This is a genomic window from Amycolatopsis sp. GM8, assembly GCF_021653975.1.
Classification (GTDB): domain Bacteria; phylum Actinomycetota; class Actinomycetes; order Mycobacteriales; family Pseudonocardiaceae; genus Amycolatopsis_E.
In genome coordinates this window covers 561,723-617,663 of sequence record NZ_JAJKFK010000003.1, presented here as the reverse complement: position 1 = coordinate 617,663, position 55,941 = coordinate 561,723, and the positions used below count along the sequence as shown (strand labels likewise).

Below are 55,941 nucleotides of genomic sequence, written 5' to 3'. Positions count from 1 at the left end.
CGTGGTTGTAGTACGTCGCGTTCGGCACTTCGCCGCCGGTGTAGCCGACCCGGGTGCTGATGACGCCGTCGTACTTGCGGATCAGGTCCTGCACGCCCCAGAAGCACCCGCCGGCGAGGATGGCCTTCTCGGTGGCCGCTGTCATAGTCGTCAACTCCTTCTCGCTGGACCGGCTTCAGTTTACCCGGGCGACGGGGTACTGACCGGCTCGCGCGAGGGCGGTAACCTCCTGGTTAGGAGGTGGGTCTTGGACACCACAGCACGGTTCCGCGCCGCCGTCGAGGCCCGCGACACCGATGCCTTCGCGGACCTGTTCGCCGAGGACATCCGGTTCTACAGCCCGGTGAAGTTCCGGCCGTTCGAGGGCAAGCCGATGGTGCTGGGCCTGTTCGGGGTGCTGATGCGGACGTTCGAGGACTTCCGCTACGTCGGCACGTTCGACGGCACCGCCGAGCGGAGCGCGGACGGCGCCGAGGCGCCCTCGGCCATCCTCGTCTTCCGGGCCGTCGTGGCCGGCAAGCAGATCCACGGCCTCGACCTGCTGCAGTTCGGCGAGGACGGCCGGATCAGCGAGTTCACCGTGATGGTCCGCCCGCTCTCGGCCGTGCAGGCGCTGAGCGAGGCGGTGCTGGCCGGGCTCGTCGCCGACGGCCTGGTCCCGGCTCCCCAATAGAACTTGTTCTGCCCGGTCGAGAGCATCGCCGGAACTGTCCTTGTTCGGCTCCACGTCATATGCTCTACTCCTGATAGAACCTGTTCTAGTCGGAGGTGGCCAACGATGCGAACCCGTGCGGCGGCGCTGCTGGAGCAGCCCGGTAAGTGGCAGCTCGTCGATGTCGAGCTGGACGATCCCGGGGCGAACGAGGTGCTCGTCCGGTTCATGGCCGCGGGCCTGTGCCACTCCGACGACCACGCCGCGACCGGCGACATGCCGGTCGGGCGGCTGCCGCTGATCGGCGGGCACGAGGGCGCGGGCGTGGTGGAGAAGGTCGGCCCGGGCGTGACGGCGCTCGCCGCCGGTGACCACGTCGTGGCCCAGTTCGTCCCGTCCTGCGGGCGCTGCCTGCCGTGCGCCTCCGGCCACGGCAACCTGTGCGACCTCGGTATCTACGCGCTTTCGGGCTCCCAGGCCGACGGCACGTATCGCGCGCACCTCGACGGCGCGGACGTCGGGCAGATGACCATGGTCGGCACCTTCGCGCAGCACGCGGTCGTCTCCGAGTACTCGCTCACCAAGGTCGACGACGACATCCCGTTCCCCGTCGCCGCGCTGCTGTCCTGCGGAGTGCCGACGGGCTGGGGCTCGGCCGAGTACGGCGCCGAGGTGAAGGCGGGCGACACGGTGATCGTGATGGGCGTCGGCGGGGTGGGCATGAACGCCGTGCAGGCGGCCGCCACCCGCGGCGCGGCGTATGTGATCGCGGTGGACCCGGCGGCGTTCAAGCGCGAGCAGGCGACGATCTTCGGGGCCACGCACACGTTCGCCGACATCGACCAGGCCGCGGACTTCGCCCGCTCGGTCACCGGCGGCCAGGGCGCGAACTCGGCGGTCGTGGCCGTCGGCGTCACCACCGGCGAGCACGTGGCGCAGGCGGTGAACGCGATCGCGAAGTTCGGCACCGTCGTGGTCACCGGGATCGGCGACATCAAGGCCGAGGGGCTGCCGATCAACCTGTGGATGCTGTCGATGATGCAGAAGCGCATCCAGGGCGTCATCTTCGGGATGGGCACGCCGAAGCTGGAGATCACCCGGCTCGCCGGGATGTACAAGGCGGGCAAGCTCAAGCTGGACGAGCTGATCACCCGGACCTACCGGCTGGACGAGGTCAACCAGGCTTACGCCGACATGCACGCGGGCAGCAACATCCGCGGCGTCATCCTGCACGAGAGCTGACGTAGAACGTACGACGTCCTAAGTCCTGACACCGAGATCGGTGTATAACGACCTATACACTGCGGGATTGTGGGGCGCCGACACGATGCCCGGCGTGCCGGCGCTTGTGGGGTGAGCTGTCCTTTTCGCATATCGGCGCGGCCGAATGTTTCCCAGAGCTTCGCCGTGCGGTCGTTTCCGCGCTGTGCTCGCTCACCAGACTGGTCGGTCGATGGGGGCACCCGAACGCCCCAACCGATCCCGGAAAGAGACGAGTTCATGACCGATCTCAACCGCCGCCGGTTTCTCCAGGTGGCCGGTGGCACGGCCGCGGCGACGATGCTGTCCGACAGCATCGCGCGTGCCGCCGCGATCCCGGCCAGCCACCGTACGGGCAGCCTGCGCGACATCGAGCACATCGTCGTGCTGATGCAGGAGAACCGCTCGTTCGACCACTACTTCGGGACCCTGCGCGGCGTCCGCGGCTTCGACGACCCCCGGCCGGTGGCACTGGCCAGCGGCAAGCCGGTCTGGTATCAGTCCGACGGGACGAAGGACGTTCTCCCTTTCCGTCCGACGGCGAACAACCTGGGCCTGCAGTTCATCCAGGACCTCCCGCACGGCTGGACCGACACGCATGCCGCGTGGAACAACGGCCAGTACGACAAGTGGGTGCCCGCCAAGGGCAGCACCACCATGGCGTACCTGACCCGCGAGGACATCCCGTTCCACTACGCGCTGGCCGACACGTTCACCATCTGCGACGCCTACCACTGCTCGTTCATGGGCTCGACCGACCCGAACCGCTACTACATGTGGACCGGGTACACGGGCAACGACGGCAAGGGTGGCGGCCCGGTCATCGGCAACGATGAAAAGGGCTACGGCTGGACCACCTACCCGGAGCGGCTCGAGCAGGCCGGGGTGTCGTGGAAGATCTACCAGGACATCGGCGACGGTCTCGACGCGGCCGGCGGCTGGGGCTGGATCAACGACGCCTACCGCGGTAACTACGGCGACAACTCGTTGCTGTACTTCAACCAGTACCGCGACGCGCAGCCGGGCAACCCGCTCTACGACAAGGCGCGCACCGGCACCGATGCCAAGAACGGCGGCGGGTTCTTCGACGTCCTCAAGGCCGACGTGAAGGCGGGGAAGCTGCCGCAGGTCTCGTGGGTCGTCGCGCCGGAGGCGTTCACCGAACACCCGAACTGGCCCGCCAACTACGGCGCCTGGTACGTCTCGCAGGTGCTGGACGCGCTGACCTCGTCGCCCGACGTGTGGAGCAAGACCGCGCTGCTGATCACCTACGACGAGAACGACGGGTTCTTCGACCACATCGTGCCGCCGTACGCGCCGGCGTCCGCGGCCCAGGGTTCGTCCACTGTGGATACGTCGTTCGAGGTCCTGAACGGGCTGCCCTACGGTCTCGGGCAGCGGGTGCCGATGCTCGTGGTGTCGCCGTGGAGCAAGGGCGGCCGGGTCTGCTCCGAGGTGTTCGACCACACCTCGATCCTCCGGTTCATCGAGCGCCGGTTCGGGGTGCGCGAGCCGAACATCTCGACGTGGCGCCGCGCGGTCGCCGGTGACCTGACGTCGGCGTTCGACTTCTCCCGCAAGGAGACCTCGGTGCCGGCGCTGCCCTCGACGGCCGGTTACGCGCCGCCCGACCACGACCGGCACCCCGACTACGTGCCGACGCCGCCGAGCAACCCCGCCCTGCCTCGGCAGGAGCGCGGCCGCCGTCCGGCGCTGCCGCTGCCGTACGACCTGGTCGTCGACGCCCAGGTCACGGGTGGCACGTTCGCGCTGCAGTTCACCAGCAACGGCACGGCCGGCGCCTGCTTCCACGTCACGTCGGCCACGGACAAGACGGGGCCGTGGAGCTACACGGCCGGTGCCGGGAAGCGGCTTTCCGCGCAGTGGAGCGTTTCCGGCGCGTACGACTTCACCGTGCACGGGCCGAACGGCTTCTTCCGGCGGTTCGCCGGGAACGGTGCCGGGGTGGAGGTCAGCGCCCGTCCCGCCGGTGACAGTGGCGACCTGAAGGTGCTCCTGACCAACAGCGGCAAGACCACGGTTCGCGTGACCGTCGCCAACGCCACCGGATACGGCTCGACTCGTCCAACGTCCTACCAGCTGCGTCCCGGCGACCGGGTTACGCATTCGGTGGACACCGGCGCGGCCGCGGGCTGGTACGACCTGTCGGTCACCGCGGGCACGTTCGTCCGCCGGCTCGCCGGCCATGTGGAGACCGGTCGCATCACGCTGACCGATCCCGCGCTCGGCGCGCACTGATCACCGCGGGCGGGGTCCCGGTTCAGCACAGCCGGAACCGGGACCCCGCCCGCCTTCGGGCGCGCGGCCCGGACAGTTCTTTGCCACCACAGGTCAGGTGTGCAGGTGCTGACCCCAGTCCGCCGGGACGCGGTCCGCCGGGCCGGGGGCCGTCTGGTCCGCCGGGTGGTTTTCAGGCCCGGCGAGTGCGGGGCCGGCTTCGTACAGGGTTTTCTCGCTGTAGTCCCAGAACCACGCTTCGCCCGGTTCGAAGCTGCGCACGAAGCGGTGCCCGGTCTCGGCGAAGTGCGCCGTGGCGTGCTGCATCGGCGAGGAGTCGCAGCAGCCGACGTGCCCGCAGTGCGCGCAGCGCCGGAGATGGAACCACCAGCCGGGCGGATTCGCCGCTTCGCACTCGGCGCATCCGGTGCCGCTGGGCCGTGCCTCAGGGTCGATCCCGTCCATGCGCCTACGGTACCCGCCCGAGGGATAGATTACCGCTAATTAATTACGTGCTAATCTAGTTGCATGGGTCTGCGGGAAGTGTTCGACAACCTGGTCCGCCTCGAGACGGTGCTGTGGAACGCCCTGGACGCCCGGCTGCGCAAGGAGTTCGCGGTCACCATGGGCAGTCTGGACGTGCTGCTGGTGATCGAATCGACCGAAGCGTGCCGGGTGTACGACATCGCGAACGCGCTGGCCATCACCGTGGGCGGGGCGAGTCAAGGGGTGGACCGGCTCGAACGGCAGGGCCGCATCGTGCGCCGCCCGAACCCGGACGACCGGCGCTCGTCCCTCGTCGAGCTCACGCCCGCCGGCCGCGACCTGCTCGCCGCGGCGGGCGAGGTCTTCGACGACGAGCTCGGAAAACACTTGCGTGACCCCATTTCCGCGGGAGCGCTGGCGCGGTTCGACACCACGCTCGCCGCACTGCGGGCGGCCGCGCAGGACCAACGACCGGAAGGGAACGCGTCATGAGCCAGGCACGCGCCGTGCGCTTCGACCGCTACGGCGGCCGGGAAGTCTTGTACACAGCCGAAATCCCGATCCCCGAGCCCGCCGCGGGCGAGGTCCTCGTCGCGGTCCGCGCGGCCGGCATCAACCCCGGCGAAGCCGGCATCCGGTCCGGCGCGGTCCACGAGCGCTTTCCCGGCACGTTCCCGTCCGGCCAGGGCAGTGACCTGGCCGGGGTGGTCGCGGCGATCGGCGACGGGGTCACCGACCTCGCCGTCGGCGACGAGGTGCTGGGCTACTCCTGGCGGCGGTCCAGCCAGGCCACGCACGTGGTCGTGCCCGCGACCCAGCTGATCCCGAAACCGGCCGGGCTGAGCTGGGAGGTCGCCGGTTCGCTCTACGTCGTCGGGGTCACCGCGTACGCCGCGGTGCGCGCCGTCGACCCGAAGGAGGGCGAGACCGTCGCGGTGTCCGCGGCGGCGGGCGGGGTGGGCTCGCTCGTCGTGCAGTTGCTCGGCCTGCGCGGCGTCCGGGTGCTGGGTATCGCCTCGCCGGCGAACGACGACTGGCTGACGGCGCACGGCGCGATCCCGGTGCACTACGGCGACGGGCTCGCGGAACGGCTCGCGGCGGCCGGTCCGATCGACGCGTTCATCGACCTGTTCGGCCCCGAGTACCTCCGGCTGGCCGTCGAGCTGGGCATCCCGCGCGACCGGATCGAGACGATCATCTCCTTCGCCGATGCCGCGGAGCTGGGGACGAAGGCCGAGGGCAGCGTGGACGCCTCCACCCCCGAGGTCATGTCGGAGATGGCCGGGCTCGTCGCCGGTGGGCAGCTCGAATTCCCGATCGCCGCGACCTTCCCGCTCGAACGGGTCGCGGACGCGTTCGCGGTCCTCGAACAGCGGCACACGCACGGCAAGATCGTCTTGCTGCCCTGACAGGGGCGGGAGGGCGAAGCCCGGGCGGACTCATGTCCGTCCGGGCTTTTTTCATGCGCCCGAGTTGCTCTTGACTCCCCGGCGGCGGGCGACAACAGTAACGGGCGTATCGTCGTCCGTCTAGCGGACAGTTGTACGGAAACGACACAAGGGAGCGTCGCGATGACCCAGCCGAGCGAGTTCGCCCCGGGCAGGCCTGTGCTGTTGCGGGGTGGCACCGTCCTGACGTTGGACGACCAACGTCGTACGTTCGACCACGGCGACGTGCTCGTGACCGGCGACCGGATCATCGCGGTCGGGCCGGACCTGGCAGCCCCGGCGGACGCCGTGGTCATCGACGCGACCGGCGGCATCGTGCTGCCCGGCATGATCGACACGCACCGGCACATGTGGCAGACCGCGATGCGCGGCTACGGCGCCGACTGGACGCTCACGCAGTACTTCGTCTGGTACTACCTGGAAAGCGGCAAGCTCTTCCGCCCGCAGGACATCCACGCCGGCAACGTGCTCGCCGCGATCGAGGCACTCGAGTCCGGCGTGACGACGGTCGTCGACTGGTCGCACGGACTGCAGACCGTCGACCACGCCGAAGCCGCCGTCGACGCGCTGCGGTCGGTGCCGGGCCGGTTCGTGCTGGCCTACGGCAACATCCAGGCCCCGCCCGCGGAATGGACCGGCACGCCCGAGTTCCGCGAGTTCGCGCGCCGCCATCTCACCGGCGACGACCTGCTCGGCTTCCAGCTCGCGTTCGACGTCACCGGCGACCCGGCGTTCCCCGAGCGGCCCGCCTTCGAGGTCGCCCGCGAGCTCGGCGTCCCCGTCACCACGCACGCCGGGGTGTGGGGCGCGACCAACGACGACGGCATCCGGCTCATGCACGACAACGGTTTCATGACACCGGAAACCGTGTACGTGCACGCGGCGTCGCTGTCGGCGGACTCCTACCAGCGCATCGCGGCGACCGGCGGCTCCATCTCCGTCTCCACCGAAAGCGAACAGAGCGCCGGCCAGGGCTACCCGCCCACCTGGGCCATCCGTGCCCACGGCATCCCGGTCTCGCTGTCCATGGACACCTCGGTGTGGTGGAGCGGCGACCTGTTCTCGGCCATGCGCACGACACTCGGCGCCGACCGCTCGCGCGAGCACCTCGAAGCGCACGTCAAGTCCGAGACCGTCACGCACGCCAGCCTGCGCGCCGAACACGTGGTGGCGTGGGCGACCCGCGGCGGCGCGCACGCCATCGGCCGCGACGATCTGGGCAGTCTCGAACCGGGCAAGAAGGCCGACGTCGTGCTGATCAAGAACGACGACTCGGCGGTCTCGTTCCCGCTGCTGAACCCGTACGGACACGTGGCTTTCCAGGCGCAGCGCGGGGATGTGCACACGGTGCTGGTCAACGGCAAGGTGGTCAAGCACGAGCACAAGCTGGTCGGCATCGACCTGGCCGCCGCGCGCCGCGAGGCCGAGGAGACCATCGGCCACCTGCGCTCGGAACTGGGCGAAGAGGCCTGGCGGAAGGGGATGAACCCGGACGTGCCCGAGACGAAGATCCTTGACAATCCTTACACGTACACCGAATACCGCAGCGCGGCGACGCACGGCAAAGCCGGATTGAGGGGAAACGAATGACGGATGGTACGGGTCCGCTCGCCGGAATCCTGGTGGCGGACTTCTCCCGGATCCTCGCCGGGCCGTACGCGACGATGCTGCTGGCCGACATGGGCGCCGACGTGGTGAAGGTCGAAGGCCCGCGTGGCGACGACACGCGCACCTGGATGCCGCCGGTCCGCGACGGCGTCTCGACCTACTATCTCGGCATCAACCGCGGAAAGCGCTCCATCGCGCTGGATCTGCGTGCCGAAGCGGACGCGAAACTCGCGCGAGAGCTCGCGCGGCGCGCGGACGTGGTGATCGAGAACTTCAAGCCGGGCGGGCTGGACAAGTACGGGCTGGACTTCGACGCCGTGCGGGCGGACAACCCGGGTGTGGTCTATACCTCCATCAGTGGCTTCGGCTCCGGCGCGGGTAAGGACGTGCCCGGCTACGACCTGATGGTGCAGGCGATCTCCGGGCTGATGAGCCTCACCGGAGACCCGGACGGCCCGCCGTACCGGGCGGGCATCTCGGTGTTCGACGTGATGGCCGGAAACCATGCCACGATTGGCATTCTCGCCGCCCTGCGGCATCGGGACGCCACCGGGCAGGGCCAGCACGTCGAGGTCAACCTGTTGTCCTCGGCACTCACCGGGCTGGTCAACCACAGCTCGGCGTACGTCGCGGGGGACACGATCCCTTACCGGATGGGCAACGCGCACCCGAGCGTGTTCCCGTACGAGCCGCTGCCCACCGCCGACAACGACCTCATCGTCACCGCCGCCAACGACGGCCAGTTCCGGAAACTGTGCGAGGTATTGGGAATTCCGGAGATCGCCGACGATCCGCGGTTCGCCCGCAACGCCGATCGCACCGAGCGGCGCGACGAGCTGCGCCCGATCCTCGTCGGGCGGCTGCGGGAACGCGGCGCGCTGGAATGGTTCGACCTCCTCGTCGACGCGGGTGTCCCTTGTGGACCGATCAACACCATCGACGGTGGTTTCGCGATGGCGGAACGGTTCGACCTCGACCCGGTCGTCGAGGTCGGGGGCATCCCGACGACCCGGCACCCGATCCGGTTCTCCGAAACCCCGGTGAGCTATCGCCTCCCGCCGCCGGAACTCGACGAGCACGGCGCCGAACTGCGGAAGTGGCTGGAGGACGAGGGTGACTGAGTATCCGACCGCGCTCGGCGCGTCGTCGCTCGAGAAGATCACCTTGCTGGGCCAGGATCTGGCCGGCGACGTGATGGGCAAGGTCTCCTTCGGGGAGCTGGCTTTCTGGCTCGCGACGCAGCGCCGTCCGGCGCCGGGGGAGACCCGTGTGTTCGAGGCGGTGCTGGCGGCACTGGCCGATCACGGGTTCACCCCGACGGCGATCGTCACCCGGCTCACCTACCTGTCCGCGCCGGACTCCATCCAGGGCGCGCTCGCGGCCGGGCTGCTCGGCGGCGGGTCGCGGTTCCTCGGCGTCACCGAGGACTGCGGCCGCTTCCTGCACGAGGTGCTGGCCGGTGCGCAGTTGCCGATCGACGACGAGGGCTGGGACGCGCTCGCGCTGGAAACCGTGACAGCCCAACGGGAAGCGGGAAAGTTCATCCCCGGTCTCGGGCATCACGTGCACAAGGACGGCGACCCGCGCACGCCGCGGCTGTTCGAGATCGCCGCCGAGGAGAACCTGTACGGGCCGCACCTGTCGCTGTTCGCGGCGATCGGGCGGGTGCACCCCCGGGTGCTCGGGAAGACGTTGCCGCTCAACGGTGCCGGGGTGTGCGGTGCCGCGCTGGCCGACCTCGGGCTGCCGCTGGAACTCCTTCGCGGCTTCGCGCTGCTCGCCCGTACCGCCGGCCTGATCGGGCAGCTCGCCGAGGAGCTGCGGAACCCGGTCGCGAACGAGATCTTCCTGTCGGTGGATCTGCACAACGAATCCGTTCCCCCGCAACCCTACGGAGGCTCGCATGGCTGAGCTGGTCGCGGTGATCGCGTCCACCCACCATCCGTTCTACTATCGCGCCAGCACCGCCACCGGCGAGGACCGGCCGCCGTTCGCCGACGAATGGGTGCGCAAGATCGAGGCGTTCCGGGAAACGCTGACGAAAGCGCGGCCGGACGTGCTGGTGATGGTCGGTTCGGACCATTTTCACCAGTTCTGGCTGGACAACATGCCGCAGTTCCTGGTCGGCAAGGCGCCCTTCTACGACGCGAACTGGTACAACGAGGAACGCGAGTTCGGGCTGCCGAAGATGTTCCTCAAAGGACAGGAGGACCTGTCGGCGTATGTGTTGCGCGAGGGGCTGGACGCCGGGTTCGACCTGGCGTTCTCAAACGAGCTGCGGATCGACCACTCGATCACCTGCCCGATCATCACCCTGCGCCCGCAGAACGACCTGCCGATCGTGCCGATCTACACCAACATCTTCGCGCCGCCGCTGCCGCAGCCGAAACGGTTCGTCCAATTGGGACAGACGATCCGGCAGCTGATCGAGTCCTGGCCGCGCGCCCAGCGGGTCGCGGTGATCGGCACCGGGCACCTTTCGCTGGAGCTGGGCGGGCCGCGGCAGTTCGGGCCGCACGGGCCGGACCCGGAGTTCGACCGCAAGGCGGTGGACTGGATCGCGGGCGGCGATCTCGAGAAGTGTCTCGGCGAGGTGACGCTGGAAAGCCTGCACCTGCCCGGAAACGCGACGCACGGGTTCATGGACTTCATGCTCATGATGGGTGTCGCGGGCGAGGGGCAGAAGGCCGACTACACCGACACGTACGACCTGTTCCACACCATGGAGGCCTATTTCACCTGGTACCCCGGCGGAGGCGCGCGGTGAGCAAGTACCTGCTGAACAAGTTCCTGTTCACTGTGGACCGTGACCCCGATCTGGTCGAGCGTTATCGCGAGGACCCGGTGGGCACCGTTTCGTGGTGGGAGGCCGGCGAGGCCAACCGGATCCTCGGCTCTCACGGCGGCGAATCCTCGACGTGGCTGCGCTTCGACGACACCGAGCGCGCGGCACTGTCCACTCACGACTATCCGAAGCTGTTCGAGCTGGGCGCGCATCCCTTCCTGACGCTGACGCTGTTCATCGCCCTGTTCGAGCGTGACCACGAACCGATGGGCTTCCAGACCGAGTACGCCCGGCGGCTCGCGCACTTCACCCTGCCCTACCCGGACATCGCCACCTGACTGTCGAACTCGCCGTCGCGAGTGTCGGACTCGCGGGGGGGGGGGGCGAGTCAGACGTCGATGGTTTCCAGGGGGCGGGAATGCCAGGCATCCCAGTCGGTGCTGATCGCGCTCGCGGTGCGCAGCAGCAGCGGCAGGTGGTGGTCGACGAGCGTCTCCATCGTCGTCTCGGCGGCGTGCGCGTTGACGTTCACCGCGGCGACGACCTTCCCGTCGCCGTCGCGGATCGGCGCGGCGATCGAGCGGATGCCCAGCGCCAGCTGCTGGTCGGTGCTCGCCCAGCCGCGGGCCCGCACCTCCCGCAGGGCCGCGTCGATCTCACCGCGATCCGCCGTCCACCGGGACGGCACGCCCGCCCGGCTCGGCTCGGCCAGCGCCCGGTCGAGCTCCGCCGGGGTGAGCGCGGCGAGCAGCACCTTGCCGAGCGACGTCGGCAGCGCCGGGAACCGGGTGCCGATGGTGACGGCCAGCGCGACCAGCTTCGGCACCGCGACCCGCGCCACGTACACGATGTCCGACCCGTCGAGCTGGGCGATCGAGCAGGACTCGTTCGTCTGCCGCACCAGCTCGCGCAGGTGCGGCCTGGCCAGCTCCCACAGGCTGACCGAACCGATGTACGCCATGCCGAGCTCCAGCACCCGCGGGGTCAGCGAGAAGGTGCCGTCCGTACCGCGGACATACCCGAGCTGCTCCAGCGTGATCAGGATCCGGCGTGCCGTCGGCCTGGCCAGCGACGTCGCGGTGGCCACCTCGCTGAGCGTCATGGCCGGTCGGCCGGGTTCGAAGCAGCGGAGGACATCGAGCCCCCGCGCCAGGGCTTCGATGAACTCGGGGTTCCCGTCTCGCCGCATAGGGGAGAGGCTACCCGGTGCCCCGCGTCCGGCGGACAGTTGTCCGTCACACGGTGACCGCCCGGGTGTCTCAAGTTGAGACAGGGTGTCGCCGGGATCGCGCCTATCGTCGAGTCGTCCAGCGACCGAGGCGAGGAATCCCAGTGGCCGACACGATCAACGAACCGGTGACGGTACGACGGCTCGCGACCCCCGCCGCGCAGGCGCTGGCGGATCTGGCGTCGATCTTCAACGACCTGCAGACCGTGCTGCGGTGCTGCGAGCGGCTCGTGGCCGAGCTCGCCGGGCGGCCGGACGACGTGGTCGTCGAAGGGGTCTGGACCACTGCGCTGATTTCGTATGCGCGGTGCTTCACCACCGGCAACCGGGGGGTGGGCCTGACCGAGGACGACGTCCGGTCGGTCACGTTGCCGGGCGAAGTGCTGGAATGGCACAAGGTGCTGCGGCGGCTGCGCAAGCACTACGCGGATCCCGCGCAGAACCCGCGCGAGCGGTTCCAGGTCGGGGCGGCCACCGATGCCGAGGGCCACGTCAAGGGCCTGGCCATCACCTCGCTCCCGCAGCCGCCGCTGGACGAGGTCACCGTCCGGCAGACCGGCGCGCTGGCCTACCAGTTGAGCCTGCTCGTGGACAAGCGCATCGGCGAGCACCAGGACCGGGTGCGGGCCGCCGCGAACGCGATGTCCCCGCAGGAGCTCGGCAAGCTCGACCTGATCGAGGTCAGCTCCTAGAAACGCGTGACGAGCAGCGTTTTTCCGATCGCCCGGCGGGATTCGATCGCCGCGTGGGCTTCCGCGGCGCGCGCGAGCGGGTACGTCTGGCCGATCAGCGGGACGATCCGGCCTGCCGCGGCTTCGCGCAGGATCCGTTCGGTGAAGCCCGGCGCGGTCGGCGCCGGCGTCCGGTGGTCGACGACGCGGCGCTTCGCCAGTTCCGCCGCGGCCGCGCCGGGTTCGCCACCGGCCCCGTCGAACACGACATCGACGTAACCGGCTTCCTCCGCCCAGTCCGGCTCGCCGTAGTCGACGACGGCGCCGGCGCCGAGGGACTCGGCCAGTTCGAGCTTCGCGCGGCCGTGGTCGGCGGCGATGACCCGTGCCCCGGCGGCATGCGCCAGCTGGACGAGCACGCTGCCCAGCGCGCCGGCGGCGGGCAGCACGAGCACCGAGTCTCCACTGTGGACATCCGCGGCCTCGAACATCGCCAGCGCGGCACTGCCTTCGTGCAGCAGGGCGACGGCCTCGTGCTCGTGCAGCCCGTCCGGGATCTCGGTCAGCGTCTGCTCCGGGGCCAGCACCTGCTCCGCATAGCCGCCGTTTTCCAGCCGCGCCACCACGTTCTTGCCCAGCCACGTCCCCGAGACGCCGTCGCCGATCGCGCTCACCCGGCCCGCGACGCCGGTGCCGGGTACATAGGGTGGCTCCAGCTGGGAGTTACGCGCGGCGAGATCGAGGCCGAGCACCCCGGCGGCCGCGACGTCGATCACGACCTGGCCAGGGCCCGGTTCAGGGGCGGGGACGTGCGTGACCCGCAGGACCTCCGGTCCGCCGAACGCGGTGACCTCGATCTGGTGCATGTTCGCAGTCTCCAACCTGGAGCGTGGTTCAGGTCAAGCGCATGAGGTTCCGCACGAGCCCGCGCACCCATTCGGGCTCCATCGGCTCGCGGGTGAACAGGGCGCGGTAGTAGAGCGGGCCGAGGATGAGGTCGGCGGCGATGTGCGGGTCGGGCGCGGTCCCGTTCCGGTCGCGCTCGCGGTCGAGGATCGCTTCGAGCTGGGCATGCCGGTCGCCGAGGCAGGCGCAGCCGCCCTCGGGGGCCGCGCCGATCGTCGCGCGGATGAGGGCGATGACGTCCGGGTCCGACAGGTCGGTGCTCACCCCGACCGCCCAGTGTTCGAGGTCGTCGCGGAGGTTGCCGGTCTCGGGCACGACGATGTCGCCGCTGAACCGGCTGATCGCGACCTCGCTCAGCAGGTCGGCGAGCGTGCCCCAGCGGCGGTAGACCGTGGTCGGGTGCACGCCCGCGCGGCTCGCGATGACCGGCAGCGTGACGTCCTCGGCCGGGGTCTCGGCGAGAAGCTCTTCGACGGCCCGGTGCACGGCCGCGCGCACCCGCGCGGACCGCCCGCCCGGCCTGGTGGTGGTGACGGACATAGTCCCATTATCGCATTGATCGCTGCGTTTGCGCTAAGGTGGATTTCAAACGCATCGATCATTGCTTTAGAGGAGTGATCTTGTCCGAGTCATCAGCCGCCATCGCCCTGCCGCGGCCGCTCAGCGCGCGCAGACGGTTGCCGCATGCGGTGTCCTTCGCCGCGGTCGCCGCGATCGCCGTCCTCTTCCTGGCCGCCTCGAGCGCGCCGTCCCCGCTCTACATCGTCTACCAGCAGAACTGGCATTTCTCCGCCGAGACGCTCACCGCCGTCTTCGCGGTGTACGTGCTCGGGCTCATCGCGTCACTGCTCGTGCTGGGCGCCTTGTCCGACCACATCGGCCGCCGGCCGGTCCTCGCTTCGGCGATCGCGCTGGAAGCGCTTTCCCTCGTGCTGTTCCTCGTCGCCGGGGACGTGTCGGTGCTGTTCATCGCCCGGCTCGTGCAGGGCATCGCGACCGGTGCCGCGATCACCACGCTGTCCGCCACACTCGTCGACCTCGACCCGCCGCACGCCCCCGGCCGCGCCGGTGTCGTCAACGGCATCGCGCCGACCACCGGCCTCGCCCTCGGCGCGCTGGGCTGCGGCGCGCTCGTCCAGTTCGCCCCGGCGCCGACGCACCTGGTGTTCGCGCTGCTGCTGGCCGGGATGGTGCTCGCGGCCGTGATCGTCGCGGTGATGCCGGAGACCTCCGCGCGCCGTCCCGGTGGCATGCGGTCGCTCGTGCCGCGGCTGGGTGTGCCGGCCCGGCTGCGCCCCGGTTTCTTCGCACTCGTCCCGATCATGATCGCGGGCTGGTCGCTCGGCGGGCTGTACCTGTCGCTCGGGCCGTCGGTCGCGGCGGGGCTGTTCGGGCTGACGAACCACTTCATCGGCGGTCTCGTGGTGACCCTGCTGTGCGCGACCGGCGCGGTGACCACGTTCGGGCTGCGGAAGCGGCCGGCGGCGCAGGTGCTGTGGGCCGGCACGGTGCTGCTGGCGGCCGGGATCGCGATCACGCTGGTCGCGATGTCCGGCGGTTCGGTGCCGGTCGGCATCGCCGGCACGATCGTCGCCGGGATGGGCTTCGGCGCGTCGGCACTGGCGACTTTCGGTACCCTGGCGCGACTTTCGGCCCCGGCCGAGCGGGGCGAGCTGTTCGCGGTCGCGTATGTGGTGTCGTACCTGGCGTTCAGCGTGCCCGCGGTGGTGGCCGGTTTCGCCGCGACGGCGTTCGGGCTCAAGCCCACGGCGATCGTCTACGCGAGCGTGCTCCTGGTCCTCGCCGCGGCGGCCGTGGTGGTGGAGCTGGTCAGGACGCGCCGGGCGGCCGCCTGAGCTGCCCGGCTGCTCAACCCGGCTCCGCGCCCGCGGCCGTCACCGGAAGTTCTTCGCGCGCCCGCCGGTATTGCTGGGGGCTCAGGCCGTACTCGCGTTTGAAGGCCGTGCTCAGCGCGAACGCGCTGCCGTAGCCGACCTGCCGTGCGATCGCGGCGACCGTCGCGTCCGGACGCTGGCGCAGCAGGTCCGCTGCGAGCGCGAGCCGCCAGCCGGCGAGGAAGGCCATCGGCGGCTGGCCGACCGCGATCGCGAACCTCCGCGCCAGCGTCGCCCGTGAGACGCCGGTGCTGGCGGCCAGCGACGTGACGGTCCACGGGGTGGCCGGGTTGTTCTGCAGCAGCCGCAACGCGCGCCCGGCGACCGGATCGCGATGCGCGCGGTACCAGGCCGGCGCCGCGTCGTCGCGGCGGGCGAACCAGGTCCGCAGCACGGAGATCAGCAGCAGGTCCAGCAACCGGTCGAGCATCGGCTCCTGGCCGGGTTCGTCGCGGCCGATCTCTTCGGCCAGCAGGCCGACCAGCGGGCTGTCCCAGTCCTCGTCGCGCACCACCAGCACCGGCGGCAGCGCTTCGAGCAGGCGGCGGCTGATCTCACCGGGCATCGCATACGTGCCGGTCAGCAGCGTGGTCGGGCCGTCGGGCGCGTCACCCCAGGTGCGGACGCCGAGACTGGTCAGCGTGGTCAGCGGCGCCCCGCCGGGGGTGGCGCAGCGCTGGCCGGGATGGATGACCGCCTGCGGCGGCGTGCCCGGATCGTCGGCGACCGTGTAGTGGTCCGGACCACGCACGACGGCGACATCCCGGTGGCACAGGCGGACGGCTTCGGCGTGGTCGGGGGTGATCCACGCGTCGCCGCGCACGACGGCGACGAGCGTCAGCGGCGCCTCGTCCTGGATCCGGAGCGACCACGGCGGCGTGAGGATCGACCGCAGCAGGAACGCCCCGCGCGCTCTCGGACCGTCCAGCAATCCAGCGAGTGTGTCCACTGCGCGAAGTTTAGACGGGAAAGCATGGGTTTGAGCCGCTGAACGATGGAGGAGCGCACCGCCGCCCGGTTGACTGGACCGCATGTCCGAAGGGTTCGCACTGGGAGTGCTCGTGGCGGCGGTGCTCGCCGCTGGGCTGATCGCGGGATTGTTCTACAGCTACTCGGTTTCGGTGATGCCCGGCCTCGCCCGCGCCGACGCACGCACGTACGTCGAGGGGATGCGCGGGATCAACGTCGCGATCCTGAACGGCTGGTTCGCGCTGTCCTTCGGCGGCGCGCCGGTGCTGGCGCTGGCGGCCGGGCTGCTGCACCTCCCGGCGAGCCTGCGCCCCGCGCTGCCGTGGATCGCGGCCGGCTTCGTACTGCTGCTGGTGATGATCATCGTGACGATGACCATCAGCGTCCCGCTCAACAACGCGCTCGACGCGGGCGGCACCGATTTCGCGGCTGTGCGGGAACGGTTCGAGAACGCGTGGGTGCGCTGGAACAACGTCCGCACGTTCGTGTCCATCGCCGGGTTCGGCTGCCTGGTCTGGGCGCTCGTGGTGCACGCCCGCGCTTAGCGCAGGTACCACAGCACCAAGAGGACGGCGAGATACACCAGCCCGGCGAACACGATGATCGCCACCGCCGCGAGGCCGAGCCGGAACGCGCGGACCGACGGCGGGGGTTCAGGTTGCTCGGTCATCGGGGTCGGGTCCTCCGGGTAGGGTCACGCGGCCGCGCTCGATCAGCCAGGTCAGGGGCGCGGCGGCGGACTGCGGGTGATCGGCCGTCCAGCCCTGTGCCGACGAGACGAGGAAGAACCGGACCGCACCGAAATCGCGTTCGGCCGCCGTCACGAAATGGTCCAGTCCAATACGGTGGACCCAGGCGCGCACGGCCGCGTGCCCGGGCCGCAGGTCCGCCGCCTCGGGCAGGACCTCGACGAGGTCGGCCTTCACCACGGCGACCGCGAGCGGCAACTGCTCGGTGGGGATGCGGAACTTTCGCAGCCGCTGGATCGTCGCCTCGTAGGATTCCATCGTGCCCTGGCGCGCGGGCCGGGCCTTTTCCAGCAGGGTGTTCTCCTGGGCGGCGGCCTGGGCGTGCACCGGCGGAATCGTGAACGGGTCGAGCACGAAGACGATCCCGGTCGCGTGATCGAGGAACTCGAGTTGCTCGTTCTGTTGCCAGTCCTCATAAAACTCGCCGGCGACATCGTAGAGATGCAGCAGGGCCTTGCCGCGCCCGTGCCGCCGGGCCCAGCGGCTGCCGGAGATCCGCACGGTCACGGCGGCCGGCAGCCGATCGACGCTGGACTTCGGCGTGTCCTCGCCGGACCTGATGATCCTCGACCCCTCCTCGAAGATCCGCTTGCTTTCCTCGTCGACCAGCGAGAATTCGCTGCTGTGCAGCCGGGTCCGGTCGCCCAGGGCGAGTAACCCCGCGTAGGTGAGCCGGGTCTTGCCCGCGGACTGCGCGCCGACGACCGGCAGCCGGATTTCCGGGACGGCGTGGCTGCCCGGCCGCAGCGGCCGCCGGCAAGCGGGGCAGACGCCGGAGAGTCGCCGTGCCGCGCGGAACACGGTCGTCGGAAGGAGTTCGCCGCAGCCACAGCGCCGGAACCACACGCCGAGCGGGCCCGGCCGCAGATCCCAGTGCACCTGCCCGCATCGCGGTCCGGAGCAGCGGAATCCCGGGCGGCTGTGCCGGTGACAGTGCGGGCAAGGAGGGTTCGCCCGCAACAGCTTGCGCGTGAACCGGTCGGCCGTATGCGTCGCGCCCGCGACCGCGGACCACAGCAGGCTCGCGAGCGCCCACAACGTCGCGGACAGCGTGAAAACCACCAGGATCCCGCAGCCCAGCCCGATCAGGAACGCGAGCAGCACGCCCGCGGCCACCGCGAGCAACGGCCAGGCGACCAGCACGACGCCCAGCGTGATCCGGTAGTCCTCGCCGGCGATCTCCCGGATCCACGCGCTCAGCGTGGTGACGCTCTGCCGCACGATGTCGAATCGCCGGAGGACGGGACGGCCGTCCAGCCAGAACTGGAGCGCGAGATAGTGCGGCCAGGCGCGGTCCGGGCGCCTGTTTCGGAGGCCGAGCGGCCGCACACCATCGGCGATGTCGTCGGGCGTCGCCGTGACTTCGGCGAAGGTGCGGGCGTTCAGCAACGACGCGGCCACGACACCAGTGGCCGTCAGTGCGCCCAGCAGCCCCGTGCTCGGTAGCGCGACCACCGACACCGGCACGAGGAAACCCGTGACCGCCAATGCGGCGCCCAGGTAATAGAAATAAGCGACCGCCGCGGCTGCCGCGCCGCCGAGGAGGACCAGCAGAAAGGTGCGCATCGCGGCTATTCCTGCCTGCGCGACCGGCGGCGCCCCTGCCAGCCCCGGTACTTCTTCAGCCAGTTCCGCCACACCTCGCCGTTGGCCCGGTCGAGCCTGACCAGGTGCTTGCCGACCCGCTGGCGTGCTTCGTAGTCCAGGCGCGAAGTCCAGCGCTGGAGGATGGGGTCGAGACGTTCGGTTTCGGACGGTGCGAGCCGGCCGGACCAGGAGAGGTCGAGCGCGAGTGCGCCGAGTATCTCCGTGTTGACCCCCGGCGGCGGGTGCTTTTCGTGAAGCGTCCGGGACAGGTAGTCGACCAGGAACCGGTGCAGCGCCCAGCCGCCGTCGTGCACCCTGGTGCCGCCAGACAGCGCGGCGCCCGAATTGAGGGTTTGCACGATTTCCCCGGCACGCGCCGCGATGATGTGGTCCCCGACGGCGTTCATTTCGTGGCGGGTCGGTGGGGAGATCTGCTCCGGGTACTGCACGGCGCTCAGCCACCGCGCCAGCAGCTCGTCCTGGACCGACCACAGTGCCGGCGGACCCTGGGTGGGCCGCCAGTTCCGGTAGGCGAGCAGCCGCAGCAGGTCGAGCAGATACGCCGTGGGCCGGCCGCGGGTGGCGCCCCCGGCGCGAAGGGCCAGGTCGGCCAGTGCGTCGGACGCGGTGTGACCGTGGGGAAGTGCTTCGATGAACGTGCGCAGCTCGCCTTGCACGGATGGGGTGAGCCGGAACAGCGCCTGCCACGCGGCCACGTCGCCGTCCGATCCCTGGACGTGCGCGGCGGCGTGCACGATCATGTCGTGCCGCGCCTGGTCACCCGCGGCGACCGCGGCCGCCGCCAGTTCCGCGTCGATACCGCCCGTGGCGTCCGTGACGGTCGGCCACAACAGGCGCCACCAGTGCGTGCGCAGCTGCGCCACGGTCCGGGGATCGGAAAGCCTGGCCGCGAGCGCGTCCTTGAGCAGGTCGAGCATCTCCGCGCGGCGTCCCCAGCCTTGCGGGTGCAGCGGCTGCTCGGGACGCGAGGACCACCACTGCGCGAACCGGCCGGCGTTCTCCGCGAACCCGGCGGGACGGACGGGCACCAGGTGGCGGGCCGCGAGCAGCAGCAGCGCGTCGACGTGCTCCGGCCGTGCCTGTGCCAGGGCCGCCTCGAACAGCTCGGTCGCCTCACCCGTTTCCGTTGTCGTGGCAGCGGAAACCGGGGGCAGGCCGGCGACGAAGGCGGCGCGTTCCGCCGGATCGTCGATGGCCGACAGCGCGTTCAGTTCGGCGGCGCGCAGTTCCCGCCGGAGGCGGTCGGTCAGCGGACCGCTGCGACCCGACAACGCCCGATGGAGGTCGTGGAGCGCGGTGGCATCGGGCCGGGCCGCCAGGACAGCGGCGGCGATCTCCTGTCCCACCTCGGCCACCACCCGGGCCGGTTGCCGGGCCAGCCACGCAGCGAGCGTGTGGACGTCCTCGTCCGCGCGCACGTCGTCCCCGAGCACCAGAACACCCGCGGCCAGCCGATCTCCCGGCGTCTCGGACGATCCGGCGAACCGGTCCGCCAGTTCCACGGCATCCACGACGTCCACCGGATCGCCGCGGAGAAACCGCGGGACCCAGAACCGCGCGGCGGGGCTGGGCTCGATCGGCGGGTGGCTGCCGGTGATCAGGTCGAACACGGCGAAGCCGTGTTCGTGCACCGAGCCGGCCCAGTCGGGATGCACGGCGAGCACGGCGTGCCGGCTGTAGGAGATGTTGCTGGCGAAGATCCGGAAGCTCACCTCCAGCGCACTGTGCTGCGGCAACAGCAGGGTGCCGGCGGTCAGCCAGCGAAGCACCGTTTCGGGATCGTCGGCGACGAACGCGAGCCGTCGCGGCCGGTCGCCTTCGAGCCCGTGCAAGGCAGACACGATCGCGGTGAGCATTTCCTCCGCGTCGGGGCGCCCCGCGAGCCAGGCGTGCACCACCTCTGTCCGAAGTGGACCCGGATCGGGTTCGCCGTCGATCGGCTCGCACGTCGTGGTGGCGGCCGGGCGCCGCGCCCACCACGACGCGGCCCACAGCTGCGCGGGCCGCAACTGGCCGTAGGCCGACGGTTCCGTGGTGCTGATCGCGTGCGTGAACTGGTTGCCCTCGCGCGATCCGTTCGCCTCGGTGCCCAGGTACACGCCTTGTGCCGTGACGTACGCGCCGTCGAAGACATGGGACAGCGACGGGGGATAGTCCCGGACCGGCCGGCGCCGCCGCATCCATTCCGGTGGCGGTTCGTACAGCACCGATTCCTGGACCAGCGACATCACGCGATGTTCGACCCCGGGCGACACCGCCTGGAACTGGAACCCGGCCACCCCGCGCAACCCCTGCCCCGGCAGGCAGTCGGTGTAGTACAGCGAAGCGAACGCACGCGGCGCGGCCATCACTTCACCTGATCCACGATGCGGAACAGGCTGAGCAGCCACAGCAGCGGCTCGTCGACGCGATGCGGATGCACTCCCGCGGCGGCGACCGCGTCCCGGTGGTAGTCCGGTTCCCGGCCCAGCGCCGAGACCGCGAAGTAGCGGTACCTCTTGTAGTTGTTGCGCAGCAAGGTGTCGATGGCGTCCGCGCCCAGCCCGTCCAGCAGCTTCCGGACGTGTTCGTGGGTGGCCCGGCCCATCGGCTCGTCGTACCCGGCTGCCTCCCGTGGCCGGTCCAGCAGTGGATGGTCCTCGCCCAGCGCGGCGAAGAACGAGTCCATCTTGGCGAACACGACGGCCACCGGGATCCGGATGTAGCCGCCGCGCTCGTGGTAGCGCAGCCGTTCGGTGACCCGGCTGAGCACCTCGACCGGGGTGGCGTCCGGGTCGGCCTTGGTGGGCACGGTGATCCGGGCGTGCGCGCCCGGCAGCTGCCACGGGTCCAGCACGACGATCAGCGCGTCCACCGCGTCGAGGTAGCGCTGCACGTTGATCTGGTCCTGCGTCGTCATGTCCTCGCCGGCGGCGTCGTAGAACGTGATGATGCTGCTGCGCGGCCGGACCCGCCCGTAGTGGCGGCGCCGCTGCCGCCAGCTCAGCACCACCGGCGGTCGCAGGCCCCTGGCCGCGGACGGCGTCTGGTTCGGCAGCACCTTGTCGTGGTAGAGCGCCTGCTGGTAGGCCTTGAGCCATTGCCCGGTGGAGGCCATCCCGGCCTGGGAGTCCCCGATGTGCTGGACGTCGGCCTTGAACCGGCGCCGGATGCTTTCGAACAGCTCGTGTTCCAGCACGGTCAGGAACACGGTCTTGCCGGCGCTCTTGCCGCCGATCAACCCGATTCTCGGGCTGCGCCGGTCTTCGCCGATCACCTTGGGCAGCGGCGTGTGGCAGGTGGGACAGGCCCGCACGGTGGCGATGCCCTGGCACAGCGGGCAGACGGCGGACTTGCGCCGCCCGGCGAGCCCGCGCGGCGGGGGGAAGGTCGGCCAGGAGGGGAGCGCGTAGCCGGTCCACCGTTCGCGGGTCTCGTCCTGGATGCGCTGGCACCCCTCGCCCACCGGCGACCGCCCGTAGCACTGGAAGTGCAGTTTGGCCAGGCTGATGGGCTCGTAGCAGTAGGGGCAGGTCACCTTGTTCACGGGTTCACCTCGGCTTGTCCAGCGGCTGCGCGATGACGGTCACGGTGCCTGGGATGGCGGGAACGCAGACCAGCTCGGCGTTCCGGTGCGGCGCGGTCAGTTCCAGGACACGGTCCTCGGTGGCGTCCTTGTCCAGCGTCACGAAGAACCTCAGCAGGACCTCCAGATCATCGGCCTGCCGGGACACCCCGACGAGCAGTTCGCACGGCTCGATCCGGTCGAGCGCGGTGAGCGTGACGACCGCCTTGCGGGTCCTGGACCACGGAGCCCCGCGGAGCTGGACGGAATAGCCGAGTCGGGGCAGCCGGGCGGGCAGCCTTGTGGTGGCCGGTAAGGAAAAACCGGGTTCCGGGCCGGGCGCGCGCGTCATGGCGCGGACCTCGATCTCGATCGAGGAGGTGCCGTAGCGGATCCGGCAGCCGTGGACGTCGTAGTCGTGCCGGGAAAGCGTCAGCTCGTCCGAGCCGTCGGGACCGCTCCAGCGGACCGAAACCTCGGGAATGCCTTCGGGCCAGATCCAGGAGACCAGGATCTCGCCGCCGCGGCGCTCGGCGCCGAGATCGGCGACCGGCGTCAACGCCGTGAAGGAGACCGGATGTCCCACCACGATTTCGTCCCCGTGCGCTGCGAACGCCACATAGGTCAGACGGCCGGGTGCCACGTCGCCGGTCAGGACGGTCGTCGCGCCCCGCGGAACGCGCTCGCCGCGGAGTTCGGTGCCGAAGCCGTTCAGTTCGGCGGCCGAGATCCGGTCGCCGGGCTGCCAGGGGCACGGTGTCGCCGAGAAGCGGACCCGGACGTCGTGCCCGGACTGCAACGGCCAGCTCGCCTGGACCCGGGGCGTGTGCTCGATGGTCGCGGATTCCAGTGCCAGCTCCAGGATCCGGTTGTGCTGCTGGAAAAGCTGCGTGTCGGAGCTGGCGTAACGAAAGACCTCGCCGGGCACTTCGGCACCGTCCACTTCGTACACTGGCCGGATTTCGTACCACGAAGGCGATTCCGGGACGAACTCGTCGTCGAACGTGTCGAGGTTCTCGCGCAGGATGGTCTCGTGCCGGTCGCCGTCCGGCCGGATCCGCACGATCCGGACGGCGACCGCCCGCGGCTGGACCCGCCAGGACATCCGCAGCCGGTGCCCCGCGGGCTTGGCGTCGCGCAGGACGACCGGTGGCAGCACTTCGATACTGGTGGCGCACGGTGCGGACCACGCGTCGGCGTCCCGCACGCCGGCGAAGACGGCGTACCACACCTCACGGGCGATCGGTGCGTCGCGATCGACGGCCCTGGTGTCGGGCCCGTCGTAGACGACCTCCCCGTCGTCGATGGTGCGCGGCTCGTGATCTACGTTGCGCACCAGGAGATACCGCCCGGCTTCTTCGTCGCCCGGCGCCCAGGAGAGCATCACGTCCAGACCCGTCAGCCGGGCGGTCAGGCTCCGCGCCGCCACCGGCGCAGTGGTCGCCGCAACGGCCGGCTTGGCCGGGGCGGGACGCCATTCGGGGGTGAGCCGCTCGTCGAGCACCGCGAGCACGAGCCGGCTCGCGGCTTCGGGGTCGTCCAGCTGCTCCGTGACCTGCCGCAGCAGCAATCGTGCGGGCATCCCGGCGTTGAGTGCGTGCCGGATCCGTTCGGCGATCGCCCGGTCGTCCGGTGGTTCCGGCTCGGTCACCACGAGGCCCGCCTCACCGGCCGCGGCGGCCAGCGCGCCGGGCGTGAATTCCGGGTACGCCAGGTGTAATTCGGTCAGCACAGCCGGGGTGATCGCGGCCAGCGGGCCGTAGGCCTCCCGCAGCAGCGTTACCAACCGGCCGGTGGCGGTCCGCCGTTCCTGCTCCTGGTCGACCAGTCTGGCGCGCCACCACTCGGCGTTCGCGAGTTCATCGCCGTGCTCGGCGGCCAGATCGCGGTCCGCCGCCTGGAAGGCCCGGTAGACCCGCTGCATCGAGACCGGCAGGCTCAGCCGCCTCAGCATCGCCGCCCAGTGCGCGCGCACCTCTTCGACCCGGTGCAGGAGCTGGTCATCGGGCAGGTCCGCGCTGATCGCGTACCGCTCGGCCAGCTCGTCCGGATAGCCGCTGCTTTGCCTGCCGCGCAACGGTTTCACCACCCGGTCGTCATAACCGGCCGGGTCGAACGGCTCGTGCGGTGGTGCGGTCATGGCGTCCCTCCGGCGTCAGGCCTGCGCGCCACAGCAGTTGCGGATGAGGCCGGGCGTGAGCCGCAGGGGCGCCAGGTAGTCCAGCACCTCGCGCAGCTCGGGGTCCTTGAGCAGAGCGTCGAGCTCCGGCGAATAGGGATGTTCGGCGACCGCGTCCGGATGCGCCTCCAGATGATCGGCGAGCGCGGGCCAGCGCACCCGCAGGATCGTCCACAGCGCCAGCGCGTCACTGCTCACCGGGACCCCTTCGAGCGTCCGGGCCGCGCGGAGCACGCCATAGGTGTTGAGAAAGCGCTTCATGCTCCGGGGATTTCCGTGCAGCAGCGTGGCGAATTTCTGCAACGCGTGCTCGGTCAGGTCGGATCGTTCGGATTCGGCGAGCTTCTTGACCGCCGACGGGGCGGTGTATTCGCGGACCGGCCCGGGCGCGTCCATCCACGCGCGCATGACGTCACTGCCCGCGGAGCTGGCTCGCACCTGCCGTTCGACCCGCGCCGCTTCGTGGCCGAGCGGACGTTCCGCCGCGCCGTCACGGATGCCGAGGATCTTGTTGAAGTACAACGTCCTGGTGTTCGGTCCGATGGCCGGCAGCGGCACGCTCAGCTGAAAGAGCTTGTCCAGGAACAGGTATCCGAGCGGGCGGCCGGGATCGTTCCCGGCTTCGGTGAACTTGTCGTAGACGACCTCGTACGCCCGCCGCAGCCAGCGCCCGTCCGCGGCGATGACGAAGTACGCGGAGCGTCGTTTCGCGGATTTGCTCGGGGCGTCGCGCACCAGGGTCTGGATGGCGTCGAGCAGCTCGACGATGTACCGCTCGCCACAGCGGTCGAGGTCGTCGACGAAGAACACCACGCGCTTCGCCGACCGCGAGATCAGCCACCCGAAGTGCTCGCTGACCTCCTGCATCGGATTGGTGTGGTGCTGTTCCAGGCGGCGGGCACCGCGGGCGGAGTCCCACAGCAGGAACTTGGTGGTCAGCAGGATCGCGCCCCACAGCACCCCGAGCACCGCCAGGACCGCGGTCGTCGACTTGGCCAGGTTGCCCAGGAAAGTGGCGGATCGCCACGCCGTGCCCGAGAGCACCAGGGCACCCCCGGCGAGGACGAGCACGGCGAGCAGCACCAGTGCGCCGAAGAAATAGGGACCGACACTACGGCGCGCCCGCACTGCGGCCTCGGCGAAGCGAAGCTTCATCCGGCCGGTGGGGGACAGGCTCCGGGCCAGCTGCTGGCGGAAGGTGCTCAGCAGGGTCCACCACGGCGGATCCACCCGGCAGTTACGCCAGGCATCGAAGTCGACCACCAGGAAGTCCGAATCCAGTTTCGGTGCCAGCAGCGTGAGCAGCGTGCTCTTGCCCGAGCCCCAGGGGCCTTCGAGGTGGATCAGGAACGAGGGCGTCGGGTCCCGTTCCGACAGCTGCTTGAGCCGGGTGGCGAGCACGTCGGCCAGGGCGTCGCGTTTCAGGGCGTCCTTCGTCTCCGGGGCGTCGCTGAGCCAGGCGACGAACTCTTCCCGGATGGACGCCGTCTCGGCCAGCCGGCGCTCGGCCCGGGCCCGTTCTTCGGGCGGTTCCTCGGCGTCCAGCCGTTTCCGGGCGTACTCGTGGACCTGGCTCGCCATCTGGTACTCGGCCGTCGCCTCGTGCCGGTGCAGCAGCCGCCGTTCGCCCAGCTTGGCCAGGACCCGGTCGGCCTCGCGCGCGGAACTGCCGGTCAGCGCGGCGAGTTCGGTGGCCACGATCTTGCCCGGATCCACCAGGGCGAGCAGCCGCAGCGCCCGGCTTTCGTCGGGGGCGAGCCGCCGGTATCGCAACAGGACCCGGGCATGGGTGATCTCGGGCTCGGTGTCGGCGGTGTCGTGCAACGGAACGGCTTCGTCGGCGAGGTGGTCGACCCGTTGCCGGACGGTCGGTCCCGCGACGAGGCGTACGGCCGAGGCGATCGCGGTGATCATCCCGGGCGAGTAGTCACAGGTTTCGGCGAGCTCTTCGGCTTCCGCGGGTGTGACGTCCACAATGGACTCGACCAGTTTGGCGGCGGCGAGTGGTTGCAGTACCCCCACCGGGATTTCGCGCGCCGTGATGCCGGCGGGTTTCCGACGCGCGGTCAGCAGGACCAGGCCACCGGTGGCGACCGACGCCAGCACCGCCGGAACCGGGTTGTCCAGCAGGACGACCACCTGGCGGCCGGCGACCAGCTTTCGGTAGGTCTCGATACGCGCTCCGGTGGTCGCGGGCAGGTCCCACACCGGCACTTGCAGTCCGGTCAGCAGCCGCTCGAAGGCGTGCTGCACCATCGCATCCGCGTCTCCGGTGAGCGTGCCGAGATCGACGTAGAGCTGCCCGTCCGGGAACTCGCCGGCGTGACTTTCGATCCACTGTGCCGCGAGCGCGGTCTTGCCGAGGCCGTCGGCGCCGGTGAGCACGATGACGCCGGGACCGCGGCCCGTTTTGTACTCGTCGAACGCGGCGTCGAGGGCGTCCATTTCGGTCGCGTGACCGAAGAACTCCTTGGGTGGGTGGGGAACCTGGACGGGCACGTCCATTTTGGCCGGAGTGGTGACCTCGTGCCGCCAGACTTTCACCTGATCCGTCGCGTACAGGTACCAACCTGACTCGAAGGCCGCGAAGTCGGCCGGCGCGGTGCCTTCGTCGCCCAGCAGCAGGTGGACGGATTCGGAGAGCAGGATCTGGACCGTGTTCTTCGTGCCGGTGTGGTCGTCGAGCGCACGGGTGGTCAGCAGCCACTCGAGATAGGCATGCCGGGCCGGCGCGCCGCCGTCGGAATCGTCCGGCCAGAAATCGAGCACGAGCCGGAAACGCAATTGGTCATCGGCGCCGACCAGGCGGTTGTGCCGGAACGCCTCGTCCCGCAGGCCGTCCGTCAGCGTTGTGAGCAACGGCGCCACGGCCGCGGGCCGGGGGAGTTCGGCGACCATCTGGGGGCTGCCGGGTTCTCGCAGGGTGGCGGCCTGCTGACCCGCGTTGTCCAGCGTCCGGCGGAGCAGGCGGGCCACTTTCTGGCGCCGGCCGTTCTGCCGGTCGTCACCGCCCGCGGGCAGGTCCGGCACGTGCGCCGCCACGATGATGGAGCCCCCAGTGCTCAACGAACGGTCCTCCTCATCGGCTGCGGGCCCGATGCTCTCAGCGACTCACGGTTATGTGTCGGGATCATGGGAAATTCGTGACATGAGAACGCCGATTGCGGCCATTCGGGTGAATCGAACCGATAACGCCAGGCCACGACTGTCGTTTGTGCACAGTGCCCGACCTGGTGCGCTGGGCCACATCCGATGCTCGGTCACATCCGCCGCGCGCGGGGTGTCAGGGGAATATGACCATTCTGCTCACCGGCGGCACCGGCACACTCGGCCGCCACGTCCTCCCGTTGCTCAGCGCGTCCGGCCGGCGGGTGCGTGTTCTGAGCCGCCACGAGCACGCACCCGCCGACGGTGTCGAGTACGTCACCGGCGATCTGTTGTCCGGCAAGGAAATCGACGACGCGACGGCCGGCACGGAGATCATCCTGCACCTCGCGGGCGGACCGAAACGCGACGACGAAGCCGCCCGCGCCGTGGCCAGGGCGGCCCAGCGGGCCGGGGTCCGGCATCTGGTGGCCATCTCGGTCATCGGCGCGGACCGGATGCCGCTCGGCTGGTTCCGCACCCAGCGGGCGGTCGAGGAGGCCATCATCGGATCCGGCGTGCCGTGGACGATCCTGCGGGCCGCCCAGTTCCACACGCTCGTCCGCACGATGCTGGACAAGATGGTGAAGCTGCCGGTGATCCCGGCGCCGGGCGGCCTCCGGTTCGAGCCGGTCGACCCGCGCGAGGTCGCGGCGCGGCTCGCCTCACTCACGCTCGGCGAACCGGCCGGGCTCGTGCCGGACCTGCCCGGGCCGAAGGTGTACGAGCTGGCCGACCTGGTTCGCGGCTACCTGAAGGTGCGGGACAAGCACCGGGCGCTTCTGCCGATCCGCATGCCCGGCGCGGCCGGGCGCGCCTACCGGTCGGGCGAGAACCTGTCGGTGTCCGGGCAGGCCGGGCAGCGGACCTGGGAGGAATTCGTGGCCGAGTCCGTGCTCACTTCCCGCTGATCACGGCCTCGTCCAGGCCGAACACGTCGATCGCGATGTCCTGGTAGAACTGCTTCAACTCGGGTGGGGTCAGCGGCAGCGCGTCCTGCATCCGGACCTCCTCGGGCACGTACTCGTAGGGGTAGTCCATCGCGTACATCACGCGGTCCGCGCCGACCACCTCGCGGGCGTAGGAGATCGTCGGCGCCCACGGCATCCCGCTCGTGGTCAGCCAGATGTTGCGCCGGAAGTACTCGCTGATCTTCAGCTCCAGCGGCTTGATCGCCTCGTACCGCTTGGCCTTCACCTGTCCCGCGTGCATGTAGTCCAGCCGGTACAGCCAGTACGGCAGCGCCTCGCCGAGATGCCCGACCACGACCTTCAGCAACGGGAACCGGTCGAACACCCCGGCCGTGATCATCCGCAGCAGGTGCATCGCGGTCTCCACGCCGAACCCGAAGATCGAACCGTCCAGCCCCGCCTCGACCAGCGGTTTGATCATGTCGTTGTTCGGGGTGTTCGGGTGCAGGTAGACCGGGACGCCGAGGGCCTGGGCCGCTTCGAGGACCGGGTAGAACCGCGGCTCGTCGAGGTAGTGTCCCTTGATGTGCGAGTTGCAGATCAAACCCTTGAGCCCCAAGGAGTTCACCGCCCGCTCGAGCTCCTTCACCGCGGCCGGGATGTCGCCGAACCCGACCGCGGCCAGGCCCGAGAACCGGGCCGGGTAGGTGAGGGTCGCCTCGGCGATCCGGTCGTTGGTGATCGCCGCGATCTCCCGCGCGTCGCCGTCGCCGAGCACCTGCGTGCCCGGCGAGGTCAGCGCCAGCACCGCGTGATCGATCCCGGCCGCGTCCATTTCGGACAGACGTTTTTCGCCGGCGTCCTGCAGCCGGTCGCGGACGAACCGCGGCCGCTCGGCGTCACTCGTCAGGTAATGGCCCATCAGGCTCCGGAAACCGATGTCGCCGGTCGTTTCCAGCGTCTTGCGGAACAGGTCGATCAGCTCGGGCGGGGCGTACGCCTCTTCAGTGGCGATCCGCAGATAGCCCACGCCGCCGCCGGTCGTCAGGGGTTCCGACATGTTCTCCCTTTCTGTCCACAGTGGAAAGCCTGCGGCGGAACACGACCAGCGCGCCACCGGTGACCGCCGCGATCCCGGTCGCGACCAGCATCACCACGAACACGACGGTCGTCGCCCCATTGGTCCAGTCCAGCAACCAGCCGATGAGGTAGGGCCCGAGAATGCCGCCGATCCGGCCGACGCCGAACATCATCCCGGTACCGGTACTGCGCAGGTGCACCGGATAGGTCTGCGCGGACAGGGTGTCCAAAGCGGACTGACCGCCGATGATGCCGAATCCGGCTAAACCGGTGAAGATCAGCTGCGCGCTCGCCCCGGCGCTCACGCCGACCAGCAGCACGGCCACGGCCGCGATGACCATCAGCACGGTCAGGCCCACCGCGAGATCGCCGCGGCGGCGGTCGCACACGATCGCGACCGTGATCCCGCCGATGATCCCGGCCAGCTGCAGGATCGCCAGGAAGAAGAACGACGCCGCGAAACCGTTGCCCCGGCTTTCCATCACCGACGGCAGCCAGCCCGACAACCCGTAGATGCAGAACAGGATCATGAACGCGCACACCCACAGCGCGAGGCTCGTCGGCCGGAACCGCGGGCCGACCACGGTGCCGATCATCTCCGCGGCCGACGCGCGCCCGCGCGGCCGCACGAACCGTGAGCCGGCGTAGATCCGGCCGGGGTTGATCTTCTCCAGCGTTTTCGCGACGTCGTCGTGCCGTTCGCGCAGCACCTGGAACTGGACGGATTCCGGGAGCAGTGGCAGCAGCACGAAACCGAGCACGAGCGGGGCCGCGCCGATCCAGTACAGCGCGTGCCAGCCCAGGCTCGGTGTCACGTAGATACCGGCCAGCGCGGCGAGGAGACCGCCGATGCTGAGCCCGGCGACCGTCGCGGCGACCACCCGGTTCGCCGAGCGGGCCGGCGCGAACTCGTTGATGAACGCCGTGCCCAGCGGCATGATCACGCCGAGGAACAGCCCGGTCAGGAACCGCAGCAGGATGAACGAACCGAAGTCGTTCGCGGCGACCGCGGTGGCGAGGCTCAGCACTCCGGTGCCGAACAATGCGCACAGCAGCACCGGGCGGCGACCGATGCGGTCGGCGATCGGGCCGTGCACCAGCGCGCCGATGAGGAAACCGATCAGGCCGGAGGAGACCATCAGCCCGGTCTCGCTGTGGCTGAGCCCCCACGGTTTCACCGTGTAGTGGATGACGTAGGACGCGTTGAGTGTGTCGTAGCCGTCGAAGATCATCGCGAGCATGATGCTGACGACCAGCATCAGGTGGAAGCGGCCGAACCGGGCCGTCCGCAGCTCTTCGATCGCGTCAACGGGCACGGGCGTGGACACCGTTGTCTCCTTTCCGCCAGGCCTGCTCCGAGCGAATCACGGGTCGCGGGCAAGCGGAAGATCCCGGAGTTATATTTCCGTCATGAGGAAATCGCCGTCCGGGCTGAGTTCCGTGGACAACGCGCTGCAGCTCGTCCGGCTGCTCGCCCAGCACCGGGCACTGCGGCTGTCGGAGGTCGCGGACCTGCTGGGCGTGGCGCCCTCGACCGCGCACCGCTTGCTGAACTCCTTGCGCGCGCAGGGTTTCGCGGAGCAGGAAGCACGCAACGGCCCCTATGTTCCCGGTCCCGTGCTGCAGGAATTGGGCCTGGCGGCGGTGAACCGGATGGATGTGCGGCAGGTGCTGCGGCCGGTGCTGGAACGGCTGTGGGCGCGGACGGGCGAGACGGTGAGCCTCGGCGTGCTGGAGGGGCGGCAGATCCGGTTCGTCGACGGGATCGAGAGCACCCGGACGGTCCGGGTGGGCAACCGGACCGGGGTGCTCATTCCCGCGCACTGCACCGCGGCGGGCAAGGCGATCATGGCCGCACTGTCCGAAGTGGAGTTCGACCGCCGGTTCGCCGGGCGGAGCCTGGAACGCCGCACGCCGTCGTCGATCGCCGGCTGGCCGGAGCTGACCCGCGAGCTGGCGGCGATCCGCAAGGCGGGCTTCGCGATGAACGTGGAAGAGGGCGAGCACGGGGTGAGCGCCGTCGGCGCCGCGGTGTGCGATGTGCTGGGCGCACCCGTCGCGTCGCTCAACATGGTGCTCCCGTCGAGCCGGATGCGGACGAAACGGGTGGGCCGGTCGCTGGCGGGTGCCGTCCTCGACGCGATCAGCGATGCTTCGGTGGCATTGCGGGAAGTTCCCGGGTCCGGCGCAGCGGGCTCGTGACCAGGAGAACACCCGCGGCCAGCACGACCCCGGTCATGATCCCGATGGCCGGGCGCACGCCGAGCACCGTGGCGAGCGCACCGCCCAGCACGGCCCCGACCGGATCGGCGGCGTAGCTGACGACGTTCGCCGTCGCGACCACCCGGCCCCGGAGACCGGGCGGGGGATAGGTCTGCTGGAACGCGGCGATCACCACGTTCGCGGCCACGATTCCCGCCGCCGGTACGAGATTCCCGGCCACTGCCAGGAGCACGCCCCAACCGGGCGCCGCCACCGGGATCAGCAGGAGGAACGGCAACGTCGTCGTCAGGCACAGCAGCAGCCCGCGCGCGGTGCCGAACCGGCGGGTGATCCGGGTGGCGCAGATGGCGCCGACAACCCCGCCGATTCCGGACGAGGCAACGACAATCCCCACCACGGCGGGCCCGGCGCCGAGGTCCCGCGTGACGAAGAGTACTTGCAGCGCCTGGAAACCGGTCAGCCCGAGGTTCGCGACACACCCGAACACCGCGAGCGCCCGCAGCCAAGGATCGCCCAACGTCCACCGGAGCCCGGTGCCGATTTCCTCGCGCAGGGACGAGCGAGAGCCGGTTCGCGGTGCTTCGATCGCGCGGATCGACAGCAGGCTGAAGAACGAAACCACGAACGTCGCGGCGTCCGCGAGCAGCCCCGACACCGCGCCGAACACCTGCGCCAGCACCCCACCGAGCCCCCGGCCCGCGATCTGCGCCGCGGACTCGCTGCCGCGCAGCATCGCGTTCCCGGCGCCGAGTTGTGCGTCCGGAACCACCGTGGGCAGATACACGCGATACGCGGTCGTGAAGAACACGCTCGCCGCCCCGGCCAGCAGCGCGACCGTGAGCAGGTGCGGCACGCTCAGCACGCCGAGCCACGCCGCGACCGGAACGGACAGAAACAGCGCCGCCGCAACGAGATCGCAGGCCATCATGAGCGGGCGCCGGGCGACCCGGTCCACCCACGCGCCGGCCGGCAGCCCGAGCACGAGCCACGGTACCCAGGCCGCGGCGGCGAGCAGCCCCACGGTGAATGCGTCGGCATCCAGCGTCACCACGGCGACCAGCGGCAGCGCGACCGCCGAGACGTTGCTGCCGAGCCGGCTCGTGCTCTGGCCCAGCCACAGCAGCCGGAAGTCCCGTCGCCGCAGCAGTCCGTCCATGGTGATCGAGCCTGCCCGCGCCGCCGCCACCCCGCACGGGTTTTCGCGCACGGCGAAGTCCCGTCTACTTCGGACTCGGCTGGACGCGCATGTCATCATCGGGGCCATGACGAGCCTGCCCGGAGAGCCGGAGCTCAACAGCGGGATCCTGCCCGGCAACGTGCGCGCGGACGACTGGATCATGCTCGTGCTCGCGGTGATCTCCGTGGGCCTGCCCCTGTACCTGATCGTCAGCCCGCCGCCCGCGCCCGAAGCCGGGCTGTGGATCTTCTACACCGACTGCGCCGTGTGCGTGCTGTTCCTCGGGGACTTCCTGTGGCGGTGGCGCCGCCGCCACTGGGGAAAGCGCTTTCTCACCCGCAACTGGTACGAGGTGTTCGCGATGGTGCCGGTCGCGCACCCGATACTGCTGGGGCACCGGTTCGTCGTCGTGGTGCTGATGCTGGTGCGCATCGGCCGCGCGGCGGACCGGGCGCTGGGCGAGCAGTTCACCTACCGGCTCGTCGACAAACTGTCCGAGCCGATCGTGCGCGCGGTCAAGAAACCGGTGACCATCGCGGTGCTCGACGAGGTGGTCAAGGTGCTGGAGACCGGCAACTACCCGGAGAACCTGGCGCGCTCGCTCGACGCCCACCGCGGCGAGCTGCGGGCCATCATCACCGAGAAGCTGTCCGAGGACCCGCAGCTCGGCCGGCTGCGGCGCGTCCCGTTCCACGGCGAGCTGGTGCGCGGCGTCGTGGACACGTCGTTCCGCGTGGTGCTGGAAGTGCTGCTGGACCCGCGGATCGACGAGTTCTTCTCCACCGTGGTGCGCGAGAACCGGGAGCAGATCCGCCGCGCCGTGGAGCTCGGTCTCAACGAAGTCGAAGCCACGGAACGGGAAGAGGTGCTCCGCGTGCGCACCGAGCGCGCGGCGGCGAAGGCCTACGACCGCCGCCACCGCTGAGCCCTCATACGTCCAGCAGCGCCCACACGGTCTTGCCGCCGCCGGGCCGCGCGCGGCACCCCCACGCCGTCGCGATGCCCTCGACGAGCACGAGCCCCCGGCCGCGGAACGCGCTGACCCCCGCCGAGCGCCGCTTCGGCGGTTCGTCGCTCGGGTCGTCCACCTCGACGATCAGGCGCCCGCGCGCCGGCTCATAGGCCAGCCGGATGCCGACCGCGCCCCCGGCGTGATCGAACGCGTTCGTGACCAGCTCGGTCGCCACCAGCTGCACGTCGGCGACCAGACGCGGCCGGCCGACCGGCAGCGTGTGAGCGGCCCACCGCCGGACCGAGACCAGCGGCGGCACCTGCCCGGGCGCCAGGTCGAGCTGGAGGTGGTGGTCGCTCATCGTCTCCGTCCGGTCCGGCCGCGTTCGGCTACCCGGCGGCGCACCCGGTCAAACACGAGCCGCGCCCCGCGGTGGCAAGCTGGTAGTCGCGAAGCTGCCGGCCGGGAGGCGCAACCTTTCCGGCGGCCCGGCCGTCTGAGGGAGATATGGGGCACGGAACCCGTGGGGACGAGGAGTTCGCCGATTTCGTGGCGTCGAGCTCCGGCCGGCTCACGCATGCCGCCTACCTGCTGACCAGGGACCGCCACCAGGCCGAGGACGCGGTGCAGACGGTCCTGGTCCGCACCTACGCCGCCTGGCGGCGGGTCCGGCACCAGGACGCGTACGGCTACGCGCGGCGGGTGCTGGTCAACCACGTCATCGACGGCTGGCGGCGCCCGATCCGCGAGCTGCCCGCCGACGAGCCGCCCGAGCAGCGCGCCGCCGACGCCCCGGAGCGCGACGTGGTGAACCAGCAGTGGCTCGCCGCACTGCTGGACGGGCTCACCGGGCGCGAACGGGCGGTGATCGTGCTGCGGCACTACTTCGACCTGCCGGAGGCCGCGGTCGCGGACGAGCTGGGAGTTTCGGTGGGCACGGTGAAGAGCACGAACTCGCGGGCGCTGGCCAAGCTGCGGGTCTCCGCACTGGACGACGTGCCGGCCGCGAGGGGAGGTGCCGCGTGACCGATCTCGAGCAGCTGCGCGCGGCGCTGCGCGAACAGCCGGGGGAGGGCTACCCGGCGCCGGACGTCGCGCGGATCATCGCTCGGGGCACCCGGTTGCGCCGGCGACGGCAGGTGCTGCAGGGCTCCGCGGTCGCCGCGGTGGTGGCCGTGATCGCGGTCGTAGCCGGACTGGCCACCCAGCTCCGCGAGCCCGCGCCCCCGGTCGCCGCCGGCGCCCCGCCCGTCACGGCGCCGCCGCCCATGGTGCCCGCGAGCACACCGCCGCCCGGGCCGGACAAGCAGCCACTCGGCGCCGTCGTGCCGACCGGGATAGCGGATGCCCAGGGGGAGCGGGTGCTCTATTTCGTCCCGGCCGACATACCCGGGCTGCCGGATGTCCACTTCGGACTGATGGCGGGCCATCGCGCCCCGTCCGGTGACCTGACCGGCCAGCTGCTGGCCAACGTGACCAGTGGTTCGGACCTGACGCCCGGCTTCCGGGTCCTCTACGGGAACGCCGGGCTGAACCCGGCGACCCCGGTGTTCGGCTACTACGTCGGCCCCGCGGCGAAGATCACCACCACCGTGCGCGGGCAGACCATGCGGGCGCGCCAGGCCGCGTGGAGCCAGGACCCGAAGGTCGTGGCGTTCTGGTTCACCCTCGACGAGGTGCCCTCCAGCGACCTGATGACCCCGCCGAGGGCGTACGCCGCCGACGGGTCGCCGCTTACCAGGTGACGCCGCGGGCAGTACCATCGGCCGACGGAACCGGTCGCGGTGTCGAGGGGGAACGATGACTTATCCAGGGCAGCAACCGCCGCAGCCCGGCGGGTACGGCGAGGGGCAGCCCGGTTACGGCGTCCCGCAGCAGCCCGGATACCCCGTGCCGCAGCCCGGTTACCCGCAGCAGCCCGGCCAGTACGGCTACGGCGCGCCGCAACCCGGGCAGTACGGCTACCCGCCGCAGTACGGGTACGGACCGCAGGCGCCGTGGGGCGGTGGTGCGCGGCCGACCAGCAACATCCCGGCCGCGATCGTGCTGATCGTCGGTGGGATCGCCGGGGTGCTGCAGTTCTTCCTGGAGTGGTTCAGCCTCCGCGACCAGGTCCTGACGGGCATGGACGTGGCGGACGTCGCCGGGACGGCGAGTGGTCTCGGCAGCTCCGGCGGCACGATGATCGAGATCGGCGTGTACCTCGTGCTGATCGGCGGCGGCCTGGCCATCCTGGGCGGCGCGGTGCTGTTCGTGCCGATGCGCGGCAAGCGGGTCGTCGGCGCGCTGCTGCTGGTGGTCTCGCTCGCCATGATCGTCGGGATGATCTTCTGGCTGAGCAACGGCCCGGCGAACCCGGACAGCACCGGGCCCGGCTACTACTTCTTCCTCGGCGCCGGCGGGGTCAGCCTGATCGGGTCGATCATCGCGCTCGTCAAGCGCTGAGCGTGTCCCGGTAGGACTGTCCTATCGGGACTGCCAGCCGAGCGCGGGGCCGAGTTTGGTGGCCATGTCCGTGAGGATCTGCACGTAGTCCTCGTGCTCGAAGCTGAACGGCAGCGCGAAAGCCACCTCGTCGATCTCGCGGAACGCGGCGTGCGCGTAGAGCTGTCCGGCGATCTCGGCGGACGTGCCGAGGATGTCGCGGGCGAACAGCAACCGCGCCGGGCCCTGCGGGCTGGTCGTGCGCGGCGTCCGTTTTTCCACGTACTGCTCGTATTTCGCGCGCTGCGCCGGGGTCGCCGAGTCGGTGGGGATGACGACGAGCCCCTGCGACACCCGGGCGCGGGCACCGTCGGGGTGGTGCGCGCGGAACGCCTGGATGGACGCGCGCTGGATCTCGGCGAAGTCCGCCGGCTCGTCGGCCCGGACCACACTGCTGGTCAGGAAGTTCATCCCGTGCTCACCGGCCCACTGCGCGGACCGCAGGCTCGCGCCGCCGTACCACAGGCGCCCAGCGAGGCCAGGGGAGTGCGGCTGGACCCGGTTGGAGAACACCTCGATCCCCTCGGTGCCGCTGAACTCGGTGACCGGCTCGCCGCGCACGCAGGCGAGGAGGCGCTCGACGCGGTCGTAGCTGAAGTCCTCCAGCTCGGCGGTCCGCGGGTACAGCGCCTGCCTGACGTCGTCGTAGTGCATCGGCGGGCCGACGGACAGGCCCGGGTTGAGCCGCCCGCCGGACAGGATGTCGACGGTGGCGAGGTCCTCGGCCAGGCGCAGCGGGTTCTCCCAGCCGAGCGGGATGACGGCGGTGCCGAGTTCGATCCGGCTGGTGCGCTGGGACGCGGCCGCCAGCACGGCGACGGGGGAGGAGATGCCGTACTGCAGGTGCCGGTGGCGGACCCAGGCGCTGTCGAACCCGAGCCGCTCGCCGAGCGCGATGATCTCCAGCGTGGACTCGTGGCCCGGGCCGGGGTCGGCCCCGTCGAACAGCCCGATGGTCAGGAAGCCCAGCTTCCGCAACGGTTCCGAAGGCAGCGGCACGACGATCCTCCCGGGTTCGCGATCTTCTCCTCCGATTCTGCCGCAGTCCCCGGCGGGGTGGGCTACGGCGACAGTGCTGCCCGGAGCCGGTCCGCCGCCGCCATCGGTGTGGACGCGTGCGGTGACAGGCGGACGTGCTCGGGCCGCACCGTCGCCGCGACGCCCTCGGCGGCCAGCAGCGCACCGACCTGGGCCGCGGGTTTGCCGGGCAGCGTGAACGCCAGGATCCCGGCCCGTCGCCCGGTCGCGGACACGATCTGTGCGCCGAGCGAGCGCAGAGTTTCTTCGAGCGTGCCGACCCGTTCGGCGATGCAGGCCTCGATCGCGCCGATCCCGGCCTCCTCGGCCAACTCCAGCGCGGCCGCGAACGCCCCCGAGGACACCGGGCTGAGGTTCGTGATCGACCAGCTCGCGGCGCCGGGCGCGGGCGGGTGGATCTCGTTGTCGAACACGCCCCCGCCGGCCGCGCCCGTCCACCCGGACAGCACCGGCCGCAGCCGTTCCAGCGCCCGGTCCGACAGCACGGCGAACCCGGTGCCCCAGCCGGCGCGCAGCCATTTCTGGCCGCCCGCCACGAGCACGTCGGCCGCGTCCCAGGGTGCGTCGATCGCGCCGAAACCCTGGATCCCGTCCACGATCAGCAACCGGTCGCCCACGACGTCGCGCAGCGCGGCGAGATCGGCCCGGTAGCCGGTGCGGAAGTCGACCGCGTTCACCGAAACGGCCGTCGTGTCCGCAGTGAGCCCGGCGGTGACCGCGTCGGCCGTGACGTGACCCGGGGCGAGGCCGCGGACCGTCAGCCGTCCCGCCTCCGCCGCCCGCGCCCACGGATAGGTGTTGGCCGGGAACTCGGCCGCCGACACAAGAACCTCACCGCCGGGCACGCCGAACGCGGCCTGGAACAGGCCCTGGCTGGTGTTCGGCACGAGCACGACGTGATCGGCGCCGGTACGGCACAACCGGGCGATCACCGCCTTCGCCCGCTGCTCCTGCCGCATGAGTTCGTCCACAGTGGACGAACCAGCGCCGGCGGATTGTTCGAGCAGCCGGGCCGTGGTGTCGAGCACCGCGCGTGAAGGGGGACCGAACCGGGCGAAGTCCAGATACCCGCCCGGTTCCCCGAACTGCCGCAGGTACGCCGGTGACACCATCCCCGGCTCAGCCGAGGATCTCCGGGCGCTGCCACTCCTTGCCGTGCACGTGGTGGGCCAGGAACGCCAGCACGGTGGCATACCAGACCTTGGCGTGATTCGGTGTCAGCACCCAGTGGTTCTCGTCCGGGAAGTACAGGAACTTGTGCGGGCTGGACCCGTCGGCGGCGGTCGAGCGGGACAAGAGATCCCACCACAGCCGCAGGCCCTCGCCGACCGGCACGCGATAGTCCTTGTCACCGTGGATGACGAGCATCGGCGTGGTGATCTCGTCCGCGGAATGGTGCGGTGAGTTCCGGCTCGCGGCTTCCGGGCTGATCTCGCGCGGCCAGTAGAACGCGCCGTCGGTCGTCGTGCCCATCTGGTCCATCGCCCACAGCGAGGCATGGGTGATGATCGCCTTGAACCGGTCGGTGTGGCCGGCCACCCAGTTCGCCATGTACCCGCCGAACGAACCACCCATCGCGGCGGTGCGGGTCTCGTCGATATCCGTCCGCCCGATCGCGGCGTCCGTGAGCGACATCAGGTCGGTGTACGGCGCGCCGCCCCATTCGCCCCAGCCGCGCTGGATGAAGTCCAGCCCGTACCCGGTCGAGATCGCCGGGTCCGGCAGCAGCACCGCGTATCCCCGCGCGACCGCGAGCCACGGGTTCCACCGCCACTGCCAGGCGTTCCACGAACCCAGTGGGCCACCGTGGATCCACAGCAGCAGCGGCGCCGGGGCCTGGGCACTCGTGCCGTGCGGCAGGGCCAGCCAGGCGCGCAGCGGCGCACCGTCGGCCGCCGTCGTGGTGACCTCCTCCACATACCCCGGTACTTCGACAGCCGGGAACGGGCCGGGAAGCGCTTCCACGACGCTGCCGTCGATCGCGACGCGATACGGCGCCGGCAGGCTGTCCACAAAGGAACGCAGGGCGTAGATCCACCGCCCGTCCGGGGAAACGCGGGCATCGCTGAACGAACCGGACTCCGTCAGCTTCGTGACCTCGCCGGTGCCCGCGTCGACCTTCCACAGTGGAGAGTGCCCCAGATCGTCCGCGACGACCACGAGCGCGCTGCCGTCCGGTGTCCACTCCGGATGGTTCGGCCAGCGATCCCACGACGCGGTCCGCGCGCGCGGCTCGCCGCCGCCCGCCGGCAGCACCGCGAGCCACTGGTCGCCGATCTTCGCGGCCGTCGGCCGTTCGGCCACGATGACCGCGATCCGGTTGCCATCAGGGGAAAAACGAGGATCGGCGTACTCGTGGTCCACGTCGTCGGCGAGCACGCGGCGGTCCCCGGTCGCGACGTCGATCGCCACCAGCGTGTCGCGCTGGGAGCCGCCGGGCTCGGGTACCGTCCATACCGCGACGATCGTGCGGCCGTCCGGCGAAACGTCCCAAGTGGACTCGAAGTCCAGTGCGCGCCCGGCATGTCCGGTGACATCGCGCAACTCTTCCCCGGGTTTGCCGGCGAGCAGGCGGGGACGGCCGGGCCCGAGATCATGGTCCCAGTACCGGATCGGGTACTCCTCGTGCAGGATCGCCGAGACGGCCTCGTCCTTGCGGCGGTCGCGCAACTCCTTGTCCTGCTCGGCATCCGCGGCCGAAGGCAGCATCGACGAGCCGGCCACGACGACGCCCGCGTCGCGCGCCACCACGACACCCTGCACGCCACCGGGCGGCGAGGCGATCACTTCCGCGTCACCACCGGTGGCCGGCAGCCGCCACAGCGCCGCCTTCTTGTCCGTTTCGTGCTCCTCCGCGTCGAGTTCGGGGCGCGCGGAGACGAACAGCAGATCGCCATCAGGGGTGAAGACGGCGCCCGATTCGCCTTGCTTGCTCCGGGTCAGGCGCCGGGCCGGGCGCTCGCCGGACGGGTCGACCTCCCACAGGCCGGGTACCCATTTGGTCTTCTTCGCGTCGAGCGTGGACACGCCTACGACCAGGCGCCGCCCATCGGGTGAGAGGGCGAGGCCGGCGGCGCGGGGGAGGGAGACATAGCCGTCGAGGTCTGTGAAAGGAGCATCGATGGTCACCAACTCTTCCTACCACCCGCATCCGGTGCCGGTGAGGAATTTTCACTTCCGTTAGTTCAGTCTTGGATGTATTGTTTTGCTTGTGCTGAAGTGTGAGACACGGGAGGACGCGCTGGCCCGGCTCGGCCGGGCGATGGCCGATCCCACGCGCTGCCGGATCCTGGTCGCCCTGCTCGACGGCGTGGCCTACCCGGGCCAGCTCGCCGAACGGCTGGAGCTGAGCCGTTCCAACGTCTCCAACCATCTGGCCTGCCTGCGTGGCTGCGGTCTCGTGGTCGCGTCGTACGAGGGGCGGCAGGTGCGCTACGCGCTGTCCGACCCGCACCTGGCGCGTGCGCTGCGCGAGCTGGCGCAGGTCGTGCTCGCCGTCGACGCCGCCCCGGAATGCGAAGACTGATGCTCGAACGGCAAGCGGTGCTAGCGCGGCGGATCCGGCTCCTGGTCGCCGCGACGATCAGCTACAACGTGCTCGAAGCGGTCGTCGCGGTTTCGGCCGGCGCGGTCGCGGATTCGACCGCGCTGATCGGGTTCGGGCTCGACTCGGTGATCGAGGTGGCCTCGGCCGCGGCCGTCGCCTGGCAGTTCTCCGGCAGCGACCCGGAGGCGCGTGAACGCGCAGCGCTGCGGGTGATCGCGGTGTCGTTCTTCGCGCTCGCCGTGTATGTCACCGTCGGGTCGGTGATTTCCTTTGCCGGACACGGGAAAGCGGAGGAGTCGACGGCCGGGATCGTGCTCGCCGCGGTATCGCTGGTGGTCATGCCCGTGCTGTCCATGGCGCAACGACGGACCGGGCGCGAACTGGGTTCGGCGAGCGCGGTCGCCGATTCCAAGCAGACCCTGCTGTGTACCTACCTGTCCGGCGTGCTGCTGGCCGGCCTGCTGCTCAACGCACTGCTCGGCTGGTGGTGGGCGGACCCGCTAGCGGCGCTCGCGATCGGAGCACTGGCCATCCGTGAAGGCCGCGAAGCCTGGCACGGCGATCACTGCTAGCTAAGCTAGCGCCGTGTCCCAGAAGATCGACCTCGACCGGCACTGCTACGGGTCCGTCGACGCGCCCATCACCATCGTCGAGTACGGGGACTTCGAATGCCCCTACTGCGGCGCCGCCGCGCCGGTGCTGCGGCAGCTCGTCGACACCGCCGGCCGCCGGGTCAGGTTGATCTTCCGGCACTTCCCGGTGTTCCAGAAGCATCCGTTCGCCCTCACCGCGGCGCTGGCCGCCGAAGCGAGCGGCGACCGGTTCTGGGCGATGCACGACCAGCTGTACGCGCACCAGGACCGGCTCACCGACGCCGACCTCGCCCGGTACGCGGCCGAACTCGGCGTGACGAACGCGGTGGGCGAGGCCGCGCAGGCGTTCCGGCCCGCCGTCGAGGCCGACTACCAGGCGGGCGCCGAGGACGGCGTCCGCGGCACGCCGACGCTGTTCGTCGACGGGCGTCTCTACACCGGCCGCATGGAACTCGCCGCGCTGCGCTCGTCGCTCGGGCTGCGCCGTTGACTCACGCCGCGACCGTCGGGTCCCGCCAGGGGCCGGACGGCAGCGGCGGTGGGCCTTCGGTGGTCTCGATCGAACACAGCGGCAGCCGCTCGCCGAGGTAGCGCAGCAGTACCGAGCCGATCACCGCGGCCACCAGCGAACCCGACAGCACCCCGATCTTCGCCTCGGTGCGCAGGATCTCGTCGTCGAACGCGAGGTCGGTGAGGAACAGCGAGATGGTGAACCCGATCCCGGCCAGCGCCGCGCCGCCGAGCAGATGCCCGTACCGGACCCGGCCCGGCAGTTCGCCGAGCTTGGTGCTCAGGACGAGACCGGTGATCGCGGAGATGCCCAGCGCGTTGCCAGCGACCAGCCCGGTGAAGACGCCGATCGTCACCGGGGAGTGCAGTGAGTCGCGCAGGATCCCGCCGTTCAGCCGCACCCCGGCGTTCGCCATCCCGAACAGCGGCACCACCAGGAAGGCGCTGAACGGGTGGATCGCGTTCAGCAGCCGGTCGTTGGCCGGGACGGTGGCGCGGGCCGCCGCGGAGGCGAGCCGGACGCGGAACGGGTCGGCGTACTCGATCACCGCGCGACCGTAGAACCGCAGCCGCTCGTGCGCGTCCGGATCCCGTTGCACGGCGGGCACGATCAGCCCGACCAGCACCCCGGCGAGTGTCGGATGCACCCCGGAGGCGTAGATCGCGAACCACAGCCCGAGCCCGGTCACCACGTACGGCGCGAGCTGCCACACCCCCGCCCACCGCAGCAGCAGGAGCACCACCACGAAGAAGGCGGCGATCGCGAGCGCGACCATCGACACGTGCTTGGTGTAGAACAACGCCATCACCAGGATCGTGCCGATGTCGTCCACAATGGACAGTGTGAGCAGGAACAGCCGCAGCTGGTCCGGGCAGCGCGGCCCGAACAGCGCGAGGATCCCGATCAGGAACGCGGTGTCGGTGGACATCGGGATCGCCCAGCCGGCGGCGGCCGGCCCGCCGTGGGTGAACGCTAAGTACAGCAGGGCCGGCGCGGCCATCCCGCCGAGCGCGCCGAGCGCCGGCACGATCACGGTCCGCCGGTCGCGCAGTGACCCGACCGCGGCCTCGCGGCTGATCTCCAGGCCGATGGTCAGGAAGAAGACCACCATCAGCGCGTCGTTGAGCCAGTGCCGCAGGTCCAGGGTCATCTGCCAGGAGCCGATGCGGAACATCGTTTCGGTGGTCCAGAACGCCTCGTAGCCCGCGCCCGGGATGTTCGCCCACACCAGGCCCACCACCGTGCAGCCGAGCAGGATCGCGGCGCTGCCCGATTCCTGCGCGAGGAAGCGCAGCAGACCGGGGGAGACGTAGGGGAGAGGCACCGACGTGATCCGGCGGCGCCCGCCAGGCCGCGGCGGCAGCGGCGTCAAACGACCGGCGGCCATCGCTACCTCCTGCGAATCACGGGGCGATCGCGAGGCAGCCTTTCACATGGTCGTCGACTACGCCTACGGCCTGCAGGTACGCGTAGACGATCGTGGTGCCGACGAAGGTGAAGCCACGGCGCTTGAGGTCCTTCGAGAGGCGGTCCGACAGTTCGGTGCTCGCCGGCAGCGGCTCGCTGGCGCGGCGGTGGCGCACGACCGGCTTGCCGTCGACCCACTGCCACAGGTACGCGTCGAACGAGCCGAATTCCTCGCGCACCTGCAGGAAGGCCTGCGCGTTCTTCACCGTCGAGACGATCTTGAGCCGGTTGCGGACGATGCCGGCGTCCTCGCGCAGCGCGTCGAGCTTGGCCTGCTGGTAGCGCGCGATCCGGGTGTAGTCGAACCCGTCCAGCGCGCGGCGGTAGTTCTCCCGCTTGGCCAGCACCGTCGACCAGGACAGCCCCGCCTGCGCGCCCTCGAGCAGCAACAGCTCGAACAGGTACCCGTCGTCGTGTGCCGGACGGCCCCACTCGGTATCGTGGTAGGTCGTCATCAGGTCCGAGCCCTGGGCCCAGGCACAGCGGGTCACACGCGTCCTCTAATTGCTGTCCGAGGTGAGATCAGTCGGATTCTAACGGCATGATCACCCACAACACGAGGTAGATCAGGAACTGCGGGCCCGGTAGCAGGCAGGACAGCAGGAACAGCAGCCGGACGGTGTTCGGGCGCCAGCCCAGCCGCTCGGCGAGCCCGCCGCAGACACCGGCGATCACGCGGTTGGACCGGGACCTGGTCAACGTCTTCGTAGTCGTCATGCATCCAGGCTCCCGCGCCGAGCGCGGCGGCGCATCGGGAACTCCCCGGACGCGCACCCGGAGTCGGATTCGGGGTCGCCCCGGAGCGCCGCGTGGAATGTCCGGATTCGCCCGACGGAAGTCGCCTCTCGCCGAGTGGTCCAGTCCAAAGTATTGACCCATAGCAATGGTCTAGTCCACATTACGAGAAGCTCCGCTTTCCGAGGAGGACAAGTGCACCGTCGAAAAATCGCCTCGATCCTCGCCGCCGCGACGGTCGTCGCCGGAACCGCCCTCACGCTCGTCACCCACGCCGGCGCCGCGGCCGGTGCGACGGCGGCGTTGAGCAGCAACTGGTACGCGTCGGCCCCCTACCTGATGCCCCAGAGCAACAACCCGCCCGACCCGACCGTGGTGATGGCCGCGACCGGGCAGAAGGCGTTCCAGCTGGCCTTCATCCTCGCCCCCAACGGCGGCGGGTGCTCGCCCACCTGGGACGGCACCTCCGCGGTCTCCTCCGACACCGCCGTGGCCGGGGTCATCAACCGGATCCGCGGCGCGGGCGGGGACGTCTCGGTGTCCGTCGGCGGGTACGGCGGCACCAAGCTCGGCCAGACCTGTTCCGACGCCAACGCCACCGCGGCCGCCTACCAGCAGGTGATCGACAAGTACGGGCTGCACGCGATCGACTTCGACCTCGAAGAGCCCGAGTACGAGAACGACGCCGCGATCAACAACGAGCTGGGCGCGGCACAGATCTTGCAGCGCAACAACTCCGGGCTGTTCGTCTCGGTGACCATGCCGGGCACCGCGGCGGGCACCGGCTGGTTCGGCACGCAGCTGCTGGACAAGGCGAAGAACCTGGGCTTCACCCCGAACAACTTCTCGATCATGCCGTTCGACGGCGGGTTCAACGGCGCGTCCAGCCAGACCAGTGCACTGGAGGCGTTCCACTCCCTGCTGATGAGCCACCTCGGCTGGGACAGCGGAACGGCCTACGCGCACGAGGGTTTCTCCGGCATGAACGGCAAGAGCGACGCCTCGGAGTTCTTCTACCAGGCGGACTTCCAGACCGTGCTGGACTACGCGACGAGTCACGGCCTCGGCCGGATGACGTTCTGGTCGGTCAACCGGGACCGCGCCTGCACGACGACCACCGACAACGGTGTGTGCAGCAACGTCTCGCAGAACGACTGGGACTTCACGAAGTTCACCGCGCGGTTCGCCGGCGCCACCCCGCCGATGGGCACGACGCCGCCGACCTCGACCACCACGACCCCGGGAGGTGGCGGCGGCAGCTGTGCGGTCGCCGCGTGGAGTGCCACCACGGCGTACAACGGTGGCGCTTCGGTTTCCTACAACGGACATTCGTGGACCGCGAAGTGGTGGACCTACGGCGACACCCCGGGCGGCCCCGCCGGAGTGTGGACCGACAACGGCGCCTGCTAGGTGGTCTGGACCGTGGGCGGGTGGCCGTTCCAGGTGACGAAGCACGAGGAAGTCGTGCCGTCACGGCTGAAGTCGACGCGCAGCCAGCCGTCGGCCTGCCAGGCCTGGACCTGCCATCCCGCCTCGGGCGTCGCGGACACGAGTTTCGCGGACGCGGCGCCCAGCTCCAGCACCACCCGCCCGCCGCTGAGCTGGTAGCCGCGCACGTCCGCGGCGGGGCTCGAACTCGTCGTGGCCGGCACCGCCGGCGACGACGGGCGAGGGGGAGCGGTGCTCGTCGGCGGGGTCAGGGTCGGCGACGGCGCGACCGTGGTCGTGGCCGGCGCCGTGATCGGGATCGCCTGCGGCGCCGGGCCGATCGCGTCCGTGGCCAGCACGCTGTGCACGCCGAACCACGACAGGGCGATGGCCGCTGCGGTGGTGGCCGTCCAGGCGGCGGCGCGGGCCAGCGTTCGTCTCATCGCCCGCCATCCTGCCTCATCGGGTGCGTACGGTAGCGCAGTACCAATCCGACCAAAAGTAGGCAGACCCCGAGCAACACGTAACCGATGCGACGCAAGCTGGATAGCCGTGGCTGTGGTCGGATTGGTACTGAAGGGCACAGTATGGCGACAGTTCTCGTGGTCGAAGACGACGCGTTCGTGCGCGCCGCGCTCGTCCGGCACCTGTCGGACGCCGGGCACGCGGTGCGCAGCGTCGGCGCCGCCCTCGACGCGCTGCGCGAGGTGACGCAGGTCGGCTGCGATCTCGTGGTGCTCGACCTGGGCCTGCCGGATCTCGACGGCGCCGAGGCGCTGCGGATGCTGCGCGGCGTCACCGAGGTGCCCGTCGTGGTGGCCACCGCGCGCGACGACGAGACCGGGATCGTCCGCCTCCTCAACAGCGGCGCCGACGACTACCTGGTGAAGCCGTTCTCGCCGGAACATCTCAACGCCCGGATCGCCGCGGTGCTGCGGCGCACGGGCGGCGCGGGGGCGACGCCGCTGCTGCGCGTCGGCGGGCTGGTCGTCGACCCGCGCCGGCGCGAGGCCACCCTCGACGGGACCGCGCTCGACCTCACCCGCCGCGAGTTCGACCTGCTCGCGTTCCTCGCCGCTCGGCCCGGAGTCGTGGTGCAGCGCAAGGAACTGCTCACCGCGGTGTGGCAACAGGCCTACGGCGGCGACCAGACGATCGACGTGCACCTGTCCTGGCTGCGCCGGAAACTCGGTGAGACCGCGGCGAAACCCCGGTACCTGCACACGGTCCGGGGTGTGGGCGTGAAGATCGAGGCGCCGTGAGGTGGGCACTGGTCCGGGTCGCCGTCGCGGTGACCACCATGGTGGCGCTGGCTTTCCTGGTGCCGCTGGGGCTGATGGTGGGCGAGACCGCGCACGACCGCGCGTTCACCGGCGCCGAACGGCAGGCTGCGGAGCTCGGCCCGGCGCTCGCCATCACCACCGATCACACCGCCCTGCAGCGGGCGCTGGCCAGCACGAAAGCCGGGGCGGACGGCCTGGTCGCGGTGCACGTGCCCGACACCGGTGACGCGCTGGCCACGCTCGGCACGCCGCGGGCGGACGCCGCTCAGCTGGCGGGCGTCATCGCGGAGGGGACGTCGGCGACCGTGACCGTTTCCGGTGGGTACGCGCTGCTGCAGCCGGTCGCGGTGGACAACGCGCGGATCGCCGTGGTCGAGGTGTTCGTGCCCGAATCCGAGCTGTCCGCGGGCGTGATGACCGCGTGGCTCGTGCTCACCGGCGTCGCGGCGGCGCTCGTGCTGATCTCGGTGCTCGTCGCCGACCGGCTCGGCACCCGGATCGTCGGCGCGGCCCGGCGCCTGGCGACCGCGGCGCGCGAGCTGGGGTCCGGTGACCTCGACGCGCGCGCCCCGGACACCGATACCGACGCCCCGCCGGAGCTGCGCGAGGCCGCGGCCGCGTTCAACGCGATGGCCGAGCGGGTACGGCAACTCGTTGCGGGAGAACGGGAACTGGCCGCGGACCTGTCGCATCGGCTGCGCACCCCGCTCACCGTGCTGAAGCTGAACACCGCGGCGCTCGGCGAGTCCGAGAGCGCCGAGGCGACCCGGCACGCGGTCTCCCAGTTGGAGCGGGAGGTCGACCAGATCATCCGCGCGGCCCGCGGGCGGGGCGCGGACGAGACGGTGGTGCTCGGCTGTGACGCCGCCGAGGTCGTCCGCGACCGCACGGACTTCTGGTCGGCGCTCGCCGAGGACCAGGGCCGGCGGTGGCGGGCCGACGGGACGCACCGCTCCGCGCCGGTGCCGGTCTCGCGCGCGGACCTCGCTGCGGCCCTGGATGCCGTGCTGGGCAACGTTTTCCGGCATACCGACGAAGGCGTGTCGTTCGGCGTGGACGTGCGCACGACCGACTACGCCGTCACGATCCGGGTGTACGACGCGGGCCCGGGCATCCCCGACCCGGCGGCGGCGCTGCGGCGCGGCGAAGGCGCGGGCGGCACGGGTTCGACCGGGCTGGGCCTGGACATCGCGCGCCGCGTGGCCGAGTCGACGGGCGGCGAGCTGACCATCCGCCGCCCGGCCCGCGGCGGCGCCGACATCCGCCTCCGGCTGCGCACCGTGCCCGCCGCCTTAAGCGCGTCTTAAGAGATCATTCGCCCTCCCTGAGCGCGGTTCCGGCTGGCCCGCGGGCGCCCTAGCGTCCTCGCAGGTCCAAACCACTCGAGGAGGTAAAACCCTGATGTCGTCCCACAACGGCCGGCACCGCCGCCGCACGCTGATCTCCGGCGGCGCGGCGGCAGTCGCGATCGCGGGCGCCGTGGCGGCCGCCGTCGCGATCCCCGGCACGGCCAGCGCCGCCGGGCCGAGCGCGGTCTACGTCAAGACCGCCGACTGGAGCACCGGCTACTCGGCGCAGTACAAGGTGACCAACCCGACCGGGCAGCCGATGAACGGCTGGAAGCTCACCTTCACCCTGCCCGCGGGCGCGAAGGTCACCTCACTGTGGAACGCGGCGTACACAGTGGACGGTCAGCGGGTCACCGTCACCCCGCCGGCCTGGCAGCCCTCGCTCCCTGACGGCCAGTCCCTCGACGTCGGTTTCGTGGTGAGCGCCGGTAAGGGCGACCCGATGTCCTGCCAGATCAACGGCGCCGACTGCTCGACCACCCCCGCCCCGGCACCGGCCACGTCCTCGCCGCCTGTGACGATCGCGCCGGCGAGCCCGTCGAAGACCACGGCACCCCCGGCCACGACGTCTTCGAAGACCACCAGCAGCAAGCCGCCGGTCAGCACGAGCAAGCCGGCCGCAACCGCGTCCGGCCGGTTCGCCCCGTACGTCGACACCTCTCTGTACCCGCCGTTCGACCTGGTTTCGACCGCGAACTCGACCGGTGTCAAGGACTTCACCCTCGCGTTCGTGCTCTCCGGCGGCGGCTGCACCCCGAAATGGGGCGGCGTCAGCGAGCTGAACAACGACGGTGTGCCCGGCCAGATCCCGCAGCTGCGCCAGGCCGGCGGTGACGTGCGGGTGTCCTTCGGCGGCGCCAACGGCACCGAACTCGCGCAGGCCTGCTCGGACCCCTCGTCGCTGGCTTCCGCCTACGGCAAGGCGATCAGCACCTACGGACTGTCCCAAGTGGACTTCGACATCGAAGGCGCCGCGCTCGGCGACGTCGCCGCGAACACCCGCCGCGCCCAGGCGATCGCCCAGTTGCAGCAGCAGAAGGACCTCGACGTGTCGTTCACGCTGCCCGTGCTGCCCTCGGGCCTGACCCAGGACGGCGTGAATCTGCTGCAGAACGCCAAGGCCAACGGCGTGCGGGTGGACTCGGTGAATGTGATGGCGATGGACTACGGCGACGGCGCGGCGCCGAACCCGTCGGGCCGGATGGGCCAGTTCGCCATCGACGCCGCCACCGCGACCCAGGCGCAGGTCAAGGACGTGCTCGGGCTCTCGGATACCGACGCGTGGCACCACGTCGCGGTCACCCCGATGATCGGCGTCAACGACACCGCGAGCGAGGTGTTCACCGTGGCCGACGCGACGAAGCTCGCGCAGTTCGCGGCGGGCAAGGACCTGGCGTGGCTCGCGATGTGGTCGGCGACCCGCGACAAGCCGTGCCCCGGCGGCGCGGCCGGGTTCGCGCAGGCCACCTGCAGCAGCATCGACCAGCAGCCGCTGGACTTCACCAAGGCGTTCGGCGCCTTCTGAGCGACGATGCCGGGCCCTCGGGGGCGCGTCCACGTGGCGCGCCCCCGAGGTGACGTTAGGGTGGCGGGATGAAGGCCGCCGAGCTGCACCGGATCTGCCTCGGCCTGCCCGGGGTGCGCGAGGAATTCCCGTTCGACGAGGGCAGCAGCGTGTTCAAGGTGGCGGGCAAGATGTTCGCGCTGTGCCCGCTGAAGAGCCGGCCGCTGCGGATCAACCTGAAATGCGATCCCGATCTCGCCGTGCAGTTGCGGCTGGAGTATCCCGCGATCACCGCCGGGTACCACATGAACAAGCGGCACTGGAACACCGTCGTGGTCGACGGCTCGGTGCCGGACCGGCTCGTGCGCGAGATGGTCGAGGACTCCTACGATCTCGTCGTGGCCGGACTTCCCAAGCGGGAGCAGGAAAAGCTGAACTGGATCGCACTCGCCCGGGAATGACCGGCGGTGTCACCGAACCGATGCTGCTCGTCGTGCTGTCAGTGCTGATCATCGCCGCGTTCTTCCTGCTCGGCTCTACGACCTGGCGCGCAACGGGATCGCCCGTGACCAGATAGGCGGTGCGGAGTTCCGGCCGTTCGTGCCGGTGGTCCTGGCACTGTTCACTTTCGTACTGGTGAACAACATCTTCGGGCTGATCCCGTTCGTGCGGTACCCGGCGATGGCGCGCATCGGGTTCCCGGTCGCGCTCGCGATGATTTTCCTCGAGGCACTCGTCCAGGTCGCGCAGGCTTCGCCGTGCTGAGTGCCGGCTACCTCGGCCGGGCCCTCGCCGAAACGCATTGACGGAAACTCCGGCCGAGTTCCCGCATTTCCCGCCGCATTCACCTTATCGTGCAGCGCGAGTCGACAAGTTGACCCCGCTGCGTGTCCGGTCTGGAGGTGGAGTTGCGCTATCGGGTGTTGCGTCCGCCGTACCTCTACCGCTGGGCCGTGTTGCTGAGCGTCGTCGTGCTGGCGATCGCGGCGATGGTGTCGGTGTTCACCTCCGCCGAGGGCACCCCGACCCCGGCCCCGCCACCGGCCACCGCACCGGCCGCGGCACCCGCCACCGCGGCCGCGTCGGCGGACCTGGTGCGCGGGACCGCGCGCACCGGCAAGTTCGTCGCCCTCACCTTCGACGACGGGCCCGATCCCGTGTACACGCCCCAAATCCTGGACGCGCTGACCCGGGCCGGGGCGGTGGCGACCTTCTGCATGATCGGCGCGAACGTCACCCGTCACCCGGAACTCGTGCGCGCCGTGCTCGCCCGTGGGATGCGGCTGTGCGACCACACCGTCAGCCATGACGAGGACCTGGGCAAGCGCACCGAACAGCGCGTCACCGCGGAAATCGCGGGTTGCTGGTCGGATCTGCAGGTCGCGGCGGGCGCCGACGTGCCCGTGCCGTACTTCCGCGCGCCCGGCGGGTCGTGGACGGACCTGATCCGGGACGTCGCCGCGCGGCAGGGGATGAAAGCGCTTTCCTGGAGCGTCGACTCGCGTGACTGGACGCTGCCCGGCGCGGCACAGATCGTCACGACGGTGCAGCGAACAGTCCAACCCGGCGCGGTCGTCCTGCTGCACGACGGCGGCGGCAAACGCGCCCAGACCGTCGAAGCCCTCGACCAGTTGCTGCCGTGGCTCGTCGCCCAGGGCTACCAGTTCGATTTCCCCGCCTGACCGGACGGGCAAACACGGCGGCGCGGGTCACCAGGCCGGTTTCAGCACGAATTCGGTGAGGTGGCCGTCGGCGGGGGTGGACAGCACGACGAGCACCGCCGCGGCCACGGTTTCCGGGGTCAGATAACGCGCGGGTTCGAACGGGCCGCCTTCGCCGCGCCGCACGGTGCGCTGCATGTCGGTCGCGACCCGGCCGGGGTAGATGGTCGTCACCTGCACCCCGTGGTCGATTTCCTCCTGGTGCAGCGCTTCGCCGAACACCCGCAGCGCCTCCTTGCTCGCCGCGTACGCGCCCCGGCCGGCCGCGGAGGTCCGCACGACGGTCGAGTTCACCAGGATCACCTTGCCGCGCGCGGCCCGCAGCCGGGGCAGCAGTTCACGGGTCAGTCCCACGACCCCGAAAAGATTCACCGTAAACACCTGGCGCCATTGGTCTTCCGGCATCTCGTCCACGGTGCCGGACGCGAACACCCCGGCACAGTGCACGAGCACGTCCACCTTGGGCACGTCGAGCGGGACCTCGGCCACGTCATCCTCGAAATCGACGGTCCAGGGCGCCGAATCCGGCAGCTCGGCCGCCAGCGATTTCAATGCCGCTTCATCCCGCCCCGCCAGCCATACCGTGTAGCCCTCGTCGCTCAGCGCGACCGCCACCGCCCGCCCGATCCCCCCGGTCGCACCGACCACCACCGCCACCGGTTTTGTTTCCGCCACAGCCGTTTCCTTCCACAAAGGGAAAACTGCCGCCCCGAGGGCTGTGTCGGGAAAATTGCCGTTATCGCTACAGGTTCGCCCCCCAATTCATCTCGCCTTCATGCCTCAACCGGACACCGCAAGACAAACAAGGCGCTGTAACGGCGTGCCCGTGCCCGGCGACTACCGGGCACAGCGGGAACGCGCCGGTAATTGCGGCAGCGAAACCGTCTCGCCGCGCGCTCGGACTCCCCCTCGGAGCGTCGTGGCGGGCGAGTGCTCCCGTGCGCGGGCTCCCTTGTCCCCCCGCGCCGGGAGTCACTTGCCGCACCGCCCCGGGAAACCGCGACACAATCGACGAACAGGGCATCCACGCCGTAGGGTTTCCTCGTGAGCCAGCCCATCCTGATGACGGTCGACGACGACCCGGCAGTGTCCCGCTCGGTCGCCCGCGACCTCCGCCGTCGCTACGGCCAGGACTACCGGGTCGTGCGCGCCGCCTCGGGCGCCGACGCGCTCGACGCACTGCGTGAGATCAAGTTGCGCGGGGACGCGGTCGCCGCGATCCTCGCCGACTACCGGATGCCGCACATGGACGGCATCGCGTTCCTGGAAAAGGCGATGGACCTGTTCCCGCAGGCCCGCCGGGCCCTGCTGACCGCCTATGCCGACACCGACGCCGCCATCCAGGCGATCAACGTCGTGGACGTGGACCACTACCTGCTCAAGCCGTGGGACCCGCCGGAGGAGAAGCTCTACCCGGTGGTGGACGCGCTCGTCGAGGCGTGGCGCGCGGTGGGGGACCGGCCGGTCGACGAGACCAAGGTGCTCGGTCACCGCTGGTCCCAGCCCTCGTACAAGGTCCGCGACTTCCTCGCCCGCAACTCCGTGCCGTACCGCTGGTATTCAGTGGACGAGCCGGAGGCGGCCCGCCTGCTGGAGGCCGCCGGCGCGACCCCCGACGACATCCCGGTGCTGATCACCCCGGACGGCACCGTGCTGCGCAAGCCCAGCGGTGAGGAGATCGCCGACGCGGTCGGCCTGTCCACCCGCCCGGCGGAGGAGTTCTACGACCTCATCGTGGTCGGCGGCGGGCCCGCCGGGCTCGGCGCGGCGGTGTACGGCGCGTCCGAAGGGCTGCGCACGGTGCTCGTCGAGCGCCGGGCGACCGGCGGTCAGGCCGGGCAGAGCTCCCGGATCGAGAACTATCTCGGCTTCCCGGACGGGGTTTCCGGCGCGCAGCTGACCGACCGGGCCCGCCGCCAGGCGCAGAAGTTCGGCGCCGAGGTGCTCACCACGCGCGACGTGGTGGGGCTGGAGGCGCGCGGCTCGGCGCGGGTGATCAAGTTCGGCGACGGCAGCGAACTGGCCGCGCACGCCATCGTGCTCTCCACCGGCGTCTCCTACCGCACGCTGCAGGCGGCCGGCTGCCAGGAGCTGACCGGCCGCGGTGTCTACTACGGCTCCGCGTCCACCGAGGCGCCCGAATGCGCCGGCCAGCACGTGTACATCGTCGGCGGCGCGAACTCCGCGGGCCAGGCCGCGGTGTTCTTTTCCCGCTACGCCAAGGACGTCACCATCCTGGTGCGCGGCGAATCGCTGCAGTCCTCGATGTCGCACTACCTGATCGAGCAGCTGGACCAGATCGACAACGTGCACGTGCGCACCCGCACCACGGTCAAGCAGGTGCACGGCCAGGAGCACCTGGAGAAGCTCACGGTGTGCGACTCGGCCGGCAACGAGGAGACCCTCGACACCGGGCACCTGTTCGTCTTCATCGGCGCCGCGCCGCGCACCGAATGGCTGGGCGCGCAGGTGGTCCGCGACGACCACGGGTTCGTGTGCACCGGTACGGACCTGCTGGTCGAGGGGCGGCGGCCGCCGGGCTGGACGCTGGATCGCGACCCGCACCACCTGGAGTCCTCGATTCCGGGGGTGTTCGTCGCCGGCGACGTACGATCGCAGTCGGTGAAGCGCGTCGCGTCCGCGGTCGGGGAAGGCGCGATGGCGGTCACGTTGGTGCACCGATACCTGGAGCAGCGATGACCGAACCCGTGCTGAGCAGGGAGTTCCTGCGAGAGTTGTTCCTGTTCACGAGCCTGTCCGACAGCCAGCTGGACTGGATCCTGGAGCACGCGTCGGTCGAGGACTACGCCGGCGGGGTCAAGGTGATCAGCGAGGGCGACGAGGCCACCTGCTTCTACGTGCTGCTCGCGGGCACGCTGCGGATGACCAAACAGGACTCCGGCGGCGAAGTCGAGACCACGCGCTCGGACCAGCGCGGCGCGTACTGCGGGGCCACCCAGTTCTTCTACGGCCAGGACCAGCAGCGCTACGCGGCCTCGGTGTACGCGCTGAGCGAACTGACGTTCCTGACCCTGCCGGCCCGGGAGTTCGCCGAGCGGTTCCGGGCCTGGTTCCCGATGGCGACGCACCTGCTCGAAGGGACCTACCTCGGCTGGCGCACCTCGGACGCGCTGATCGGGCAGCGGCGGCGGCTGCTCGCGCTGGGCCAGATGTCCGCCGGGCTGACGCACGAGCTCAACAACCCAGCCGCGGCCGCGGTCCGGGCGACGGCGGCGCTGCGCGAGCGCGTCGCGGGCATGCGGAACAAGCTGGCGATACTGGCCAAGAAGGACATCGACCCGAACCTGCTCGAACAGCTCATCGACGTGCAGGAGCAGCTGGTCAAGCGGGTCGCCTCGGCGCCCCCGCTGACCGCGATGCAGCAGGCCGACCGCGAGGACGAGATCGGCGACTGGCTCGCCGACCACGGCCTGGAGCAGGGCTGGGATCTCGCGCCGATCTTCGTGTCCGCCGGGTTGCGGGCGCAGAACCTCGACGACGTGCTGGACTCGGTCGGCGACTCGCTGATCGACGGCGCGGTGCGCTGGCTCGGTTACGCGCTGGAGACCGAGATGCTGATGGGCGAGATCGAGGACTCGACCACCCGCATCTCGGCGCTGATCGGCGCCGCGAAGCAGTATTCGCAACTGGACCGCGCGGCGCACCAGTGGATCGATGTGCACGACGGGCTCGACTCGACGCTGGTGATGCTCGGCAGCAAGATCGGCAACGGGGTCAAGGTCGTCAAGGACTACGACCGCACGTTGCCGAACGTGCCCGCGTATCCCGGCGAGCTGAACCAGGTCTGGACCAATCTGATCGACAACGCCGTCGGCGCGATGAACGGCTCGGGCACGCTCACTGTCCACACGGCACTGGTCGAGGACCAGGTGTGCGTCGAGATCGGGGACACCGGGCCGGGTGTGCCGGAGGAGATCCGGCAGCGGATCTTCGAGCCGTTCTTCACCACGAAGCCGGTGGGGGCGGGCACGGGTCTCGGGCTGGACATCTCGTGGCGGATCGTCGTCGAGCGGCACCACGGAGACCTGCGCGTGCGGTCGGAGCCGGGCAACACCCGGTTTCAGGTGCTGCTTCCGTTGGCGGAGCAGGCTTCGGAGTGAAGGCCGAGCTTCCCGGCCAGGTGCGTCAGGTACCCCGTGACCTGGTCCGCGGACCGGTCGGGAAGTCCGAAGAGGACCTCGGTGACGCCCAGTTCTTCGTACTGGGCAAGGACTCCGGGCTGATGCCGGCCCGCGAGCACGACGATCTCGGGGGTGTCCTCGCGGCCGGCTTCCTGCCAGATCTTACGTAGTAGCGCGATTTTCTCCGCGAGCCCCTCCTCCATCGGCGTGGTCAGCCAGCCGGTGGCGGACCGGGCGATCCAGCGGAACGTCTTCTCGGTACCCGCCGCGCCGACGACCACCGGCACGTCGCCGGCCGGCTTCGGCCACGCCCAGGAGGGGCCGAACTTCACGAACTCGCCGTCGTAGCCGGCTTCTTCGTCCGTCCACAATGCACGCATCGCTTCGAGGTACTCGCGCAGCATCGTGCGCCGCCGCCCGGCCGGC

Annotated in this window: 54 protein-coding genes and 2 pseudogenes (2 of these 56 running past the window's edge); 31 read left to right on the top strand and 25 right to left on the bottom strand. The window is 70.6% G+C overall.

The genetic code is table 11. From position 1 onward, the window contains the following. A protein-coding gene (msrA, locus tag LOZ83_RS16195; RefSeq protein ID WP_236791488.1) for a peptide-methionine (S)-S-oxide reductase MsrA crosses the window boundary here: on the bottom strand, positions 1-145 show its 5' portion. The gene continues 368 nt to the left of window position 1, outside the view; only the first 145 of its 513 coding nucleotides appear in the window; the start codon lies at positions 143-145; its stop codon lies beyond the left edge, outside the window. Between the two features lie 102 nt (positions 146-247). On the opposite strand from msrA, the gene LOZ83_RS16190 reads away from it, so the two are divergent. The 3 genes from LOZ83_RS16190 to LOZ83_RS16180 all read left to right on the top strand — a co-directional run bounded on the left by LOZ83_RS16190 (position 248) and on the right by LOZ83_RS16180 (position 4,171). Continuing rightward, the gene (locus LOZ83_RS16190) at positions 248-673 is read left to right on the top strand and encodes a nuclear transport factor 2 family protein (RefSeq protein ID WP_236791486.1); all 426 of its coding nucleotides are present in this window, start codon (positions 248-250) and stop codon (positions 671-673) included. A gap of 105 nt (positions 674-778) precedes the next feature. Next, positions 779-1,894, top strand: coding sequence for an NDMA-dependent alcohol dehydrogenase (locus LOZ83_RS16185; RefSeq protein WP_236791484.1), 1,116 nt, complete (start codon positions 779-781; stop codon positions 1,892-1,894). Between the two features lie 258 nt (positions 1,895-2,152). Beyond that, positions 2,153-4,171, top strand: coding sequence for a phosphocholine-specific phospholipase C (locus LOZ83_RS16180; RefSeq protein ID WP_236791482.1), 2,019 nt, complete (start codon positions 2,153-2,155; stop codon positions 4,169-4,171). Positions 4,172-4,264: 93 nt separating this feature from the next. Here LOZ83_RS16180 and LOZ83_RS16175 read toward each other — a convergent pair whose 3' ends face one another. Next, a complete protein-coding gene (locus LOZ83_RS16175; protein WP_236791480.1) occupies positions 4,265-4,615 on the bottom strand; it encodes a UBP-type zinc finger domain-containing protein in 351 nt (116 codons plus the stop codon). 63 nt (positions 4,616-4,678) lie between these two features. Between LOZ83_RS16175 and LOZ83_RS16170 the strand changes: the two genes are divergently transcribed. The 7 genes from LOZ83_RS16170 to LOZ83_RS16140 all read left to right on the top strand — a co-directional run bounded on the left by LOZ83_RS16170 (position 4,679) and on the right by LOZ83_RS16140 (position 10,815). After that, entirely contained in the window at positions 4,679-5,128 is a 450-nt protein-coding gene (locus LOZ83_RS16170; RefSeq protein ID WP_236791478.1) for a MarR family winged helix-turn-helix transcriptional regulator, read from the top strand. Continuing rightward, complete coding sequence (locus LOZ83_RS16165; RefSeq protein WP_236791477.1) at positions 5,125-6,045, top strand: NADP-dependent oxidoreductase; 921 nt, start codon at positions 5,125-5,127, stop codon at positions 6,043-6,045. The genes LOZ83_RS16170 and LOZ83_RS16165 overlap by 4 nt, the downstream gene beginning before the upstream one ends. Before the next feature lie 162 nt (positions 6,046-6,207). Further along, positions 6,208-7,674, top strand: a complete 1,467-nt coding sequence (locus tag LOZ83_RS16160; RefSeq protein ID WP_236791476.1) for an amidohydrolase family protein — start codon at positions 6,208-6,210, stop codon at positions 7,672-7,674. Next, positions 7,671-8,813, top strand: a complete 1,143-nt coding sequence (locus LOZ83_RS16155; RefSeq protein WP_236791475.1) for a CaiB/BaiF CoA-transferase family protein — start codon at positions 7,671-7,673, stop codon at positions 8,811-8,813. The genes LOZ83_RS16160 and LOZ83_RS16155 overlap by 4 nt, the downstream gene beginning before the upstream one ends. Beyond that, positions 8,806-9,603 carry a citryl-CoA lyase gene (locus LOZ83_RS16150; RefSeq protein WP_236791474.1) on the top strand — a complete coding sequence of 266 codons (798 nt, stop codon included), beginning with the start codon at positions 8,806-8,808 and terminating at the stop codon, positions 9,601-9,603. The genes LOZ83_RS16155 and LOZ83_RS16150 overlap by 8 nt, the downstream gene beginning before the upstream one ends. After that, entirely contained in the window at positions 9,596-10,459 is an 864-nt protein-coding gene (locus LOZ83_RS16145; RefSeq protein ID WP_236791473.1) for an extradiol ring-cleavage dioxygenase, read from the top strand. The genes LOZ83_RS16150 and LOZ83_RS16145 overlap by 8 nt, the downstream gene beginning before the upstream one ends. Next, the gene (locus LOZ83_RS16140) at positions 10,456-10,815 is read left to right on the top strand and encodes a hypothetical protein (protein WP_236791472.1); all 360 of its coding nucleotides are present in this window, start codon (positions 10,456-10,458) and stop codon (positions 10,813-10,815) included. The genes LOZ83_RS16145 and LOZ83_RS16140 overlap by 4 nt, the downstream gene beginning before the upstream one ends. Positions 10,816-10,865: 50 nt before the next feature. On the opposite strand, the gene LOZ83_RS16135 is transcribed toward LOZ83_RS16140, so the two are convergent. Continuing rightward, positions 10,866-11,666: an IclR family transcriptional regulator C-terminal domain-containing protein gene (locus LOZ83_RS16135; protein WP_236791471.1), complete on the bottom strand. Its 801-nt coding sequence runs from the start codon at positions 11,664-11,666 to the stop codon at positions 10,866-10,868. Positions 11,667-11,809: 143 nt separating this feature from the next. On the opposite strand from LOZ83_RS16135, the gene LOZ83_RS16130 reads away from it, so the two are divergent. After that, positions 11,810-12,397 carry a hypothetical protein gene (locus LOZ83_RS16130; RefSeq protein ID WP_236791469.1) on the top strand — a complete coding sequence of 196 codons (588 nt, stop codon included), beginning with the start codon at positions 11,810-11,812 and terminating at the stop codon, positions 12,395-12,397. On the opposite strand, the gene LOZ83_RS16125 is transcribed toward LOZ83_RS16130, so the two are convergent. Continuing rightward, the gene (locus LOZ83_RS16125; RefSeq protein WP_236791467.1) at positions 12,394-13,242 is read right to left on the bottom strand and encodes a zinc-binding dehydrogenase; all 849 of its coding nucleotides are present in this window, start codon (positions 13,240-13,242) and stop codon (positions 12,394-12,396) included. The two genes, LOZ83_RS16130 and LOZ83_RS16125, sit on opposite strands and share 4 nt — an antisense overlap. 28 nt (positions 13,243-13,270) lie before the next feature. Then, positions 13,271-13,822 carry a TetR/AcrR family transcriptional regulator gene (locus LOZ83_RS16120; protein ID WP_236791465.1) on the bottom strand — a complete coding sequence of 184 codons (552 nt, stop codon included), beginning with the start codon at positions 13,820-13,822 and terminating at the stop codon, positions 13,271-13,273. Between the two features lie 80 nt (positions 13,823-13,902). On the opposite strand from LOZ83_RS16120, the gene LOZ83_RS16115 reads away from it, so the two are divergent. Next, positions 13,903-15,138 carry an MFS transporter gene (locus LOZ83_RS16115; RefSeq protein WP_236791464.1) on the top strand — a complete coding sequence of 412 codons (1,236 nt, stop codon included), beginning with the start codon at positions 13,903-13,905 and terminating at the stop codon, positions 15,136-15,138. Between the two features lie 13 nt (positions 15,139-15,151). Here LOZ83_RS16115 and LOZ83_RS16110 read toward each other — a convergent pair whose 3' ends face one another. After that, positions 15,152-16,126, bottom strand: coding sequence for an AraC family transcriptional regulator (locus tag LOZ83_RS16110; RefSeq protein WP_236791463.1), 975 nt, complete (start codon positions 16,124-16,126; stop codon positions 15,152-15,154). Positions 16,127-16,208: 82 nt separating this feature from the next. Between LOZ83_RS16110 and LOZ83_RS16105 the strand changes: the two genes are divergently transcribed. Beyond that, entirely contained in the window at positions 16,209-16,691 is a 483-nt protein-coding gene (locus tag LOZ83_RS16105) for a DUF1772 domain-containing protein (protein ID WP_236791462.1), read from the top strand. Here LOZ83_RS16105 and LOZ83_RS39805 read toward each other — a convergent pair. From LOZ83_RS39805 to LOZ83_RS16080, 6 genes are read right to left on the bottom strand one after another with little or no spacing between them, the layout of a single operon-like run. Then, positions 16,688-16,816, bottom strand: a complete 129-nt coding sequence (locus LOZ83_RS39805; protein WP_255823907.1) for a hypothetical protein — start codon at positions 16,814-16,816, stop codon at positions 16,688-16,690. The two genes, LOZ83_RS16105 and LOZ83_RS39805, sit on opposite strands and share 4 nt — an antisense overlap. Then, positions 16,800-18,461 (bottom strand): hypothetical protein, encoded by a 1,662-nt coding sequence (locus LOZ83_RS16100; protein WP_236791461.1) that lies wholly within the window; start codon positions 18,459-18,461, stop codon positions 16,800-16,802. Before LOZ83_RS16100 ends, LOZ83_RS39805 begins: the two co-directional genes overlap by 17 nt. Positions 18,462-18,466: 5 nt before the next feature. After that, positions 18,467-20,851: a GTPase-associated protein 1-related protein gene (locus LOZ83_RS16095; RefSeq protein WP_236791460.1), complete on the bottom strand. Its 2,385-nt coding sequence runs from the start codon at positions 20,849-20,851 to the stop codon at positions 18,467-18,469. Continuing rightward, a complete protein-coding gene (locus LOZ83_RS16090) occupies positions 20,851-22,029 on the bottom strand; it encodes a zinc ribbon domain-containing protein (protein WP_236791459.1) in 1,179 nt (392 codons plus the stop codon). The genes LOZ83_RS16095 and LOZ83_RS16090 overlap by 1 nt, the downstream gene beginning before the upstream one ends. Before the next feature lie 4 nt (positions 22,030-22,033). Beyond that, positions 22,034-24,187, bottom strand: coding sequence for a hypothetical protein (locus LOZ83_RS16085; RefSeq protein WP_236791458.1), 2,154 nt, complete (start codon positions 24,185-24,187; stop codon positions 22,034-22,036). Between the two features lie 15 nt (positions 24,188-24,202). Continuing rightward, positions 24,203-27,292, bottom strand: coding sequence for a P-loop NTPase fold protein (locus tag LOZ83_RS16080; RefSeq protein ID WP_236791456.1), 3,090 nt, complete (start codon positions 27,290-27,292; stop codon positions 24,203-24,205). A gap of 227 nt (positions 27,293-27,519) precedes the next feature. Between LOZ83_RS16080 and LOZ83_RS16075 the strand changes: the two genes are divergently transcribed. Beyond that, on the top strand, positions 27,520-28,281 hold the full coding sequence (locus LOZ83_RS16075) for an SDR family oxidoreductase (protein WP_236791454.1): 762 nt from the start codon (positions 27,520-27,522) through the stop codon (positions 28,279-28,281). On the opposite strand, the gene LOZ83_RS16070 is transcribed toward LOZ83_RS16075, so the two are convergent. Continuing rightward, positions 28,268-29,341 carry an amidohydrolase family protein gene (locus LOZ83_RS16070; RefSeq protein ID WP_236791453.1) on the bottom strand — a complete coding sequence of 358 codons (1,074 nt, stop codon included), beginning with the start codon at positions 29,339-29,341 and terminating at the stop codon, positions 28,268-28,270. The genes LOZ83_RS16075 and LOZ83_RS16070 overlap by 14 nt on opposite strands. Further along, positions 29,286-30,689: an MFS transporter gene (locus LOZ83_RS16065; protein ID WP_236791451.1), complete on the bottom strand. Its 1,404-nt coding sequence runs from the start codon at positions 30,687-30,689 to the stop codon at positions 29,286-29,288. Before LOZ83_RS16065 ends, LOZ83_RS16070 begins: the two co-directional genes overlap by 56 nt. Before the next feature lie 82 nt (positions 30,690-30,771). Here LOZ83_RS16065 and LOZ83_RS16060 point away from each other — a divergent pair, with 82 nt between their 5' ends. Further along, entirely contained in the window at positions 30,772-31,563 is a 792-nt protein-coding gene (locus LOZ83_RS16060; protein ID WP_236791449.1) for an IclR family transcriptional regulator, read from the top strand. Here the strand turns inward: LOZ83_RS16060 and LOZ83_RS16055 are convergent. Next, the gene (locus LOZ83_RS16055; protein WP_236791448.1) at positions 31,505-32,740 is read right to left on the bottom strand and encodes an MFS transporter; all 1,236 of its coding nucleotides are present in this window, start codon (positions 32,738-32,740) and stop codon (positions 31,505-31,507) included. The genes LOZ83_RS16060 and LOZ83_RS16055 overlap by 59 nt on opposite strands. Before the next feature lie 181 nt (positions 32,741-32,921). Here LOZ83_RS16055 and LOZ83_RS16050 point away from each other — a divergent pair, with 181 nt between their 5' ends. Continuing rightward, positions 32,922-33,686, top strand: a complete 765-nt coding sequence (locus tag LOZ83_RS16050) for an ion transporter (protein WP_236792100.1) — start codon at positions 32,922-32,924, stop codon at positions 33,684-33,686. 4 nt (positions 33,687-33,690) lie between these two features. On the opposite strand, the gene LOZ83_RS16045 is transcribed toward LOZ83_RS16050, so the two are convergent. Continuing rightward, positions 33,691-34,074 carry an ATP-binding protein gene (locus LOZ83_RS16045; protein ID WP_236791446.1) on the bottom strand — a complete coding sequence of 128 codons (384 nt, stop codon included), beginning with the start codon at positions 34,072-34,074 and terminating at the stop codon, positions 33,691-33,693. Positions 34,075-34,220: 146 nt separating this feature from the next. Here LOZ83_RS16045 and LOZ83_RS16040 point away from each other — a divergent pair, with 146 nt between their 5' ends. From LOZ83_RS16040 to LOZ83_RS16030, 3 genes are read left to right on the top strand one after another with little or no spacing between them, the layout of a single operon-like run. Continuing rightward, complete coding sequence (locus LOZ83_RS16040; protein WP_236791441.1) at positions 34,221-34,739, top strand: SigE family RNA polymerase sigma factor; 519 nt, start codon at positions 34,221-34,223, stop codon at positions 34,737-34,739. Beyond that, entirely contained in the window at positions 34,736-35,458 is a 723-nt protein-coding gene (locus LOZ83_RS16035; protein WP_236791439.1) for a hypothetical protein, read from the top strand. The genes LOZ83_RS16040 and LOZ83_RS16035 overlap by 4 nt, the downstream gene beginning before the upstream one ends. 55 nt (positions 35,459-35,513) lie before the next feature. After that, complete coding sequence (locus LOZ83_RS16030; protein ID WP_236791437.1) at positions 35,514-36,158, top strand: hypothetical protein; 645 nt, start codon at positions 35,514-35,516, stop codon at positions 36,156-36,158. Between the two features lie 21 nt (positions 36,159-36,179). On the opposite strand, the gene LOZ83_RS16025 is transcribed toward LOZ83_RS16030, so the two are convergent. From LOZ83_RS16025 to LOZ83_RS16015, 3 genes and pseudogenes are all read right to left on the bottom strand, one after another. After that, positions 36,180-37,196 carry an LLM class flavin-dependent oxidoreductase gene (locus LOZ83_RS16025; RefSeq protein ID WP_236791436.1) on the bottom strand — a complete coding sequence of 339 codons (1,017 nt, stop codon included), beginning with the start codon at positions 37,194-37,196 and terminating at the stop codon, positions 36,180-36,182. Between the two features lie 71 nt (positions 37,197-37,267). Beyond that, a pseudogene (locus LOZ83_RS16020) lies at positions 37,268-38,347 on the bottom strand (aminotransferase class V-fold PLP-dependent enzyme); the annotation flags it as partial. A gap of 7 nt (positions 38,348-38,354) precedes the next feature. After that, positions 38,355-40,364, bottom strand: coding sequence for a prolyl oligopeptidase family serine peptidase (locus LOZ83_RS16015; RefSeq protein ID WP_236791435.1), 2,010 nt, complete (start codon positions 40,362-40,364; stop codon positions 38,355-38,357). Positions 40,365-40,446: 82 nt separating this feature from the next. Here LOZ83_RS16015 and LOZ83_RS16010 point away from each other — a divergent pair, with 82 nt between their 5' ends. The 3 genes from LOZ83_RS16010 to LOZ83_RS16000 are packed head-to-tail and all read left to right on the top strand — an operon-like array spanning position 40,447 to position 41,865. Then, on the top strand, positions 40,447-40,761 hold the full coding sequence (locus LOZ83_RS16010; protein ID WP_236791433.1) for a helix-turn-helix transcriptional regulator: 315 nt from the start codon (positions 40,447-40,449) through the stop codon (positions 40,759-40,761). Continuing rightward, complete coding sequence (locus LOZ83_RS16005; RefSeq protein WP_236791432.1) at positions 40,761-41,354, top strand: cation transporter; 594 nt, start codon at positions 40,761-40,763, stop codon at positions 41,352-41,354. The genes LOZ83_RS16010 and LOZ83_RS16005 overlap by 1 nt, the downstream gene beginning before the upstream one ends. A 13-nt stretch (positions 41,355-41,367) precedes the next feature. Continuing rightward, a complete protein-coding gene (locus tag LOZ83_RS16000) occupies positions 41,368-41,865 on the top strand; it encodes a DsbA family protein (RefSeq protein WP_236791430.1) in 498 nt (165 codons plus the stop codon). 1 nt (position 41,866) lies between these two features. Here LOZ83_RS16000 and nhaA read toward each other — a convergent pair whose 3' ends face one another. The 3 genes from nhaA to LOZ83_RS15985 are packed head-to-tail and all read right to left on the bottom strand — an operon-like array spanning position 41,867 to position 44,070. Then, the gene (gene nhaA / locus LOZ83_RS15995; protein WP_236791429.1) at positions 41,867-43,273 is read right to left on the bottom strand and encodes a Na+/H+ antiporter NhaA; all 1,407 of its coding nucleotides are present in this window, start codon (positions 43,271-43,273) and stop codon (positions 41,867-41,869) included. Positions 43,274-43,289: 16 nt separating this feature from the next. Beyond that, entirely contained in the window at positions 43,290-43,844 is a 555-nt protein-coding gene (locus LOZ83_RS15990) for a DNA-3-methyladenine glycosylase I (RefSeq protein WP_236791428.1), read from the bottom strand. Between the two features lie 31 nt (positions 43,845-43,875). Beyond that, on the bottom strand, positions 43,876-44,070 hold the full coding sequence (locus LOZ83_RS15985; RefSeq protein WP_236791426.1) for a PspC domain-containing protein: 195 nt from the start codon (positions 44,068-44,070) through the stop codon (positions 43,876-43,878). A 213-nt stretch (positions 44,071-44,283) separates the two neighbouring features. On the opposite strand from LOZ83_RS15985, the gene LOZ83_RS15980 reads away from it, so the two are divergent. Then, positions 44,284-45,498, top strand: coding sequence for a chitinase (locus LOZ83_RS15980; protein WP_236791425.1), 1,215 nt, complete (start codon positions 44,284-44,286; stop codon positions 45,496-45,498). Here the strand turns inward: LOZ83_RS15980 and LOZ83_RS15975 are convergent. Next, positions 45,495-45,959: a hypothetical protein gene (locus tag LOZ83_RS15975; protein WP_236791423.1), complete on the bottom strand. Its 465-nt coding sequence runs from the start codon at positions 45,957-45,959 to the stop codon at positions 45,495-45,497. The two genes, LOZ83_RS15980 and LOZ83_RS15975, sit on opposite strands and share 4 nt — an antisense overlap. Before the next feature lie 144 nt (positions 45,960-46,103). On the opposite strand from LOZ83_RS15975, the gene LOZ83_RS15970 reads away from it, so the two are divergent. The 6 genes and pseudogenes from LOZ83_RS15970 (at position 46,104) to LOZ83_RS15945 (ending at position 51,334) form a co-directional block, all read left to right on the top strand. Next, positions 46,104-46,778, top strand: coding sequence for a response regulator transcription factor (locus tag LOZ83_RS15970; protein ID WP_236791422.1), 675 nt, complete (start codon positions 46,104-46,106; stop codon positions 46,776-46,778). Then, positions 46,775-48,106, top strand: a complete 1,332-nt coding sequence (locus tag LOZ83_RS15965; protein WP_236791421.1) for a HAMP domain-containing sensor histidine kinase — start codon at positions 46,775-46,777, stop codon at positions 48,104-48,106. Before LOZ83_RS15970 ends, LOZ83_RS15965 begins: the two co-directional genes overlap by 4 nt. Before the next feature lie 94 nt (positions 48,107-48,200). Continuing rightward, positions 48,201-49,673, top strand: a complete 1,473-nt coding sequence (locus LOZ83_RS15960) for a cellulose binding domain-containing protein (RefSeq protein WP_236791419.1) — start codon at positions 48,201-48,203, stop codon at positions 49,671-49,673. Between the two features lie 68 nt (positions 49,674-49,741). Continuing rightward, complete coding sequence (locus tag LOZ83_RS15955) at positions 49,742-50,113, top strand: MmcQ/YjbR family DNA-binding protein (RefSeq protein WP_236791418.1); 372 nt, start codon at positions 49,742-49,744, stop codon at positions 50,111-50,113. Further along, positions 50,110-50,372 (top strand): annotated as a pseudogene (locus LOZ83_RS15950) (F0F1 ATP synthase subunit A); the annotation flags it as partial. The gene LOZ83_RS15955 and the pseudogene LOZ83_RS15950, both read left to right, overlap by 4 nt. 167 nt (positions 50,373-50,539) lie before the next feature. Next, positions 50,540-51,334 (top strand): polysaccharide deacetylase family protein, encoded by a 795-nt coding sequence (locus LOZ83_RS15945; RefSeq protein WP_236791416.1) that lies wholly within the window; start codon positions 50,540-50,542, stop codon positions 51,332-51,334. 27 nt (positions 51,335-51,361) lie between these two features. On the opposite strand, the gene LOZ83_RS15940 is transcribed toward LOZ83_RS15945, so the two are convergent. Beyond that, positions 51,362-52,048 carry an SDR family oxidoreductase gene (locus tag LOZ83_RS15940; RefSeq protein ID WP_236791414.1) on the bottom strand — a complete coding sequence of 229 codons (687 nt, stop codon included), beginning with the start codon at positions 52,046-52,048 and terminating at the stop codon, positions 51,362-51,364. A 369-nt stretch (positions 52,049-52,417) separates the two neighbouring features. Between LOZ83_RS15940 and LOZ83_RS15935 the strand changes: the two genes are divergently transcribed. Both LOZ83_RS15935 and LOZ83_RS15930 read left to right on the top strand, forming a co-directional pair. Continuing rightward, positions 52,418-54,073, top strand: a complete 1,656-nt coding sequence (locus tag LOZ83_RS15935; protein WP_236791413.1) for an FAD-dependent oxidoreductase — start codon at positions 52,418-52,420, stop codon at positions 54,071-54,073. Continuing rightward, positions 54,070-55,494 carry an ATP-binding protein gene (locus LOZ83_RS15930; RefSeq protein ID WP_236791412.1) on the top strand — a complete coding sequence of 475 codons (1,425 nt, stop codon included), beginning with the start codon at positions 54,070-54,072 and terminating at the stop codon, positions 55,492-55,494. The genes LOZ83_RS15935 and LOZ83_RS15930 overlap by 4 nt, the downstream gene beginning before the upstream one ends. Here the strand turns inward: LOZ83_RS15930 and LOZ83_RS15925 are convergent. Next, a protein-coding gene (locus LOZ83_RS15925; protein WP_236791410.1) for an LLM class F420-dependent oxidoreductase crosses the window boundary here: on the bottom strand, positions 55,455-55,941 show its 3' portion. The gene runs 389 nt beyond the window's last position; 487 of the gene's 876 nt are visible here — the last part of the coding sequence; its start codon lies off the right edge, out of view; it ends in the stop codon at positions 55,455-55,457. The two genes, LOZ83_RS15930 and LOZ83_RS15925, sit on opposite strands and share 40 nt — an antisense overlap.

Bases quoted from the DNA above. Each gene is read 5' to 3' on its own strand.
- LOZ83_RS16185 (WP_236791484.1), top strand. From the start codon at position 779: ATGCGAACCCGTGCGGCGGCGCTGCTGGAGCAGCCCGGTAAGTGGCAG.
- LOZ83_RS16180 (WP_236791482.1), top strand. From the start codon at position 2,153: ATGACCGATCTCAACCGCCGCCGGTTTCTCCAGGTGGCCGGTGGCACG.
- LOZ83_RS16175 (WP_236791480.1), bottom strand. From the start codon at position 4,615: ATGGACGGGATCGACCCTGAGGCACGGCCCAGCGGCACCGGATGCGCC.
- LOZ83_RS16170 (WP_236791478.1), top strand. From the start codon at position 4,679: ATGGGTCTGCGGGAAGTGTTCGACAACCTGGTCCGCCTCGAGACGGTG.
- LOZ83_RS16165 (WP_236791477.1), top strand. From the start codon at position 5,125: ATGAGCCAGGCACGCGCCGTGCGCTTCGACCGCTACGGCGGCCGGGAA.
- LOZ83_RS16160 (WP_236791476.1), top strand. From the start codon at position 6,208: ATGACCCAGCCGAGCGAGTTCGCCCCGGGCAGGCCTGTGCTGTTGCGG.
- LOZ83_RS16155 (WP_236791475.1), top strand. From the start codon at position 7,671: ATGACGGATGGTACGGGTCCGCTCGCCGGAATCCTGGTGGCGGACTTC.
- LOZ83_RS16145 (WP_236791473.1), top strand. From the start codon at position 9,596: ATGGCTGAGCTGGTCGCGGTGATCGCGTCCACCCACCATCCGTTCTAC.
- LOZ83_RS16135 (WP_236791471.1), bottom strand. From the start codon at position 11,666: ATGCGGCGAGACGGGAACCCCGAGTTCATCGAAGCCCTGGCGCGGGGG.
- LOZ83_RS16125 (WP_236791467.1), bottom strand. From the start codon at position 13,242: ATGCACCAGATCGAGGTCACCGCGTTCGGCGGACCGGAGGTCCTGCGG.
- LOZ83_RS16120 (WP_236791465.1), bottom strand. From the start codon at position 13,822: ATGTCCGTCACCACCACCAGGCCGGGCGGGCGGTCCGCGCGGGTGCGC.
- LOZ83_RS16105 (WP_236791462.1), top strand. From the start codon at position 16,209: ATGTCCGAAGGGTTCGCACTGGGAGTGCTCGTGGCGGCGGTGCTCGCC.
- LOZ83_RS39805 (WP_255823907.1), bottom strand. From the start codon at position 16,816: ATGACCGAGCAACCTGAACCCCCGCCGTCGGTCCGCGCGTTCCGGCTC.
- LOZ83_RS16100 (WP_236791461.1), bottom strand. From the start codon at position 18,461: ATGCGCACCTTTCTGCTGGTCCTCCTCGGCGGCGCGGCAGCCGCGGCG.
- LOZ83_RS16095 (WP_236791460.1), bottom strand. From the start codon at position 20,851: ATGGCCGCGCCGCGTGCGTTCGCTTCGCTGTACTACACCGACTGCCTG.
- LOZ83_RS16085 (WP_236791458.1), bottom strand. From the start codon at position 24,187: ATGACCGCACCACCGCACGAGCCGTTCGACCCGGCCGGTTATGACGAC.
- LOZ83_RS16075 (WP_236791454.1), top strand. From the start codon at position 27,520: ATGACCATTCTGCTCACCGGCGGCACCGGCACACTCGGCCGCCACGTC.
- LOZ83_RS16070 (WP_236791453.1), bottom strand. From the start codon at position 29,341: ATGTCGGAACCCCTGACGACCGGCGGCGGCGTGGGCTATCTGCGGATC.
- LOZ83_RS16060 (WP_236791449.1), top strand. From the start codon at position 30,772: ATGAGGAAATCGCCGTCCGGGCTGAGTTCCGTGGACAACGCGCTGCAG.
- LOZ83_RS16055 (WP_236791448.1), bottom strand. From the start codon at position 32,740: ATGGACGGACTGCTGCGGCGACGGGACTTCCGGCTGCTGTGGCTGGGC.
- LOZ83_RS16050 (WP_236792100.1), top strand. From the start codon at position 32,922: ATGCTCGTGCTCGCGGTGATCTCCGTGGGCCTGCCCCTGTACCTGATC.
- LOZ83_RS16045 (WP_236791446.1), bottom strand. From the start codon at position 34,074: ATGAGCGACCACCACCTCCAGCTCGACCTGGCGCCCGGGCAGGTGCCG.
- LOZ83_RS16040 (WP_236791441.1), top strand. From the start codon at position 34,221: ATGGGGCACGGAACCCGTGGGGACGAGGAGTTCGCCGATTTCGTGGCG.
- LOZ83_RS16030 (WP_236791437.1), top strand. From the start codon at position 35,514: ATGACTTATCCAGGGCAGCAACCGCCGCAGCCCGGCGGGTACGGCGAG.
- LOZ83_RS16005 (WP_236791432.1), top strand. From the start codon at position 40,761: ATGCTCGAACGGCAAGCGGTGCTAGCGCGGCGGATCCGGCTCCTGGTC.
- nhaA (WP_236791429.1), bottom strand. From the start codon at position 43,273: ATGGCCGCCGGTCGTTTGACGCCGCTGCCGCCGCGGCCTGGCGGGCGC.
- LOZ83_RS15985 (WP_236791426.1), bottom strand. From the start codon at position 44,070: ATGACGACTACGAAGACGTTGACCAGGTCCCGGTCCAACCGCGTGATC.
- LOZ83_RS15975 (WP_236791423.1), bottom strand. From the start codon at position 45,959: ATGAGACGAACGCTGGCCCGCGCCGCCGCCTGGACGGCCACCACCGCA.
- LOZ83_RS15970 (WP_236791422.1), top strand. From the start codon at position 46,104: ATGGCGACAGTTCTCGTGGTCGAAGACGACGCGTTCGTGCGCGCCGCG.
- LOZ83_RS15960 (WP_236791419.1), top strand. From the start codon at position 48,201: ATGTCGTCCCACAACGGCCGGCACCGCCGCCGCACGCTGATCTCCGGC.
- LOZ83_RS15955 (WP_236791418.1), top strand. From the start codon at position 49,742: ATGAAGGCCGCCGAGCTGCACCGGATCTGCCTCGGCCTGCCCGGGGTG.
- LOZ83_RS15930 (WP_236791412.1), top strand. From the start codon at position 54,070: ATGACCGAACCCGTGCTGAGCAGGGAGTTCCTGCGAGAGTTGTTCCTG.